Source organism: Qipengyuania sp. ABI-127-1 (assembly GCA_022953095.1).
In the GTDB taxonomy this organism is placed as follows: Bacteria; Pseudomonadota; Alphaproteobacteria; order Sphingomonadales; family Sphingomonadaceae; genus Qipengyuania.
Window position 1 is genome coordinate 452,056 of record JALJCR010000002.1, and the last position, 54,621, is coordinate 506,676.

General features: G+C 58.9%; 57 protein-coding genes and 1 pseudogene (1 of these 58 only partly in view). 32 read left to right on the top strand and 26 right to left on the bottom strand.

Translation table 11 applies throughout. The annotated features are described in order from the left end of the window. Positions 1 to 1,010: the 3' portion of a tyrosine-type recombinase/integrase gene (locus MUY37_RS11680; protein ID WP_499195529.1), read on the top strand. 202 nt of this gene lie to the left of the window's left edge; the window shows 1,010 of its 1,212 coding nt (coding positions 203-1,212); the start codon falls outside the window, past its left edge; the stop codon is at positions 1,008 to 1,010. A gap of 358 nt (positions 1,011 to 1,368) precedes the next feature. On the opposite strand, the gene MUY37_RS11685 is transcribed toward MUY37_RS11680, so the two are convergent. The 5 genes from MUY37_RS11685 to MUY37_RS11705 all read right to left on the bottom strand — a co-directional run bounded on the left by MUY37_RS11685 (position 1,369) and on the right by MUY37_RS11705 (position 6,862). Then, positions 1,369 to 2,439 (bottom strand): BsuBI/PstI family type II restriction endonuclease, encoded by a 1,071-nt coding sequence (locus MUY37_RS11685; protein ID WP_499195530.1) that lies wholly within the window; start codon positions 2,437 to 2,439, stop codon positions 1,369 to 1,371. A gap of 2 nt (positions 2,440 to 2,441) precedes the next feature. Beyond that, positions 2,442 to 4,232: an HsdM family class I SAM-dependent methyltransferase gene (locus MUY37_RS11690; RefSeq protein ID WP_499195531.1), complete on the bottom strand. Its 1,791-nt coding sequence runs from the start codon at positions 4,230 to 4,232 to the stop codon at positions 2,442 to 2,444. 823 nt (positions 4,233 to 5,055) lie between these two features. Then, a complete protein-coding gene (locus tag MUY37_RS11695; RefSeq protein WP_499195532.1) occupies positions 5,056 to 5,577 on the bottom strand; it encodes a hypothetical protein in 522 nt (173 codons plus the stop codon). A 5-nt stretch (positions 5,578 to 5,582) separates the two neighbouring features. After that, on the bottom strand, positions 5,583 to 6,224 hold the full coding sequence (locus MUY37_RS11700) for a hypothetical protein (RefSeq protein WP_499195533.1): 642 nt from the start codon (positions 6,222 to 6,224) through the stop codon (positions 5,583 to 5,585). 32 nt (positions 6,225 to 6,256) lie between these two features. Next, a complete protein-coding gene (locus MUY37_RS11705; RefSeq protein WP_499195534.1) occupies positions 6,257 to 6,862 on the bottom strand; it encodes a hypothetical protein in 606 nt (201 codons plus the stop codon). 664 nt (positions 6,863 to 7,526) lie between these two features. Between MUY37_RS11705 and MUY37_RS11710 the strand changes: the two genes are divergently transcribed. Continuing rightward, complete coding sequence (locus MUY37_RS11710) at positions 7,527 to 8,603, top strand: sensor histidine kinase (protein ID WP_499195535.1); 1,077 nt, start codon at positions 7,527 to 7,529, stop codon at positions 8,601 to 8,603. Here the strand turns inward: MUY37_RS11710 and MUY37_RS11715 are convergent. The 3 genes from MUY37_RS11715 to MUY37_RS11725 form a co-directional block, all read right to left on the bottom strand. Further along, positions 8,600 to 9,004 (bottom strand): response regulator, encoded by a 405-nt coding sequence (locus MUY37_RS11715; protein ID WP_499195536.1) that lies wholly within the window; start codon positions 9,002 to 9,004, stop codon positions 8,600 to 8,602. The two genes, MUY37_RS11710 and MUY37_RS11715, sit on opposite strands and share 4 nt — an antisense overlap. Positions 9,005 to 9,144: 140 nt before the next feature. Then, positions 9,145 to 9,573: a ferritin-like domain-containing protein gene (locus MUY37_RS11720; protein ID WP_291170477.1), complete on the bottom strand. Its 429-nt coding sequence runs from the start codon at positions 9,571 to 9,573 to the stop codon at positions 9,145 to 9,147. A gap of 53 nt (positions 9,574 to 9,626) precedes the next feature. Next, a complete protein-coding gene (locus MUY37_RS11725) occupies positions 9,627 to 10,493 on the bottom strand; it encodes an SDR family oxidoreductase (protein ID WP_291170476.1) in 867 nt (288 codons plus the stop codon). 184 nt (positions 10,494 to 10,677) lie between these two features. Here MUY37_RS11725 and MUY37_RS11730 point away from each other — a divergent pair, with 184 nt between their 5' ends. Beyond that, positions 10,678 to 11,202, top strand: coding sequence for a DUF421 domain-containing protein (locus MUY37_RS11730; protein ID WP_291170474.1), 525 nt, complete (start codon positions 10,678 to 10,680; stop codon positions 11,200 to 11,202). A gap of 38 nt (positions 11,203 to 11,240) precedes the next feature. Then, positions 11,241 to 11,534: pseudogene (gene ligD / locus MUY37_RS11735) on the top strand (non-homologous end-joining DNA ligase LigD); the annotation flags it as partial. Between the two features lie 3 nt (positions 11,535 to 11,537). On the opposite strand, the gene MUY37_RS11740 reads toward ligD, so the two are convergent. Next, complete coding sequence (locus MUY37_RS11740; RefSeq protein WP_291170472.1) at positions 11,538 to 12,059, bottom strand: YidH family protein; 522 nt, start codon at positions 12,057 to 12,059, stop codon at positions 11,538 to 11,540. Between MUY37_RS11740 and gntA the strand changes: the two genes are divergently transcribed. Genes gntA through MUY37_RS11770 form a run of 6 tightly spaced genes read left to right on the top strand, consistent with a single transcriptional unit; the run spans position 12,058 to position 15,479 of the window. Continuing rightward, a complete protein-coding gene (gene gntA, locus MUY37_RS11745) occupies positions 12,058 to 12,762 on the top strand; it encodes a guanitoxin biosynthesis heme-dependent pre-guanitoxin N-hydroxylase GntA (protein WP_291170625.1) in 705 nt (234 codons plus the stop codon). The genes MUY37_RS11740 and gntA overlap by 2 nt on opposite strands. Further along, the gene (locus MUY37_RS11750; protein ID WP_291170470.1) at positions 12,759 to 13,343 is read left to right on the top strand and encodes a DUF1989 domain-containing protein; all 585 of its coding nucleotides are present in this window, start codon (positions 12,759 to 12,761) and stop codon (positions 13,341 to 13,343) included. Before gntA ends, MUY37_RS11750 begins: the two co-directional genes overlap by 4 nt. Then, the gene (locus MUY37_RS11755) at positions 13,343 to 13,621 is read left to right on the top strand and encodes a hypothetical protein (RefSeq protein ID WP_291170468.1); all 279 of its coding nucleotides are present in this window, start codon (positions 13,343 to 13,345) and stop codon (positions 13,619 to 13,621) included. Before MUY37_RS11750 ends, MUY37_RS11755 begins: the two co-directional genes overlap by 1 nt. Beyond that, entirely contained in the window at positions 13,618 to 14,109 is a 492-nt protein-coding gene (locus MUY37_RS11760) for a hypothetical protein (RefSeq protein WP_291170466.1), read from the top strand. The genes MUY37_RS11755 and MUY37_RS11760 overlap by 4 nt, the downstream gene beginning before the upstream one ends. 21 nt (positions 14,110 to 14,130) lie before the next feature. Beyond that, positions 14,131 to 14,382, top strand: coding sequence for a hypothetical protein (locus MUY37_RS11765; RefSeq protein ID WP_291170464.1), 252 nt, complete (start codon positions 14,131 to 14,133; stop codon positions 14,380 to 14,382). Beyond that, positions 14,379 to 15,479 carry a glycosyltransferase gene (locus tag MUY37_RS11770; protein WP_499195537.1) on the top strand — a complete coding sequence of 367 codons (1,101 nt, stop codon included), beginning with the start codon at positions 14,379 to 14,381 and terminating at the stop codon, positions 15,477 to 15,479. Before MUY37_RS11765 ends, MUY37_RS11770 begins: the two co-directional genes overlap by 4 nt. Here MUY37_RS11770 and MUY37_RS11775 read toward each other — a convergent pair. Continuing rightward, a complete protein-coding gene (locus MUY37_RS11775; protein WP_499195724.1) occupies positions 15,472 to 16,359 on the bottom strand; it encodes a glycosyltransferase in 888 nt (295 codons plus the stop codon). The two genes, MUY37_RS11770 and MUY37_RS11775, sit on opposite strands and share 8 nt — an antisense overlap. Continuing rightward, the gene (locus MUY37_RS11780; RefSeq protein ID WP_499195538.1) at positions 16,359 to 18,401 is read right to left on the bottom strand and encodes an HAD-IIB family hydrolase; all 2,043 of its coding nucleotides are present in this window, start codon (positions 18,399 to 18,401) and stop codon (positions 16,359 to 16,361) included. The genes MUY37_RS11775 and MUY37_RS11780 overlap by 1 nt, the downstream gene beginning before the upstream one ends. Positions 18,402 to 18,481: 80 nt before the next feature. On the opposite strand from MUY37_RS11780, the gene MUY37_RS11785 reads away from it, so the two are divergent. Next, positions 18,482 to 19,513 (top strand): glycosyltransferase family 4 protein, encoded by a 1,032-nt coding sequence (locus tag MUY37_RS11785; RefSeq protein WP_499195539.1) that lies wholly within the window; start codon positions 18,482 to 18,484, stop codon positions 19,511 to 19,513. A gap of 1 nt (position 19,514) precedes the next feature. Here MUY37_RS11785 and MUY37_RS11790 read toward each other — a convergent pair whose 3' ends face one another. From MUY37_RS11790 to MUY37_RS11805, 4 genes are all read right to left on the bottom strand, one after another. After that, entirely contained in the window at positions 19,515 to 20,258 is a 744-nt protein-coding gene (locus tag MUY37_RS11790; protein WP_499195540.1) for a Crp/Fnr family transcriptional regulator, read from the bottom strand. Between the two features lie 436 nt (positions 20,259 to 20,694). Next, positions 20,695 to 20,859 carry a hypothetical protein gene (locus MUY37_RS11795; RefSeq protein WP_499195541.1) on the bottom strand — a complete coding sequence of 55 codons (165 nt, stop codon included), beginning with the start codon at positions 20,857 to 20,859 and terminating at the stop codon, positions 20,695 to 20,697. Next, complete coding sequence (locus tag MUY37_RS11800) at positions 20,856 to 21,110, bottom strand: helix-turn-helix domain-containing protein (protein ID WP_499195542.1); 255 nt, start codon at positions 21,108 to 21,110, stop codon at positions 20,856 to 20,858. Before MUY37_RS11800 ends, MUY37_RS11795 begins: the two co-directional genes overlap by 4 nt. A gap of 565 nt (positions 21,111 to 21,675) precedes the next feature. Then, positions 21,676 to 22,272: an SOS response-associated peptidase gene (locus MUY37_RS11805; RefSeq protein WP_499195543.1), complete on the bottom strand. Its 597-nt coding sequence runs from the start codon at positions 22,270 to 22,272 to the stop codon at positions 21,676 to 21,678. A gap of 97 nt (positions 22,273 to 22,369) precedes the next feature. Here MUY37_RS11805 and MUY37_RS11810 point away from each other — a divergent pair, with 97 nt between their 5' ends. Then, positions 22,370 to 22,618, top strand: coding sequence for a hypothetical protein (locus tag MUY37_RS11810; RefSeq protein ID WP_499195544.1), 249 nt, complete (start codon positions 22,370 to 22,372; stop codon positions 22,616 to 22,618). Positions 22,619 to 22,705: 87 nt separating this feature from the next. On the opposite strand, the gene MUY37_RS11815 is transcribed toward MUY37_RS11810, so the two are convergent. Continuing rightward, positions 22,706 to 23,644, bottom strand: a complete 939-nt coding sequence (locus MUY37_RS11815; protein ID WP_499195545.1) for a HEPN domain-containing protein — start codon at positions 23,642 to 23,644, stop codon at positions 22,706 to 22,708. An 869-nt stretch (positions 23,645 to 24,513) separates the two neighbouring features. Here MUY37_RS11815 and MUY37_RS11820 point away from each other — a divergent pair. Beyond that, on the top strand, positions 24,514 to 25,356 hold the full coding sequence (locus MUY37_RS11820) for an ABC transporter six-transmembrane domain-containing protein (protein ID WP_499195546.1): 843 nt from the start codon (positions 24,514 to 24,516) through the stop codon (positions 25,354 to 25,356). Positions 25,357 to 25,536: 180 nt separating this feature from the next. Here the strand turns inward: MUY37_RS11820 and MUY37_RS11825 are convergent, their stop codons facing one another. Both MUY37_RS11825 and MUY37_RS11830 read right to left on the bottom strand, forming a co-directional pair. Beyond that, positions 25,537 to 26,274 carry an LbetaH domain-containing protein gene (locus MUY37_RS11825; protein WP_499195547.1) on the bottom strand — a complete coding sequence of 246 codons (738 nt, stop codon included), beginning with the start codon at positions 26,272 to 26,274 and terminating at the stop codon, positions 25,537 to 25,539. A 323-nt stretch (positions 26,275 to 26,597) separates the two neighbouring features. Continuing rightward, entirely contained in the window at positions 26,598 to 27,491 is an 894-nt protein-coding gene (locus tag MUY37_RS11830; RefSeq protein WP_499195548.1) for a LysR family transcriptional regulator, read from the bottom strand. A gap of 192 nt (positions 27,492 to 27,683) precedes the next feature. Here MUY37_RS11830 and MUY37_RS11835 point away from each other — a divergent pair, with 192 nt between their 5' ends. The 4 genes from MUY37_RS11835 to MUY37_RS11850 all read left to right on the top strand — a co-directional run bounded on the left by MUY37_RS11835 (position 27,684) and on the right by MUY37_RS11850 (position 33,863). Beyond that, the gene (locus MUY37_RS11835; protein WP_499195549.1) at positions 27,684 to 29,696 is read left to right on the top strand and encodes a S9 family peptidase; all 2,013 of its coding nucleotides are present in this window, start codon (positions 27,684 to 27,686) and stop codon (positions 29,694 to 29,696) included. Next, a complete protein-coding gene (locus MUY37_RS11840) occupies positions 29,693 to 29,854 on the top strand; it encodes a hypothetical protein (RefSeq protein ID WP_499195550.1) in 162 nt (53 codons plus the stop codon). The genes MUY37_RS11835 and MUY37_RS11840 overlap by 4 nt, the downstream gene beginning before the upstream one ends. Before the next feature lie 14 nt (positions 29,855 to 29,868). Continuing rightward, positions 29,869 to 30,597, top strand: a complete 729-nt coding sequence (locus tag MUY37_RS11845) for a Type 1 glutamine amidotransferase-like domain-containing protein (RefSeq protein ID WP_499195551.1) — start codon at positions 29,869 to 29,871, stop codon at positions 30,595 to 30,597. Positions 30,598 to 30,809: 212 nt separating this feature from the next. Beyond that, positions 30,810 to 33,863: a TonB-dependent receptor plug domain-containing protein gene (locus tag MUY37_RS11850; protein WP_499195552.1), complete on the top strand. Its 3,054-nt coding sequence runs from the start codon at positions 30,810 to 30,812 to the stop codon at positions 33,861 to 33,863. A 240-nt stretch (positions 33,864 to 34,103) separates the two neighbouring features. Here the strand turns inward: MUY37_RS11850 and MUY37_RS11855 are convergent, their stop codons facing one another. The 4 genes from MUY37_RS11855 to MUY37_RS11870 form a co-directional block, all read right to left on the bottom strand. Next, positions 34,104 to 35,495, bottom strand: a complete 1,392-nt coding sequence (locus MUY37_RS11855; RefSeq protein WP_499195553.1) for a class I SAM-dependent methyltransferase — start codon at positions 35,493 to 35,495, stop codon at positions 34,104 to 34,106. After that, positions 35,492 to 35,701 (bottom strand): hypothetical protein, encoded by a 210-nt coding sequence (locus MUY37_RS11860; RefSeq protein ID WP_499195554.1) that lies wholly within the window; start codon positions 35,699 to 35,701, stop codon positions 35,492 to 35,494. Before MUY37_RS11860 ends, MUY37_RS11855 begins: the two co-directional genes overlap by 4 nt. A 68-nt stretch (positions 35,702 to 35,769) precedes the next feature. Continuing rightward, positions 35,770 to 37,320 (bottom strand): hypothetical protein, encoded by a 1,551-nt coding sequence (locus tag MUY37_RS11865; RefSeq protein ID WP_499195555.1) that lies wholly within the window; start codon positions 37,318 to 37,320, stop codon positions 35,770 to 35,772. 201 nt (positions 37,321 to 37,521) lie between these two features. Further along, positions 37,522 to 38,226 (bottom strand): Crp/Fnr family transcriptional regulator, encoded by a 705-nt coding sequence (locus MUY37_RS11870; RefSeq protein ID WP_499195556.1) that lies wholly within the window; start codon positions 38,224 to 38,226, stop codon positions 37,522 to 37,524. A gap of 111 nt (positions 38,227 to 38,337) precedes the next feature. Here MUY37_RS11870 and MUY37_RS11875 point away from each other — a divergent pair, with 111 nt between their 5' ends. The 3 genes from MUY37_RS11875 to MUY37_RS11885 are packed head-to-tail and all read left to right on the top strand — an operon-like array spanning position 38,338 to position 41,081. After that, positions 38,338 to 39,480: a beta-ketoacyl-ACP synthase III gene (locus MUY37_RS11875; protein ID WP_499195557.1), complete on the top strand. Its 1,143-nt coding sequence runs from the start codon at positions 38,338 to 38,340 to the stop codon at positions 39,478 to 39,480. Positions 39,481 to 39,519: 39 nt separating this feature from the next. Next, the gene (locus MUY37_RS11880; RefSeq protein ID WP_499195558.1) at positions 39,520 to 40,272 is read left to right on the top strand and encodes a phosphatidylserine decarboxylase; all 753 of its coding nucleotides are present in this window, start codon (positions 39,520 to 39,522) and stop codon (positions 40,270 to 40,272) included. Next, positions 40,269 to 41,081 (top strand): CDP-alcohol phosphatidyltransferase family protein, encoded by an 813-nt coding sequence (locus MUY37_RS11885; protein ID WP_499195559.1) that lies wholly within the window; start codon positions 40,269 to 40,271, stop codon positions 41,079 to 41,081. Before MUY37_RS11880 ends, MUY37_RS11885 begins: the two co-directional genes overlap by 4 nt. Here MUY37_RS11885 and MUY37_RS11890 read toward each other — a convergent pair. Further along, entirely contained in the window at positions 41,065 to 41,601 is a 537-nt protein-coding gene (locus MUY37_RS11890; RefSeq protein WP_499195560.1) for a hypothetical protein, read from the bottom strand. The two genes, MUY37_RS11885 and MUY37_RS11890, sit on opposite strands and share 17 nt — an antisense overlap. 53 nt (positions 41,602 to 41,654) lie before the next feature. Between MUY37_RS11890 and rpsB the strand changes: the two genes are divergently transcribed. The 12 genes from rpsB to rpmE all read left to right on the top strand — a co-directional run bounded on the left by rpsB (position 41,655) and on the right by rpmE (position 53,264). After that, entirely contained in the window at positions 41,655 to 42,407 is a 753-nt protein-coding gene (gene rpsB / locus MUY37_RS11895; RefSeq protein ID WP_499195561.1) for a 30S ribosomal protein S2, read from the top strand. 114 nt (positions 42,408 to 42,521) lie between these two features. Further along, on the top strand, positions 42,522 to 43,448 hold the full coding sequence (gene tsf, locus MUY37_RS11900; RefSeq protein ID WP_499195562.1) for a translation elongation factor Ts: 927 nt from the start codon (positions 42,522 to 42,524) through the stop codon (positions 43,446 to 43,448). 363 nt (positions 43,449 to 43,811) lie between these two features. Continuing rightward, a complete protein-coding gene (gene pyrH, locus MUY37_RS11905; protein WP_499195563.1) occupies positions 43,812 to 44,528 on the top strand; it encodes a UMP kinase in 717 nt (238 codons plus the stop codon). Positions 44,529 to 44,557: 29 nt separating this feature from the next. Next, positions 44,558 to 45,115: a ribosome recycling factor gene (gene frr / locus MUY37_RS11910; protein ID WP_499195564.1), complete on the top strand. Its 558-nt coding sequence runs from the start codon at positions 44,558 to 44,560 to the stop codon at positions 45,113 to 45,115. Between the two features lie 160 nt (positions 45,116 to 45,275). Continuing rightward, positions 45,276 to 45,917, top strand: a complete 642-nt coding sequence (gene uppS / locus MUY37_RS11915; RefSeq protein WP_499195725.1) for a polyprenyl diphosphate synthase — start codon at positions 45,276 to 45,278, stop codon at positions 45,915 to 45,917. Then, a complete protein-coding gene (locus tag MUY37_RS11920; protein ID WP_499195565.1) occupies positions 45,904 to 46,617 on the top strand; it encodes a phosphatidate cytidylyltransferase in 714 nt (237 codons plus the stop codon). Before uppS ends, MUY37_RS11920 begins: the two co-directional genes overlap by 14 nt. Continuing rightward, a complete protein-coding gene (dxr, locus tag MUY37_RS11925) occupies positions 46,617 to 47,765 on the top strand; it encodes a 1-deoxy-D-xylulose-5-phosphate reductoisomerase (RefSeq protein ID WP_499195566.1) in 1,149 nt (382 codons plus the stop codon). Before MUY37_RS11920 ends, dxr begins: the two co-directional genes overlap by 1 nt. 9 nt (positions 47,766 to 47,774) lie before the next feature. Continuing rightward, positions 47,775 to 48,911, top strand: coding sequence for an RIP metalloprotease RseP (gene rseP / locus MUY37_RS11930; protein ID WP_499195567.1), 1,137 nt, complete (start codon positions 47,775 to 47,777; stop codon positions 48,909 to 48,911). A gap of 171 nt (positions 48,912 to 49,082) precedes the next feature. Continuing rightward, positions 49,083 to 51,779: an outer membrane protein assembly factor BamA gene (gene bamA, locus MUY37_RS11935; RefSeq protein WP_499195568.1), complete on the top strand. Its 2,697-nt coding sequence runs from the start codon at positions 49,083 to 49,085 to the stop codon at positions 51,777 to 51,779. A 20-nt stretch (positions 51,780 to 51,799) separates the two neighbouring features. Next, positions 51,800 to 52,462, top strand: a complete 663-nt coding sequence (locus tag MUY37_RS11940; RefSeq protein ID WP_499195569.1) for an OmpH family outer membrane protein — start codon at positions 51,800 to 51,802, stop codon at positions 52,460 to 52,462. Between the two features lie 26 nt (positions 52,463 to 52,488). Beyond that, positions 52,489 to 52,941: a 3-hydroxyacyl-ACP dehydratase FabZ gene (gene fabZ / locus MUY37_RS11945; RefSeq protein WP_115416428.1), complete on the top strand. Its 453-nt coding sequence runs from the start codon at positions 52,489 to 52,491 to the stop codon at positions 52,939 to 52,941. Between the two features lie 95 nt (positions 52,942 to 53,036). After that, positions 53,037 to 53,264: a 50S ribosomal protein L31 gene (rpmE, locus tag MUY37_RS11950; protein WP_499195570.1), complete on the top strand. Its 228-nt coding sequence runs from the start codon at positions 53,037 to 53,039 to the stop codon at positions 53,262 to 53,264. A gap of 67 nt (positions 53,265 to 53,331) precedes the next feature. Here the strand turns inward: rpmE and MUY37_RS11955 are convergent, their stop codons facing one another. The 3 genes from MUY37_RS11955 to MUY37_RS11965 all read right to left on the bottom strand — a co-directional run bounded on the left by MUY37_RS11955 (position 53,332) and on the right by MUY37_RS11965 (position 54,578). After that, a complete protein-coding gene (locus MUY37_RS11955) occupies positions 53,332 to 53,649 on the bottom strand; it encodes a TraR/DksA family transcriptional regulator (protein ID WP_499195571.1) in 318 nt (105 codons plus the stop codon). A gap of 69 nt (positions 53,650 to 53,718) precedes the next feature. Beyond that, the gene (locus MUY37_RS11960) at positions 53,719 to 53,883 is read right to left on the bottom strand and encodes a hypothetical protein (RefSeq protein ID WP_499195572.1); all 165 of its coding nucleotides are present in this window, start codon (positions 53,881 to 53,883) and stop codon (positions 53,719 to 53,721) included. 59 nt (positions 53,884 to 53,942) lie between these two features. Continuing rightward, positions 53,943 to 54,578, bottom strand: coding sequence for a prolyl hydroxylase family protein (locus MUY37_RS11965; RefSeq protein WP_499195726.1), 636 nt, complete (start codon positions 54,576 to 54,578; stop codon positions 53,943 to 53,945). Positions 54,579 to 54,621: the final 43 nt, after the last annotated feature.

Below are 54,621 nucleotides of genomic sequence, written 5' to 3' on the forward strand. Positions count from 1 at the left end.
ACGAACTGCGCAAAGCCGTGAAGGTCGAAAAGCGCGACGTTCTCATAGAGCGCAAGGACGAGGCTGCCGCCAAGGTGACTTTCCGCGAAGCGGCCACCCAGTACCATTCCGACAACGAGGCGGGCTGGAAGAGCGCTGTCTACACCCGTCAGTGGCTGGCCAGTCTGGAGAACTACGCTTTTCCCAAACTCGGTGACATGCCAACCGGCAGCATCACCGCAGCCGACATCATTGAAGTCCTCACCCCGATCTGGCAGGAAATCCCTGAAACCGCCCGCCAGGTACGCAACCGGATTTGTGCCGTGCTCGACTATGCGCACGCGAAGGGATGGCGATCTACCGAAGCACCGTCGGGCAATAGCAGCCTGAAAGCGGGTAGGGGCCTGCCACGACAGATCAAGAAACCGCAGAACCGCAAAGCGATGCCGTATGTCGCCATTCCAGCGTTTCTGACCGCCCTACGGCGCAAGCCATCCTTCGGACGTTTCGCGCTGGACCTCCTCATCCTGACCGGCACGCGCTCGCAGGAGGTCCGACTCGCGACCTGGGACGAATTCGATCTTGAGGAGCGCCTCTGGACCATCCCCGCCGAACATATGAAGCGAAGCAAGGCACATGTAGTCCCGCTCTCTGAGGCTGCACTGGGTGTCCTCGCAAAGGCTGATGCGTTTCGGGTCGAAGGTGCTGAAGTGGTCTTCTCCGGTGCAACGGGCAAAGCGATGTCCGACATGACGCTGCTCAAGGTGCTGCGCGACATGCAGGAGCCTTACCACGTCCACGGCTTCCGCTCGGCGTTCACGGACTGGGCGGCAAACGCGGGCTTCCCAAACGCGGTGGTCGAGGCCGCGCTCGCTCACAAGACGCCCGACGCGGTGCAGGCGGCGTATCGCCGCACAACCTATCTTGGCACCAAGGAGGATCCCGGTATGCGCGTGAAGCTCATGGATGCATGGGGAGCCTATTGCTCCGGTACAGTCACAGTCAGCGAAGCTCTCAACGCGCACGACTAGCGCAACGCCCTCCACAAACAGACCACCAGCACCGCCGGCGCGCATGGCTCTGCCATGCCGCCTGCCTTCCGGCGAGGATGAGAGGGCAAACTGCAAATTGATGCCGTGGCACGGGCCAGCGGGCGTCAGAAGAGGACCCGAACTTCAAGTTCAGTTATTGTTATATTTTTGAAGTTTGGGGGCTGAAGAAATTTGTCCCCGAGCCTTGCCCCAGGACCGTTTGTCGGGATTGATTTGACGCCAAAAATCGTCCCCATTCGTCCAGAAGAATTCGCCAAAATTCAGTCGAAGTAATCCTTTCCGCTCGCAAATTCCACGAACAGGCACGGCAAAATTCGCAGTCCGGGAAAAGTCGGTTTCAATGCGAAGTACCCTTAATGCGTTTGACCTTCTCGCTGAATTGAATCAGCCGCTCTGGTTCCGAGGCAAACCATGCGTAGCTTCCCCACGCCAAGGTGCCGACTGTCTTCCGAAAGGTTGCCGATCCGCGATCGAGGAATGCCGTGACGAAAGCGACATTCACAGGTGCAAATCCTGCCTTGTCAGCTAGCTTGAGCAGTGCAGTCTTGCGCGCCTCATTTACCGGACCGTCAGTGTGAACCACTTCGACGAAAACCAGTAAGGGGTGAATTGGGCCGAGATCGACCAAAACAATGTCTGGCAAGTTCTTTTCCGCGGGGATGGTCAGCCCGATTGCTTTCGCCAATTCGTCATCCCGCGCAACGACCTTATTGCCGCTTTCGCTGAGCGTGATGACACCCGGCTTATCGAGGAATGTTGGAGCAAAAACCTCGATGACGGCTTTCGAAATATCGGAACTTGGTCCAGTAGACATTCGTCGCGTTTCACCATTCGGGAAAGTGACCAGCTGGTGATCGCCTCCTGCCGCAGCTCCACGTCGAACGATGGCAATCCGCGCTAATGCGCCCGCGTTGAGATACCTCTTCTGCCAAGCATCGATTTTGGCTTTGAGCACTGCCTCAGACAGCGCCGGATCAAGCAAGTCAGCAAATTCTGATTGAAGAGCGTATCGCCCGGCTGGAGAAGTTACGGCCACCCTCGGTTTGTCTAGTACGGCGCCGTTCTCGATCAGAGCATATCGGATAGTGTCATCACGAATGGATTCACGGGTGTTAACAGCATACCAACGACCGGGAATGTCGGCCTTGCTGGGCTTCATGGAGTCCTTGGCCCATTGCTCTCTCACGGTGTCGGTTGTTTGTGCGGCCTGAGTGTCGGTCATTCTTGTGACCTGGTCAGGGCGTATCCACCGCTCTCTGCCTTCGACGGCGCCAACGTACTGCATGACAAATATGGTCTTTGCCGCGATCTCCCAAATCGAGTGCTCACGGTTTGGCGAACCCTCAGGGAATATCAGCGGAAGTCGGCGGTGAATTTCACTCCAAGTGGTAAGTGGCGGTAGGCTCATGATTAGAGGCCATAAATCTGTCGCAGTGCTTTTTCCAGCTTGGCGCGAGATGCTCCGCTAGAAACCAGCTTCTCGATCTTTTTCATTTCTGATGCGGGAGGCAACGGGATGGCTTCCAGCTCGAATGCGGAGACTGCCACACTCCCACTGATGCAGCGAAACAATTGATCGACCACATCACTGTTTAGGATTGCAGCCACCGCAGCGGCGCAGACTTTGGCGACTGAAGTCGCACGAACCATGTTCAGGTGGTTTTCGACGATCACGCCGCCGTGCTTTTCCACGAACTCCTGCGGAAGTTCAGCAGCAATCAAACGTCGCGGCTGCTCTTTCGCCGTGGTTCGCTGAACGAGGACCGAGGGTTGATCGACAACTAGCCAATCATCCCCCACCTCAACCTTGAAATAGGGAGCGTGATTCTTCTTCTCCGCGCGGAAGATAAACCGGCCATCTGCCGTTACCGCCTCGGCCCAAACTAGCGGCAACGCTCCTCGGACAGCCCGCTCACGCAACTGCGGCTTGAACCTGTTCCAAACCAGCGGGCCAGTCGAAACACGATAACCCCAATCCGATAGACGAGCGGGCATCCTAGCTGCGGCTTTGATAATGCCAACATGCTCGGGTTGTCGTGGTGCTAGCCATGGTGTGGAAGAGTCATCTGGTAGCGTGACCTTCCCATTCTTGGTCAATCGAGCTTCACGCTCATTGTCGACATTCAGATAGTGAACTTGGAAAGGTCTCTGCTCACCGCCCTTGCGATAGAGCGCAAGCAAAGTCTCCTGCATCACATCTTCGAAAACGCCCCGGCGCGCGTGGACGAAGTCAATGGCTTCTGGCGGTGCTTCGCTGGCGAGCAATCGGCGCAGAGCTGTGTAGTATTGCCCGCCGAGGACGCTGGTTGGAGTAAGGTAGGCAATGACACCTCCTGGCTTGGTCCAACGCAAAGCAACATCGGTAAACAGACCATAGAGATTAGCGTGGCCGTAGAGGCTCCGCGCGAAGCGCTCTCGCTGCTCCGCCGAGAGGCGCACGCGGCCATAGGGCGGATTGCCGACCACCAAATCGAATTTGGGCGATGGCGTAACTTTGAGTGTGTCGCACACTTCTACGAACTTTGGTGCGGCACGACCGCTCGCATCGATCAGATCCGAAAGAAATATCTCAAGTGCAACCTGCGAAAGGGCTGCCGCATGGGGGTCAATTTCCATACCGGATAGGCGCGCCCCAAGCTGCGCCAAGACAAACGCCGGTTCGCTGCCATCAAGCGCACTGCGCATCCGCGAAGCAGCTTCGAGCAAGAAAGCTCCGCCGCCACTTGCCGGATCGAGCACTCGCGCGGTCGTCCAATTGATGCCGCCCTCCTCAGCAAGATCGAGGAGCCGCTTGTTTAGCGACGCTGGTGTGTAGAAGGCTCCGAGATCGCTCCTTTGCTTGGAGGGAAGAAGCGCGGTGTAGAGGCTCGTCAGGAAGTGGCATCCTTCGAGCAATGGAAGGAAGGCTGCTTCGATCCCGATTGATCGAGCGAGCTGTACGGTTGTCGTGTCCAGAGAGTGGCTCTTACCCGCCAGGTGGTCGGTAATATCTACATTTGGAGCGACCTGCTCGGCGAATGAACCCATTGCAACATGGGAGAAATCGGCAGCAAGTCGAGCTCGGCACTGGTCATGAAGGGTTTGCGCCCAAGCGCGCGCGACTGTCCGGGCACGGGCCAACTCATTTCGCTTCGAAACAAGCGAAAGCGATTGATCGACACGTTCGACCGAGTTCAGTTTTCGTGCCAAAATCGACGTCAAAGGGCTCTCCTTCGTCTCTGATTAGCGAAATCCCGCTCAAAGAGAACCTTGATTTTATGTTCTCTCTTTGTTCTATTTGCAACCACTAATTCCCTCCCCACAAAATGCATTCTGCGCGGTTGGAGAGGCTTGGCAGCTTGAACTCGCTTAGCTGGCGCGCATGGCTTAAGCCATGCCGCCTGCCTTCCGGCGAGGATGGGAGGGGGAGGGAAAACCGCAAATCGATGCCCTGGCGCGGGCCAGCGGGCGTCAGCCCGCCACCCGGGGGCGTCTATTTGCGGTTTCGGGAACGAGAGGGCGAAGCCCTTGGCGTTCCCGCGTGAAGGATCGCAACAGCGATCCGCACAAGCAACAGCACCCTCGCACTGCGCGAAGCTGCCGGACGCCCTCCGCGCGCGGTCAGTGCGCCAGCGGGCGTCCGGCAATGAGAGAGGCAAGAGTGCCTGCGGGTTAGCTCAAAAACGCCGCGCCCTCAGGAGCGCTGAAAGCGCGGGACAGAGCGCGTCATCCAAAGCCTCCCGCTCAACATCCAACTGCTCCTGATCGTCACCCGAATGGGCCGGGACTACAGGCCCGGTCCGCGCAGCCGGATAGAGCAGGTCGCCCCCGGGGGCAGCGCGAAAACCGCCTCAAGGTAAAGTGAAGCTCACGGCGAGGTCGGGGGGCGGAAGCGGTCCGTCCGGTTTTACTGGTCTCTACCTCCGAGCTAACCTCAAACAATCGCCTCGTCAGACACACGCCCGTGTTCGCGTGTCGTGCATCGCCGGGCTGCGTCTGACATGCTCCAACACAGATCAAAATCTCAGCCTAATTGCGTACAGTTTCAAAACCTCAGACTGTCGAGGACTACCCTCGCATCTGCGCAACCGCTTTCGCTCTCACACTGGCCGAACACAGTGAGGCGCGGATCGACTACTTCAAGGCCATCCAAGCTAGAAGCATCGAGAACGGCCGTGAGAACCGGAATTTCGCCTGTCCCGGGTTTCAGCGCTGTTGACCTGACCGTCACCCGATCAATTGAGGTTCTGCTCGAACCCGGCAGATCGGGTGCGGGTTCGAGCGACGCCCCGTAGCTGAAAACGAGCTCAAAACTGTCACCACTGACTTTCCAGCCCCGGAAATCTCCAAAAAGCTCCTCGACAGCATGATCACCGGGCGCAAATGAGCAGCAACCTTCCAGCACCACATCGCCTCGCGACGGGGGTATCTGGGGCCGCTGGGTAACGTCCGCGCCAGCAGGTCCAACCACCTTGTGCTGCGTCGGCTCGGGCTCGGAAGCGTCCTGGCACGACGAAGCCGCCAGCAACATGCCAGAAAGGAGGAGAACTCTTTTCAGGTCGGACATGACAGCTACCTTGTCCCGTAAAAGCCGAGCATCAAACCTTCTTCGTCACCGCAAAAATCACGCTTGATCTGCCCCTGAGTAATGTATCGGGACATGACGCAAGGGCCAGTGGTACCGTCGGAGCGGTGGTACATCCCCATAAAGTGACCGAACTCGTGCAGCATCGCAGATTCGTAGTCGATCCGTTGCCGTATGTTGGACGAGGTGACCGTCCCGCAGGCAAAGTCGCCTGCCTGCTCTTCCCGAACCGAATAGTAAAATCTGTTCGCGTTTACTACGACGCGCGCACCGTAGTACGGGACCGGACGCGACCCATTATCTACCCACCAAATCTCAGTCGACATGACCGACGTCGATCCTGGAACGATATCAAGGAATTCGGGGTCGTCGGTATAGCTGGGCTTGGTGCCGTATTTGAAGTGATCTCCTGCGCCAGTAAGCACAAACTCCGAACCGATTTCATTCACCGTCGTGGCGGCGCGAATTGTATCGCCGTCGCAAATGGGCGGTAATTCTTCGTGAATCCGAACGTACTGCACCTGGTTGTCGACGATACGTTTCACATATCCTTGCTGCTGAATACTCTGTGCCGACACGGCGGTGCCGAGGCCGAAACAGACTGCTGCGATACCGAGTTGAATTCTCATTACTGTGCCTTTCGCAGAAAATTGCGCGATAGTTAGAGCGACGAAAGATCAACGTTGAACGATGGCGGCGCGGTCGAGGTCGCCCTATCCCCATCAACGACGAGCGCGGGGATCAGCTCGACAATGCAGTTCTTGCATTGGCCTCGATTCCCCGAAAACTCGGACTGATAAAGGGATCTCGATCCAATGATCAGATATGATTGTCCGTCTTCCAACGGGACTTCCGTCGATATGCGAAGGTTTTCGCCACCTGCACCGGCGCCTGACCTTCGGCGCAGATCAATCGTGTCTTTCAAATTAGGCGGGACCTTGATTTCACGGGTGATCTGGAAACCGACCGTGGTGCGGTGTTGGTCGTCGAGAAGTTGGTTGGTCTCGGACTGTTTTGTGCCCACGAAGACTGTATCAGCGAGCATAAGGTAGTCGTCGACAGAAGCCGTTCCCCGGAGCGTATTGCCCATAGCCTCGACAATGGCGGAGCCGCCGTCCGCACTGGATCGCAAATCGCCTGGCTTGAAGCCGTAACTGGCCAACCCTTGTGCGATATCCACCAGATAGAGATTGCGGATGGCCTCCAACTGCACCGGATTGTCGATAGCGGACGGATGCGGCAGGACCACATCTATTGCACGGACCATTCCATTCAACTCCCGCAACTCATTTGGGGCTACTGATCTTTGAGCCCTTTCGCGTTGTTCGTTAGTCTTACGCTCTATGAAGGCGGCAGTCGCCTGCTCTTGAGTCCGGGGTACCGTTTCCTGGGCTATCGCAACTGTAGCCGTCATAAGAAATAGGGAGCCCAATCCTAATCGGATGTATGACATCTTGTTTCTCCATCAACGTTCAGTTCCTACTAATAGGCAACGGACGGGTTCCCATTCACACGAATAGAATGAATTACTGAGGGCGGAGAATGTTCGGTAAGTATGATCAGCTGTAAATACGCGGTATGACCTGGGTGGTCTGCTAATGACCAATGGTGTCACCAGAAACGCACCGCCAGTCTTCCATGCCGATCCGTCGCGAGGTGGGCCGGTAGCGGTCGGTCTGTTTTTCGGCGGTATGGTACAGCAAGTGGGCATTCAGCTTCCGATACAGTTTGCGCGTGCGAAATTAGCTGCGGTTGATTTAAGCGTCGCAGCCTGGAACCGGGCAGACGCAAATTAACAAATATGAGGCACCGCCAACGCCGCGTATTGATTTACAATCTCATCGAATTCTGCAACGAACATGGGTTGAACAAAAGGTCGTTTCGACTCTCTTTCGGGCCGATTTTAACAGGGTGAGGCAGGCGGGTCGCATATGGGCGAGCAAGAGATCACGAACTTCAAGTTGGGTGAGCGGGAAAGTGTTGCCGCGTCTGACGCTCTGCCTCTTGCAGAAGAATACGCTTTGCAATCAGCGGGCGCGGCTTTTCACGCGCTTGCCGATACGATGCCGCAGATGGTGTGGTCCACGCTTCCCGACGGCTCCCACGATTATTACAACGCGCGGTGGTATGAATTCACTGGCGTTCCCTTTGGCTCTACCGACGGGGAGGGGTGGGCTGGTATGTTCCATGAGGACGATCAGCCCGGTGCATGGGAACGGTGGCGGCACAGTCTTGCGACCGGCGAACCTTACGAGGTCGAATATCGGCTGCGCCATCGGTCGGGCGAATATCGCTGGATGATCGGTCGAGCGCTTCCGATCCTGAACGACGATGGCGAAATACAGCGCTGGATCGGCACCTGCACCGATATCGAGGAACAGAAGCGAACGGCTCTCCAGAACGAGATACTGAGTCAGGAGCTCAGCCATCGCATCAAGAACATTTTTGCGATCATTTCCGGCCTGGTCAGTCTGACTGCTCGAACCAGTGAAGCGTTCGCTGAGACCGCCAAGGAACTCCTCGGCCGCATCTCCGCATTGGGGCGGGCGCATGAATTCGTGCGCCCTCATTCCGAAAAATCCCGGCCTTTCGTGAAAGACGCGACGTTGCTGACGCTGCTAGCGACGATCTTCGAAAGCTACCCTGCATATTCGGACGGTCGCCTCGTCATAACGGGCTCGGACGTGGATATCGATAGTCGGGCGGCTACGCCGATAGCTCTGATATTCCATGAACTCGCAACCAACGCGATGAAATACGGTGCATTGGCTACCGAAAACGGCCGGGTCGCACTCGAAGTCGAGCAGACCGACAGCGAAGTTGAGTTTTCCTGGACCGAAAGCGGCGTAAAACTGGATCGAGATGCGGGGGCCGAGCCGGGCTTTGGAAGCCGTCTGATCGATATGGCAATCCGGCAGCAACTGGGCGGCAGTTTCGAACGTCAATGGAATCCGGATGGGCTCACGTTAAAAATGCGGGTTAAGCGCTCGCGACTGCATACCGTCTAGTTTCCGAACGTCCGCAAGTGGGCGGGAGGTTGGACATCAGCGCCCTGTCGGACGGCAATGACGTAGTCCAGCACCTCTCCCAATACCGCAAGGTCGACTGGTTTTTCCAAGGCCCCGATCGCCCCTTCCACACCTTCATCGAGTTGGGTAGGATTGGCCGTGACGAAGATCACTTCGATCCCCAAATTTTTAGCGAGGTGTTCGCCAATACGCGGACCGGTTGCGCCGTCAGCGAGATTGACGTCGACCAAGGCTAGATCAACCGACGACGTGGCTTTTTCAAGGGCTGACTCCATGTCGTCCGCTATCCCGACCGAGCGATAACCAAGGTCGTGCAAGACCTCTTCCATTTCCATTGCGATAAGGAATTCGTCTTCGACAATCAAAACAGAGAGAGGCATCTTATTAACTTTAGATAATCACGGATGTCTGATTGACGTTCGCCTCCCCGTTCGGTTCCGCCAATTTGCTGTAGGTCGATCTTACGAAAACGGCAGGGCCGACAAGTTGCCGGCCCCGCCGGATCGCTAGGCGATCAAGCTCAATCGTATTGCTGGGCGATTTGGTCGCCGAAGGCTTCGCCTTGGCATACTTCATCGTAGCATTGCTGGATGACCGCCCGTTCACCTGCATCAAGACCGTCGGCGTCAAGCGCCGCTTCGAACTTACCCTTGAGATAGTCCTCGCCCTCTTCGACACGCTCGGCGGCGGCTTCGTCGCCGCGTTCGAACAAGTCGGCAATGCTCATCCACATCTGGTGTAGTTCGCCCGTGACCGTGCCTTTCGTCACCAGCTCTTCCCCATGGCGTTGCAGTTCGGCGTTAAGTGTCTGCAACGTCTGCTCTCGCTGTTGCAAACGATCGTTGAGCGCGGCCTTCAACTGGGGATTTTCGGCCTTTTCTGATGCTTTCCGATAGCCCTCCACCGAATCGTATACGGTGTCGGTGAGCGTCTTGAGAACCTTGGTCATAATGCGTCCCTTTTTTTGGTAACTAGCGAGCGGACGGAATTCCTGGCCGTGCCTTAACTCCCAACGACAATGCCGCCGTTGGGGTGAAGCACCTGTCCGCTCATGTAGCTTGAATCTTCACAGGCCAGGAAAAGGAAACTTGGGGCGACTTCGTTGGGTTGGCCCGGCCGACCCATCGGCGTATCCTCGCCGAAGTCATCCATCTCGTCGCGCGGCTGTCCGCCACTCGGATTGAGGGGAGTCCAGATCGGACCGGGCGCGACCGCGTTCACTCTTATTCCGTCTTCGATCAGGTTTCCCGAGAGCGAGCGAGTGAAGGCCGTGATCGCTCCCTTGGTAGCGGAATAATCGAGAAGATTGTCGGAGCCCTTATACATCGTAACGCTCGTGCAGTTCACGATGGCGGCGCCGCGCTCGAGATGGGGCCGCGCAGCTTGGACGAGATAGAACATCGAGAATATGTTCGTCTGGAACGTCCGCCGAAGTTGCTCTTCAGTGATGTTCTCGACCTCGTCGTCTGGGTGCTGTTCACCGGCGTTATTGACGACCACGTCGATCCTGCCGAATTCAGCTATCGTTTTGGTGACGACCTGGTCAGCGAACTCGCGTCGCCCGAGATCGCCCTTAATGCAGACGGCCCTGCGGCCCTCATCTTCGACGATCGACTTCGTCTTATCGGCGTCTTCGGTCTCTTCGTCGGCATAGTAGACAATGACGATATCGGCGCCTTCGCGAGCGAAGAGCGCCGCCACTGCGCGACCAATGCCGCTATCCGCCCCGGTGACGATAGCGACCTTGCCTCGCAACCGGTCAGAACCATCATACTTCGGTCGCCAGTGCGGCTTGTCGTCCATTTCCGATTCAGCGCCAGGCAGGCGCGGTTCTTCATTGATCTCGGGTTCGAAATTTTCGTCGCTCATAATCGGGACTACTTACCGGGTCATGGTGGGTTCCGCCCGCGGGAGGCGTAAGTTGCAAAACTATCGGAGCCGGAACTTAGGCGCTGTTTAAAAGACGCACGTCCGGTCGCGGAAGTTTCGCCATGCAACATTTATCAGGTCGGTTGGATTGGGCGGACTTGGCATTGAAGCCTTAGGTGTTCGCATGCTTATCGACCACACCTTAGCCGACGCGATCCTACGCGGGTCGGTCTTGACCACTATGGCCATGACGTGGGTCGTCGTCTTGGTACGCATCGTCGGATTGCGGTCCCTCTCGAAAATGACGCCGTTCGACTTCGTAATGACGGTGGCCACGGGTTCACTGCTGGCTGGTGCAGGACAATCCGAAGAATGGACCGGGTTCCTGCAAGCCACCGTCGGCCTCGCCGCCTTATTTGTGGTGCAGTATTTCGCTGCGCGCATGCGCAAGAGTTCGGATGTGGTGGAAGACGTGATGCAGAACGAGCCCATCTTCCTCATGCGGAGTGGGGAGATGATCGACGAGGCGCTGGCGGAAACCCGTGTCGCCGCGAGCGATGTCTACGCGAAGCTCCGGGAGGCGAATGCGCTAGACCTATCGAGGGTTCATGCCGTGGTCCTGGAAACGACCGGTGACGTCTCCGTACTCCATGGCGAGCGTAAACCGGACGATCGGTTGTTGGCGGGTGTTCGAACGACCTCCGAGTGAGCGCTTAGCCGAAACGGAACTGGATAGGCCGTTCGCGACTTGGCATGGCCGAGCCCGATCGCTTCGCCGCTACGATGAGCAAGGCTAAGCGGATGGGCAAGATCTTTATCGACTGGCTGCGCAACCACCGGGGGAGCACCGCCGTTCTTCCCTATTCGGTCCGAGCTCGCAGCGGCGCTCCCGTCGCTATTCCGATCGCGTGGAGCGGGCTCGCCGCAATGAAGCACGCGAAGCCCTACGACATCGGGAGCGTCGAGCGATTGATTGAGAGGGCTGCTGCGAAGCAGCTCAAAGGTTGGGGTTTCGCTTCGCAAAACCTTCCCGACCTGTGAGCACTACAGCAAAAACCACATTCCGCCCATGAGAACCGCAGATCCGATCCCCATCAGGCTAGCCACCAATCGCAGGTTCATCCGGCGAAGCGGCTGCACCGAATGGGCATCAAGTCGCTCCAGGACGCTGCAGGAGTTGCGTTCGGCCAGATAGAAGATGACCATACCTGATACGATGAAGCAGCTCGCGATCGCCTTGGGCAGCCACGTCGGCTCCATCTTCCCGAACAGCGCGTTGAAACCGAGTCCGATGCCGACTGCGGCGAGTCCGGTTCGCATCCATCCGGCGAACGTGCGTTCGTTCGCCAAGACGGTGCGATCCTCTGCAAGGTCGGTGCGTTCGCCTGCGAGCTCCGTTCGATCGGTAGAGTGTTCCATGACGACCCACTCGCACGGGAGGTAGTGGTTCTCGCACAACATAGGTTGAGTCCCTTTTAAGAGCACAGCGCGCAGGGCACTGAAGAATCGGGCTAACCTTTGTTGGGTGCCTGCAACCATTTGCGTAGAAATGCGCTTGCTGACCATGGCGGGTCAAAAATTCGATCACAGAGATGTTCTGGACGTGGACCACGGGCGCCTCGAAGCGTCTTTGCGCGATCACATTGCCGAACGGGGCTTCCCATGTGTCGGTGCAAAATCCGCACTTGCGAACGAGAAGCTCGAAGTTTTGGCGGGTTGGCGACTTACGAGTGCATGGAACGACGTGATGATCCATGATCGGCTCCTCGATTGGAGCGATCGGTATGAGGCCGACCCGTCCGGTCTTCGTAGCTTGGCGGTCGTCTTCGACGGACCTGTAGATCTCACCGAAGAGGCATTCGAAGCTGCAATGTGGGAGCGGCTTCAATCGCTAGCGGATAAGGACAGCTGGCGCGGTCAGAGCTATTGCGAGAATGTCAGCAGTGATCCTGCCGATCCCCACTTCTCGCTGAGCTTCGGGCGGCAAGCCTATTTCGTCGTGGGTCTCCACCCCAACGCATCTCGCACAGCTCGCCGCACGCCCTACCCGACGCTTGTGTTCAATCTCCATGACCAGTTCGAGCAGCTACGCGAGAGTCAGCGATACGAGCGCATGCGCGAGGCTATCTTGAAGCGAGACGAAGCGCTCGATGGGAGCATAAACCCGATGCTGGCACGGCATGGCGAGGCCAGTGAAGCAAAGCAGTACAGCGGACGGGTCGTCGGTTCCGATTGGCAATGTCCCTTCCACGATCAGAGGACTGCATGACCAATCGAATACAACCACGGACCGGGGTGGCAGTAGAGCTGTCCGTCGGCGACCTTCTCACCGTCATCGATCCCGAGGGAAGCCAGGTCAGTGATTTAGTCGCGGTGTCCAGGCGGGACCCACGGGAAATTCTCTCGAATGGCCGAACCTTTGACTACGAAGAGACGATCCGCCTGACGACTGGTGCGCGGCTGTGGTCGAACCGCTCCAATCCAATGCTTTCTATCGTCGAGGATACGGTCGGCCTGCACGACTTCCTGCTCACGCCCTGTTCGCAAGCGACATTCGAGCACTTCTATCCCGACGAACCCGTCCATCGCGGATGTTTCGGCAACCTCGCGGCAGCATTGGAACCATACGGTGTGGAACCGGACGGCATCCCGACCGCATTCAACGTCTTTATGAACGTGCCTCTCGCCAAGGACGGTCGACTAACGGTCGAACCGCCGAAAAGCACGGCTGGAGACTTCATCCGCTTTCGTGCCGAGATGAATCTGATCGTGGGGCTGACCGCCTGCTCGGCCTACGCCTCCAACGGTGGATCGTTCAAGCCGATCGACTACGCGATCGAGCGCGTCTGATGCTCGACGTTCTCGAATGGTATGGCGCCATCTCCGCCGTGGTGGCCGCGCTCGTCGTCGCATCCAACATCAGCCCCCGCGTGTCGGGCTGGGCGTTCGTCCTGTTCGTCACATCGTCCTGCGCACTGGTGGCATGGGGATTCATGAGCGAGGACGCCGAGGGCATCGGTTGGCAGAACATCTGCTTGCTGCTGATCAACCTGTGGGGCGTCTATCGCTACCTCATCCGTCCGGACCGCGCCGCGGTCAGTGAAGCCGAGTTGTCGGAGCCGGCATGAGGCTGCCATACCTCGCACCACTGGCAGCAATCGGGGTGATCGCCGTCGGAGTGGCAGGTCACCTCGCGAACGGGGCGATCTACTCAGCTCTCCACGCTCGCGAGATGATCGAGGCGCTAAGCCAACCCGCGCTCTATCTCGGTAGCGCGATCGCCGCCAGTGCGGCCACCACGATGGCCTTGATGCTGACGCTGCTGGGTCTCGTCCGGCGTGTCGACGCGGACTTCGACCGCTCGATGTATCGCCGGGTCTACCACATCAGTATGTTGAGTGCTTGGTTGCTGGCCGGGTCGGTCATCATGCTGCTCGTGATGACAATGCCGATCGGCGAGTTCGACGAGGTTCCCCAAACCTGGTTCCCGACTCTCTACACGGTCCTCTATTGGATGGTCGTGCTTCTCAGCGCCTTATTAGTGGCAATGGTGACCCTTCTATTCTCGACGATCAGGACCCTCATCGCCAACGTGACGCCGCATGACGATATCTGACAAGAATGAGGAGCGTGACGTATGTTCACCCAACTGACGACGCCGGTCCCCGTGCATGTGATCGACAAGGGTTCGGGGCTGGCCTTCGCCGTGATCGACTACGGTATCGAGCACAACCTGATCTGGGTCACCGCCCTCGACGAAGGCGGCGAGATATGGTGCGCGCCCAATCCAAAGGTGCGCGTCGCGGAGAATTGGACCGCCGGGCGCCGTAGGGATCCTGTCGGCGTGGACCAGGACTCCGCCGATGAGAATAGGGAGGGCCGAGGATGACAAATAAGCCGATCGCATTCTTCGCGCATCACCAAGGACGTGGCCATGCAAACCGCATCATGGCGATAGCGAAGCACATTCCGGCGTCCCGTCCGCTACATATCCTGACAGCCAAACCGGACCAGTTCGAGGGGATGTCGCGCGAGGCGGAGATCACCCAGCTTCCGAACATGATCGGCGCTCCTTCACGCAGCAAGGTCCTGCACGGAGAACCTACACCTTCCGTCCTGCATTGCGTCCCAGTCGGCGTTGACGAGATGCGCGAGCATATGGGTATCATCGCAGCGACATTGCTAGAGATCGACCCGGCAATCTTCGTAATCGATGTATCCGCCGAGATCGCCTTGCTTTCGCGGATCATGAGCGTGCCGGCCATCACGATCAGGATGCATGGCGATCGATCGGATGCCGGACATCTGGCTGGATACGAGGCGGGTGTCGGAATGCTTGCGCCCTTCGACAAAGCGATTGAGCAGGTGGACTATCCCGATTGGGCGCGTGCCCGCACCTTCTACACCGGCGGATTATGTACGACGAAGGACCCAATCGTCCCGCGCGACGAGGCTCGGCAATTGCTGGGCCTACCGCTCGACAAGCCAATCACCCTGGTAATTGCCGGAGGCGGTGGTTCCGGCACACCTTACGCTCCGCTCACAGTTGCCGCGCGAGCGGAGCCGGACGCACTCTGGCTGGTTGCGGGTCCTGTCCATAGGGAAGGTCACGAAACCGATTTCGGCAATTTGCGCGAATTGGGCTGGGTGGACAACTTGACCCAATATCTCTGCGCCGCCGATCGCGTAGTGGCCTCCGCTGGTGACAACACGGTCCACGAAATCGCTCGCGCGAGCAAACCGTTCCTCTGCATTCCTGAATGGCGTTATTTTGACGAGCAACAGGCTAAGGCGGCCGAACTCGCCCGCGTCGGCGCTGCTATTCATCTCAATACGTGGCCGGCGTCTATTCCCGAATGGCGGCGCGTGTTGGCCGACACCGATGCCCTCGACGTGTCGAAGTTAGCCAAATTGCATGATCCCGATGCAGCACAAAAGGCCGCCGAATGGCTGGAATCGGAAGCGGTCCGGCTTTGGGCTAACTGAACCGCACATGCGGACCTTGCTCGGTCGCATTAATTTCGGCAGGCGTCGGTGGGCGCAGGACGCGTAGTTCGCCGCCCGAACGATCCACCAAGCCGCGTCGCTCGAAATCGTCCAGCCAATAGTCCATGCACCACTCGCCCCACCGGCGCCGGAAAAGCCGAGCATTGCGGACGATGCTTTCGAAATGCTGCAAGGGCGGTTTGTGGACCACGTGATGCTGGTGGTAACAGATGGTCCCGCCCAGCCAGAAAAGTTCAGCGCCGCAGCCTTCGAGCCGGCGTCCGAAATCGGTTTCTTCCGCGCCATACCCAACGTATTCTTCGTCCATTCCGCCAGCTGCGGTCCAGGTCGACTTCGCTAAAATAAACGCCAGCCCCCAAAGCTCCCCGAAATCGCCGATTGGCTCGATCGACACATTTGTGAGGTCTCGCTTTGCCGGGTGACGGCGACCAGCCCATTGCAGGCTTGCATAGTCCGTCGTTCGTCCGTCCGACTCCAGCCACCCGCGTCGAGCGCCGGGAAGATACCGCACCTCAGGCAGGAACACGCCGTGCGGAACTTCGTGGATGGCTTCTATGGCTCGTTTCACGAAATGTTCGTCGGGTATGCAATCGACGTCCAGGAATGCCAGCAGGTCCCCATGCGCCGCCGTCGCGGCGCGGTTGCGAGCCGCAGCCAGCGGCATCGGCTCCCCTTCCACGTGAATACAACGAATTATGAAGGGGCATCCATCCGGAACTTGCGGGGGGTCGTCCTGCATGTAGGCGATGACGAGCTCGTCCGGTCTTCTGCTCTGCGAACGGAGGCCCGCAATAAGATGCGTGAGATGCTCCTGTCGCCCTCTGACCAGCGTAAGGACGGACACTGGGCGATAGTCCATCACCACCCCCCCGCGTCGCGGTAATGCTGAACGCCTTCAAGAATACCGGCAGCATGAGTAGCGGACGCCTTGTATGCGTGGGAAAGAGCCGGATCGTCACCGAGGCCGTCACTCCAGTTCCCTACGATGATCGGTCGGGGGCAGGCGCGAAGCATTGCCCGATCGTTGCCGCTGTCACCAGCAACCACGACTTTTGCCTGGGTCATCCCCAACCGGTCGGCAACATGTAGCACCGCCGCGTGCTTTCCGATTCCGGAAGCCAAGATATCCAAGTAGAGACCGTGGCTGGAAACCACTTCCACGGCGACCTCGGCATCCCTGAACGCGTTCGCGATCTTTTCGGGATCATGACCGTCCAAGAAGTAGCTCGCCTTACCAATCCGCTGTTCGAGTGCCGCCTGGGTGCGCAGTCCCAACGAAGCGGCCACCTGTTCGACAGTTTCACGGTCCCAATTCCGAGATACGCGCTTGGCCCATTCCCGATCTTCGACAAATCGACGCTTTTCTCTGTCATACCAGTGGACCTGCGCACCTACGTTGCTGATTATGACATCCGGCGTCGGGACCGCTTCCGCCGCAAGAATGGACTGCGCACTATGGAAGCTGCGACCGGTGGCGATGCCCAAGGCGGTCGACGAACTGTTCTGGCGCTGCCAATCCAGAAATTCTCGCAAAGCGTCCCTGTCACCGAGCAGAGTGTTGTCGATGTCGCAGACAAGGAGCCGCTCGAAATAACCAGACGATGTTCGAGGCTTCGCGATTTCTTCGATGAGCCGATGGTAAATTCGGCAGTGGGCTTTCCAATCGTATGCGGCCACCGCGTCTCCCCCTGCGGAGGCATAGCGAATCCAAATGCGTCGATTGGAAATAACGTCCTTACAGGCTTGCGCGATCGCTTGTGGGTCTCGAGGGCAAACGAGTAGTCCGTTCTTGCAGCGCTCGACGATGTCGTTCGGACCACCACTGTCCGTCGCGACGACTGGCAGGCGAGCGGCAGCCGCTTCCAGCAACGTCAGTCCGAATGGCTCGTTCAGAGCCGGATTGACGAACACACCGCCGCTCTCACGGGCCAAGGCATAGTAGGCGGGAATGTCGTCGGGGTCATGCGACTTGGGATAGGCAACCTTCCCATATAGATCGTACGCATCGACGGCACGGATCAATTCCTCGCAGACTTCCCGGCATTCGGGTTCGAGTCGGCTGAGTTTGTCGCGGCAGCCAGCCACGACCACCAGATTTGCCCTCTCCTGCAGTTCAGGATCGCCGGCGTAGGCCTCGACCAGTCCTAGCAGGTTCTTCTTCCGAACTGGACGTGCAATCGCGAGGATGATCGGTTTCGACGGTTCCCGCAGGAAACGCTCGACATCCTGCTGCACCTTTGTGGAGGGCGCTGCACCTTCAAAACGGTCGAGTTCGCAACCGGGTGGGATCACGCGAATGCGACCAGCCTCGATGGAGCGATAATGTGCGTATTGCGCCTCCGCCTCGTCTCTCGAGCTGGCGATGACGGCGTCTGCCTTCGCGAGTGCATTCTCCTCGATCGCGATGCGCCGCTCCAGCTCTTTGTCGCCACCACCGTTCGCTTGACGTTTGACCGCGCCCAACGAATGACCCGTGAAGACATAGGGAATTCCAAGCATCTCCTTGGCGCTTCGCGCGAGCACACCCGCGTCGGCGTAATGGGCATGGATCAGGTCGGGAAGCCGATCCAGGTTCTCCAAGTATGCGAGAAACGCATCGCACAAAGGGTCGTGTCGTTCGTGAAGCTCCTCCTTCGGAAGATAGGACGCTTCTCCGTCGTCGAGGCGAACAAGTCGAAGCTTGCCGCTCATCTCACCTACATCTGGTTCGTATTGCGCTCCGAGTTTTGGATCGACGAAGCCGCGCGTAACCAGATCGATGCGTTCGACCGCCGGGTCCTTCGCACTGGTCTCCGCGAGTTCTAGAAGATACTTGATGTGACCACCCGTGTCGGCGGTCAGTCCGTAAGGAACGTCTCGCAAGGTCAAGCAGCCTTGCAAGGCAACGTGGCAGATGAACATGGATTATTACCCTTTCCACCACAATGGATTCCTCTATAGGTTCTAAGTTCCTGAAATAGCACGCAATCTATGTTAGCTCGATGCGGATCGCCCACGTTTCTCCGGTAATTTATCCCGTCCCGCCCGAGACTTACGGGGGAACCGAGCGCGTGGTCGCGGATCTCGCGACGGCGCAATCTCGGCGAGGCCACGACGTTACGGTGTTCGGTCCTGCCGATAGCAGGCTTCCGGGGGTCCGGGTGCTGGGCGAGTATCGCTCGCTGACGGCTCTCGCTGCCGAGCGAGGCGAATTGCCTCCAGGTTTCCCTGCCGAGCTAGAAGCCGAGCAGCTCAGTGACCTAGTCCGGCACGCGCGGGACTTCGATGTGGTTCATCTGCATGGGTCGGCCCACGCAAGCGGCGTATGCGCTGGCCTAAATGTCCCCACCTTCAGGACGATACACTGGCGTGCCGATGAAGCCGATCACATCCGCCACTTCGAACGGTTCCCACATGAGCGGGTAATTGCGATTTCCCGTCGTCAAGCGGCCGATGTTCCGAAGGGCAATCTTGCCGGTACCGTCCACCATGGCATTCCCGTCGACCGATATAAACTGACCGATGCCAGACGTGACCGCCTGGTCTTCATCGGTAGAATGACCGACCAGAAAAGACCGGACCGCGCCATCGAACTCGCGCAACGGGTGGGTCTTCCTCTAGAGCTGGCTGGCCCGGTCGACGTCGGCAATCCAGACTACTTCCGCAAAGTCGTGGAGCCGTATCTCGATGACGACATACGCCATGTCGGGAGCCTGACGGACAGCGAGAAGCAGGCCTTCTTCGACAAGGCTATCGCCTTGGTATTCCCGATCGACTGGCCCGAGCCGTTCGGTCTGGTGATGATCGAGGCCATGGCCTGCGGGGTCCCAGTCATCGCTTGGGATCAGGGCAGCGCGGGGGAGGTCGTGAGCGATGGGACCACCGGGATCGTCGTGAATTCCATGGGGGAAGCGGTCGCTCGCCTGCCGGAGGTGCGAGAACTGTCACCATCGACCGTTCGACGGGTGTTCGAGGAAAAGTACTCAGTCGAACGGATGGCGAGCGAGGTCACGAACCTCTACCAGGAATCCTAGGTCACCGGTCGTCCAGGGACTCCAGCGCCAGATCACCGTCGCCATAAAGATAATCGCCGTCGAACTCGCCAAGCTTGTTGAGGGCCCGCTCGTCTAATATCGCTATCTTGCCATCGCCTTGCGGGTCGAGAATACCCCGCTCGCGCAGATTGCGAAAACTGCGGTTCGCATGGACGGACGTTATGCCGCAGGCCTCCGCGTAGTCCCGTTGCAGCAGGGGCACGGGAAGGTTCGTGCCATCGTAGCGTCCGACGAACTTCAACCTTTCGATGATCTCGGAGACGAGATGGGCGATGCGACCTTCGGCGTTGAGACGTCCGAGGCGAAAGATCCACTCGCGGTGCATGGCTGCATCGAGCAGTGTGGAGAACCACATCGCGCGGGCAAGATGAGGAAACCGGTCAACCAGTTCGGCGATGGCTTTGTGAGGAACCTTCGCAAGCGTGACCCGATCCAAAGATGCGACGTTGTGATCGAGACGCTTCATCGGGAAGCCATGGAGGTCAACGAAATCGCCAACCACGTTAAGACCAACCAACTGCCGCTCGCCACGCTGATCATCCAAATGCCTCATCATCGTGCCCTCGATGATGTAAAAGGAATTCTCGATTCGCTCACCACGTTCGACCAGTGTGGTGCGAGGTTTCAATGTTACTACGTCAACAACGGAATCTTCTAGAGCACGCTTCTCCTCTAGACTGAGATCGTGCCGTAAACGGCCCTTCAGAAAGAGTTCTGTTTTCAATTTGGACCCCATTTGTTCTAATTGGTTAGCCATTGCACTTCATTGTGTCAAAGGCTCGTCGGCTAACTTATGTAGGATCGACGTGATGGACAACAAAGATGCTGTTTCGCGAGACACAAAATCCCCAAGAGCATTCCAAAAGAAAGTGCGCATCTTTCGTTCGCAAGGTCGTAGGAACGAAGGTTTGTGATAAGCGGATCAAACGACGCGTAGCGTCGATCATGAAGAAACGCACGTATAACACCGCGGCCGACCGCCGTCGTCGGCGTAGAGTTGTTGCCGCTTTTTAGAAGTCGCGGTGGCCTGAAACCTGGAATGAAGTGGATGTTGAAAACATTGAGCTAAGTGAACATCGGCTTTTGAGCAACGACTCCAACTGTTTAAATGTCGGTAGTTGGGGCGCGAAGCGGACGCGCTTCGCCATACGAAAAGACCGTCATTGCCTCTGTGCGAGCGCCACCACGATGCTAGCTGCGATGACGTCTTCGGCTTGCTCGCGACGCTCGGGCACTTTCGAGATTAGTCTGCGCTTCGTGCCATCCGGAGCCTTCGTGAGCGCGGCCAGGACGATCGCGTGAGCGAGGTCGGGGTGCATATTCATGTAGGTGAGCTTTCGGCCCGATCCCGCGCAACGCGCCTTCTCTCCACCAGGCTCTTGAGACTTGCGGTCAGCACCAGCGTCGAACTGCCCAGCTTGATGTACTCAAGCTCGCCTTGGCCGATGAGCACGTAAAGTGTGCTGCGACCGATCCCGAGATAGCGGCAGGCTTCGGGTACGCGCATTGCGATCGGCTCGATATTTGCCAGGCCTTGTTCGCTCGCTCGCTGGTCGTTCGCGCCTGATATCGACATGCCGGTCGGTCCTTCCATCTTTGGGGTGATGACGGACCGACCTAGGGGACATGGGGGGAGCAGGTCAGGCCCGCCATCGAAATAGATTATCGGCGACCTGGCCAGATCGCGCCACATGACGTTGCCACGCTAGGCTTATCGTCTTTACGCCATTGCGCCGATGCCCGAAAATGTCTGAGCGGAATGCATCCGCACACATCCTAGCGAACGAGCGAGGACCAGCTCTCTTCCGCATTTCATGACCGCTTAGTGTGCTATGCGGCCAAGCGCCGTCGCTAAATCGATTGAAATGAAAGGGAATTCTCTGCACGCCGCCGCCGGGCTGTTTCGCGTGCCGTCGCAGATTACTCAACAAAACCAACCACCTGCAACCCGACCGACGGCGGCTCTTTTATCTCGCCCTCGTTTCCTCACCTAAAATCATATGCGTACGGACCCATCTGTTTTCCCCGCTCCCTAGCAACACGCTTGCAGATCGCGTGCATGATATCTGCATTCCCTTTTCCTTCTGGTTGCAAGGTTCGCGATGTCCGCATGGCGTTGCGAACGTATCGCGCTAATGCCGCTACCAACGCTGATCCGTGCGTTCGATTGCGAGTTCATCGGTCCACGGCTTGCAAAGACGGCGCGCTTCGGTTGGCGTGCCATCGGTCCATTGTGACCAGTCATCTTGTGCCAACAGAACCGGCATGCGCGCGTGACATTCTGCAGCACGGCCCGCACTGTCGGTCATCACCATTGTGTAGACCAGACCCCATTCGTCGCTGTTGCGCCATAGCCCCGCAGTTGCAAACAACTCGGCATCGGGACGGCTAAGCCAGGTCCGCGTTTTGCTGCCCGGCTTGCCTTCGGCTTCGGCCCAGGCCGTCAGCGGAATGAGGCAGCGCCGTTCTTCAAAGCTGTATCGCCACATATAGCTGTCGAGCTTGTCGGTGCGCGCATTGTTGACCGGCTTTGGCTTGAGCGCCTCACCGGTTCGCTTGCTCTTCAGCGTCAGCGGAAAGCCCCATGTCATCTGCATGAGTTTGCCATCGGCGATGACCGCGCCCGGATATCCCGGAAACACTTCCTCTCCGAAATTGGCGTTGCCAAGCTTATCGATCGCGCTGAACCAGCGCGCGACCTCGTCGTGCGTCTTGGTCATTCGGTAGAGATTGCACATCGGGAAAGCGCTGCCGGGAGCGCGTTGGAGTGTCAATCTCTCGCAGACCAACAAATTCCGGTTGGCACAAAGTTCCCCTTATGTTCTAGATGTCAGAATGATGATTCGAGCCAATGATGATGAACTGGCACAAGCTATTAAGATCGCGCTGGTGACGGCTAAGGCGTACGCCATCCGCGACGTGTTTTCCGCAACGAGAGCGCTCAACCGGCGGGTTGCAGTCGAAACGCTGACTGCGCGGATTGTGGCAGCGCTTCGGCCTTACGAGATCATGCGAGAGGCAAGGGATTCCGATCTGGTCGAGAAGACTTTGCCGCTGTTCCCCGACTTTGAAGGTCGGAAATAGCGTCGCGACGGAAACATGGGATGTGGGTCCAGTGTCAGAAGTGGCCTGTCCAAATGTTCTAGAATCTAGACCGCAGCGTATCGCTGTTTATTCCTTGTCGGGTTTCGCCTTTGCCTCGGCCTTGAGCTTTTCAAGCCGCTCGGAACACACCTCGTGAACCACTCGGCCAAGCTCCTCGACCTGTTGGCCGAGCCATTCGAGCTCTTCCTTGGTGATGCGGTAGTGCTTCGAGTAGCGCGCCTTGACGTAGGCTTCCTTGAGTTTTTCGAAGCGCGCGCGATCGCGTTTGGTGTCACGTGGCCAGACGAATGTAAGGCGTGCATCTATGCGTTCGGCTTGGGTGCGCAGGAAGCCGAGATTGTGCACGTGGGGGGTGTAGAAAGTGCAGACCAGTAAGACTGTATGGTAGAGGCGCTCGCAAGCTTGGTGCAAATCGAAGGCAGCCTTCTTCAGATCTCCATCGTTAACGGCGTGGCCGTATCCGCGCATGAAACTCTGAGCGCTTGGTAGCCAGTCCTCGAAATACTCCTTCGCCATCGCAAGTGCTTGCTCCGGCGTCTTTGGTTTCGGCGTATGGAGCTCGGTGTCGTCGGACTGGTAGAGCGCCACCCCGTCCTGCTTCACGTCCATGAAGAAGTAGCGGCCGTGCGCGAGCCCGTCGTTCACTTCCTGCAGAGTATGGACGATAAAATTGACCGGTGTCTTGAGCGACTTCGTAACGCCGTATTCGCGCATCAGCCGGTCATCGAGCTTCGACCAGTACTTGACCCGATCAACCAGCCGCTTGTCGTTGACGATGATCAGAAGGTCATAGTCCGACTGGTAGCCTTTGGCCGTATGCGGTTCATCGACCCAGGTGCCGCGAGCATAACTTCCGTAGAGAATTACCTTGAGGATGCGCCCGGCCTTCTTCCATTCGTGCCTGGCGAGCGCAAAGGCGTCATCGAACTCCTCGAAGATCAGCTGCAACACGCGTTCCAGTTCGCGCTGCTTTTGCGGCGGCAGATGATCGAGGTCGGTCTTCATCACTCAGTTCCTAGCAAGCTGCTGGAATGGTTGCACCTGCTGACCATCATTCATCCGCAATACTCGCTCATAGCGCACAGTGATTCAGCGTCATCCGCATACGTCAATACCAAGAAATGGGGATGGGCGCTCATCGACCCACTCCCACGTGATGAAACGTTGGTGCGCAACAGCAAAGAACCGCTTCTGAGGAGCGTTTCTTGGCGTTTCGAACGGGCCGGGATATGTAGAAAAGGCGCTCTACCAAACGCCGAAAAATTCAGCTTCAAAGCTTAAAAGCTGAACCGAACTACCCTTATATGAACAAAAGTGTGGGGGAGAGTGTGGGGGAGCATTCGCGCCGATCTCAAAGACAGAATTGATTTCAAAGCGTTATTTTCGCGGTTCGATTCAAGCCCTGCCACCACAAACTTCCGAAAAATTCTTATAATTTAAGGACTTGAAGAAGGTTCGCCATTTGGGCCGTTTTTCCACCTCGGTAAATCGCTGAGAACTTGTCCAATCAGCCCAGGCCCCAGGCTCGGCAGTCGGAGCTTCATTGGAAGTTTGCGGATCGCGAAAAGCCGCAGAGCGGACAGGCCGCTTTCTCGCTTTCCTGCCAGAAAGCGGTAGTTCTGCTAACGACCCCAGTTTCGGCCGTTCAGTCTATCTTCGGCGATGCCCGATAGCAGACATTTCCCGCTGAAAAACAGCCATTCGAAATCGCATTGTTCACGCGTATGGATTCGAGTACATAAGGAGAGGTTCTGGAAGTGAATTCCGAGGTCAAAATGATCAGGTCAGTATTTACCGCTTAGCGGCGCAAACAAGCGACTGAACGCGCGCGCTTATCCGCGCGACCTCTCCATATCTGATCATCGGGACTTACCATGTTACTCGAACTTGCGCGCGTCCATCGCCGACGCCTCTTCTCTGCCTATTGTCTTACGGCCAGCGGCATGATTGCCGCGCTGCTCTATCCATTGGCAACTGGCTTCGCCATCGACGGCGTGTTGGCCGGTGAGTACGAAGCGGTGCTGTGGCTTGTGGGCTGCCATACCGCACAGCTAATTCTGACGGTTGCGTCCAAGCGATACGACACCCGCGTATTCACGAGGGTCTATAGCGGGCTGGCTGCGAGCGTTGTTGCCCGGTCTCGCGCTGACGGGCTTGAGCCAGCCCGCGTTGCCGCACGCGTAGCGCTTTCCCGCGAGTACACGGTCTTTCTGGAAGAAGACGTGCCTCGGATACTCTATGCCTTCATAGCCTTGACCGTTTCGTTGTCCGCACTTGTGTTCCTGGAACCATTGCTCGCTCTTGCCTGCCTAGCGCTTGGCGTTCCGCTGCTTCTTGTAGGCGGTTGGTTGGGACGAAGGTCCGGTGTTCTGAACATAGGTCTGAACAACCGCCTTGAAAACGAGGTGAGGCTGCTTTCGAATGGCAATGAAAACCGGGTCCGGCGTCACTTCGAGGCATTGGCTGGCTGGCGGATCAAGCTTTCAGATGCTGAGGCCACCGCTTTCAGCCTAATGGAAATGCTCGTTATCGTTCTCTTCGTCGTCGCTCTCTGGCAGGTGGGCACTGCTCAGGAAAAGCCGCAAGCGGGCGATGTCTTCGCGATGTTCTCATATCTTTGGCGTTTTGTCGAAAGCCTCGATCAGGCACCGATCCTTATCCAGAAATCCGCGAAGCTCAGAGATTTGGATCGACGCCTTGCATCAGCTACCGCCTAATTGCGAATTCTCGATGCTGGTCCGAAAATTGGCGCAATTGCCCAAAAGCCGATAGTCAGAAAACCACCCATCTGGCGACGCTTTCACGGAACTAGCAATGCGCCAGGAGCGGACGGCCTGCTAACGACCCGATTGTGGACGTCAATCGCGGTTTGAGAACAGCCCGAAAGCAGTCGAACCTCAGCGAGTCGGAGATTGATCCAGCAAGCTGCTGCGGCGGACTATGGATTTCTTATCGAGTAGCGCGCCTGGCGCGATGACTGCGTTTGCTCCGACTTTCGCATCGTCGCCAATAAGCGCACCGAACTTCTCAACGCCGGTCTCAATGACTTGACCATCCGATTGGATACGTATCAGCTTGTCTTCGAGTTCGTTTCGATAATTTGCAATGACTGCACCAGCCTCGATGTTGGCCCTCGAACCAATGATTGAATCACCGACAAAGCTGAGGTGCGCAACCTTCGATCCTGAAAACATGAAAGTCGTCTTCAATTCGCAAGAAGGCCCTACGGTACAATCGTTTCCAAGAAAGACACCGCCGCGCAGGTAAGCATTTGCAGCAACGAGAGATCTTGGTCCGATTATGGCAGGGCCTTTGATAACAGCACCATCTTCGACCGTAGCCGTCACGTGGACAGCAATCGTGCCGGAGACTTCGTATTCTTCGTCCAATTGAGCGAGCTGCTCGATGATGCAGCGTTCCGCTCGCTGGGTCGCTTCCCACGGAATCGTTGTTATCGAACCAAAGAGGGATGAGGACCAGTCATCTATGAAGGATGATATGGTCGGGCCATGTTGGATTTGCATCGTCACCGGATGGCGAACCGCAGCATCTTGGTCAATGTCGGCTTTTGCAACCACTGCGCAGCAACCGGACAGTCGCAAAACCACCCCAAATTGGACATTCTCGTTCGCCAAAATAGGCTCTGAAAGCGGCCGAAAATGATCGCATTTTAGGTTAGGCAATAAGCCCTAAATGCCGCAGAACTCCGTGGGTCAGAATGGCTAGGTTTACCAACGCAAGTACCTGAAAAATAACAGATAGCGTATACCAGCCCTGTCACCACCGCCCTTCAAAAAAACCCTGTGATTTGAAGGATGTTCGCCCTTCGCTCGGTTTCCACCTGCGCAAGTTGCTCAGAATTTCGTCGCTCGCGCAGGATACAGTGACCTCGCTAGTTGGGGGCTCGTCGCACATTCCTGGATGCTGAATGGTTTCACGGCAGACAGCTCCCGTCTCGCTATTCTGCCTCGAGCGATTGCCAGATACGCTGCACGGTCGGGCGCTTATTGTGGCGCGAGCAGAAAATCATGATCTCGAGTTCTGCCGTATGGTCCTGAGAGATCGGCTCGAGTGTCGTTTCGCTGCGAATGTGCTGCGCGATCGATTCGGGAAGCCAGGCTATGCCGAGGCCTTCGCGCGCAGCCGTGGCTAGGCTTTCGGCTAGCGTAGCCCGGTAGACGGTCCGCAATCGCCGCTCAAACTCGGCATTGCTGATCACGTTTCGCAGCACGCGCGACATGATCGACGTCGGACCATATTCCAGAAGAGGTATCGGCTCGTCGTTGCCGGGTTCGAGAATGCCGGTGTACTTCGCCGGGTTGCCATAGGGCAAGACGCGATCGCGCGAGATGACCAGCCGCGGATAGTCGTCGACATCGACGTCGAAGGGAATGGCCGCGTGATTGTAGCAGATGAAAAAGTCGCACGTGCCGTTGCGCAAGGCGTAGAGATACTCCTCGATGGTGCGCGTTTCCGGAACGACGGCTGCTTCGAAGGGGGAGACCTTGCGGTGAAGCTCCGCCACCAGGCGTGGAAGGAAGTTCAGCGCCAGCGTGTGCAGGCAGGCGATCGTTATGCCGCGCTCGCTGATACGGGCATAATTGGCTGCCGCAGCCTGCGCCTCGCTCGCCTGTTTTATGATCGCGCTTGCGCTGCTCATGAATTCGGTTCCGGCGGCAGTCAGGCGGATCGGATGCTCGGTCCGGTCGACCAGTTCCGCACCCGCCCAGGCCTCGAGGGCCTTAATGCGCCGACTGAGCGCTGATTGGGTAACGTAGCGTGCTTCCGCAGCTCTGGCGAAGTGGCCAAGTCGCGCCACCGCAGCCAGGTCTTCCAACCATTTTAGCTCCAAAGCCCTTGCCTTTCATAATCTTGCATTTTTGGCATTGAAGGTAACGAAATCGGAACTGGAAGTCGATTTCAATTTGCTGCCTCGTTCAGACCGGATCGGCGGATTAGCGCCGCACCCAAACGGAGGGGGCAAATGGGGAAATTTTCGTCAATTCGCGGCTCGTTGACGGTCCTTTCGATGTCGGCGATGGCCATGTCGTTTCAGACCTACGCTCAGGACGCGACGCAGGGCGACAACAGTCTGGATCCGGTCGAATTCCTGGAACTGCCACGCGTGGCGAGCGTATCGGCGTCACACGACGGCCGCTATCTGAGCTATGTCCTCTCGGCGCCCGACTGGGCCGAGGACGAGACGGTCGAGACGCTCCGAATCCTGCGCTGCGGAGATGACGGATGTGCCGGGATGGCGCTGAACAATCTGCCCGAAAGCCCTGAGACCGAAGCGATTTGGCGCCCCCGATCGCATCAATTCGTCGTCGTTGCCGAAGTGGAGGAGGAGGGTGGTGACCAAATCCACCTCTTCGACCCGGAAACGGGCGGAGCATCGCAGGTCACCAATCATCCAGGTGGTGTCCGTCAGGTGAGCTGGCTACCCGACGGGAGCGCGCTGATCTACGAAAGCGATGCCGAGGCCGATGACGACGCGGCAAACGAATGGCGCATCGAACCGTTCGGGAGCGCCGATGCCGACGCGCTCTACCGGATCGACATGACGAGCGGGGAAACCAGCGTGATATTCGCGAGCGCTGGCCTGATCGAGGGCTATTCGTTTTCCGAAAATGGCCGCTACCTGATCGTGCGCCAACGGTTCGACCCTGTTGCGGAAGACCGCGATGCGGCCGAACTTTGGCGGATCGACTTGCGCAGCGGCGAATCGCGCCAGCTTACCGAAAACCGTGTCCGGGAAAATGGCGCCCGTCTCGCACCCGATGGCGAGACGTTCGCTTACATCGCCTCCGTCAATGCGGGGGGAGAGCCCTATTACGAAGACAACCTGTTTGTGCAGGCGGTTGGCGAGGAGGCGCCTCGTCTGCTGTTTCCGCATGAGCGACTAGAGGTGGAGGCCTTCGCATGGGACCGCTCGGGGGACTCGATTTGGGTGGTCGGCAACAGCGGATTGCGTTCGCAGCTCTATCGCGTAAGCCTGAGGGGGGGCGCGCTGACTCAAGTAACCTTCGGCGATCACTCGCTGAGCGATTGGACCTATGACTCGGAGAGTGGGCGGCATTTCGGGCGCTTCGCCAACGAGCACAGCCCGGGTGAAATCCATGAGATCGACCCGAGGACAGGCGCCTTGCGGCAAAGGTCGGCAATCTACTCGACTGCGCTCAGTGGGTTGACGCTACCCAAACAGCGGGCGTTCACGTGGTCGGCGGCCGACGGACAAAAGCTCGAGGGACTGTTGGTGTATCCGGTCGGATACCAAGCGGGCCAACGCTATCCCCTGGTGACGATCACTCATGGCGGCCCGCGCTCTTCGGCGCAGTTCGGAAGCTGGAATGCATCGCGTTATGTGCCGGTGCTCGCCGGGCAAGGTTACGCCGTTTTCCTGCCCAACCATAGGGGCGGCACTGGCTATGGCGATGCATTCATGCGTGCAATGGTCGGGAATTACTTCCGCAATGCGCATACCGATGTGCTGAGCGGAGTGGACACATTGGTCGCGAACGGGATCGCGGACCCGGACCGCCTGATCAAAATGGGCTGGAGTGCGGGCGGTCACATGACCAACCGGCTGATCACCATGACCAACCGCTTCGTGGCGGCATCGTCCGGTGCCGGCGTTGCCGACTGGGTTTCGTTGTTCGGTGAGAGCGACCGCAGGTCGGGCAGGATACCCTGGTTCGGCGGGACTCCCTGGCAGGAGAACGCCCCGTTGCAATCCTACCGTTCGCAATCGCCGGTGTTCGACGCCTGGAAAGTCCGCACGCCGACATTGTTCTGGAGCGGCGGAGATGACGAGCGCGTACCCCCTACTCAGGCGATACTGATGTTTCGTGCAGTGCGTGACACGGGAACACCGACTGCGCTCTATCTGGGTAAGGGCGAACCGCACAATTTCCGGCGACCGTCGCATAAGCTGTTCAAGATTAATCGCGAACTTGCGTGGTATGCGGAGCATCTTGGACGGGACGCCTACGAAGCGGACCTTCCGGCAATCGATCCCCGCACCGAAGACAGCGGCGGCGATGGGACCGCGCCATGATAGCTGACTACAGCGTGATCCTCGGCCTTGGGCAGAGGGCGCTCATCATGGTGTTCTTCACCGCCACGGTCGGTGTCATGCGGGTGGTGCTTGGCTATGCCTTGGGTACCTACGCGGCGATCCTGACAGCCGAGTTGATGGGCATGATCGGCGGATAGGCTGACGAATCATTATGCAGAAACGCAAACAGATCCTGGCGATGAGCAACTCGTCCGCGTTCTTTGTGGAACCGCCGGATACACCCTGTCTTGCCCGCTATCTCGTCGGGCTAACAGGCAAGGAACGCCCGGTCATCGTCCATGTCGGCGCGGCGAACGGCGACTCATCGGAAAAGGTCAGCAAATTTTGCGACCTTGGCAGGCGCGCCGGTTTCGACCCACGCCATCTCAATCTTTTCGCGCTGGAGGACGACAATCCAGACACGTTCTTCAAAGGCGTAGATGCAGTATACGTCGATGGCGGTTCGACACGGAATCTCCGCACGTTGCTTCGCGAATGGTCTGCCGACGACGCATTGAGGCGCGCTTATGAAAGGGGGGTAGTGCTGTCGGGGGCAAGTGCGGGCGCGAACATCATGTTCGAATGGGGAATGACGGACTCGGTCAAAACACGGATCGAAGCGATACGCGGGATGGGCCTGCTCAAGGGAACGATCTCGGTCCATTCCGACGCGCGCAGCGATCGCGGCGAGGCGCTCGAAAGGCACCTCCGCGGCGCGGATGCGACCTATCCGGCCTATGCCCTCGAAGACGGCACGGCGCTGCATTTCGAGGATAACGCTTTTGCGCGGGCGCTAGCCATAAAAACCGGCGCCCGCGTGTCGATCGACGAATATGGTAACGGCGCCACGCCCGCACAGGTCGAAGACCTGTCGCTTATCAGTGCTGCAGACATATTATGACAAATTTGTCGCAGGTAACGTATTTTCACCCACTCCTAGCCGCATTGCCGGGATATTATCTTTCAATTTGAGTGTCTTGCGTTTCCTGCATCACCTTCCGCTTTTTCGGAATTAGATGAGGTTCAGGGTTTTGGTCAGTCTTGTTCGGACGGAACCAGCGACGGGTTCCGTTCGGGGCTGGCCAATGAATGTCGGACAGGGAGTATAGTAAGATGAAACGATCGCATACGGTAGCTGTAAGCACATCGGCGCTTGCGCTCGCATTGTGCATGGGTGGGCAGGCTTCGGCGCAGGACGCCACGGTGGTCACCGATCAGTCGACGCTCGCGACGGATCCAACGCAGAACAGGATCGTCGTCACCGGCAGTCGTATCGAACGCACGATCGAAGAAAGCGCCGTGCCGATCCAGGTGCTCGGCGCCCAGGATCTGGACGAGTCCGGCACCACCGACCTTGCCGAAGCTGTGCTGCAACTGCCCGGCGTCTCTGAATCGATTTCGCCGCAGAGCTCCAACAATCTGATCCAGACGAGTGGTCTGTCGACGATCAGCCTGCGACGCCTTGGGGACGATCGCACCCTCGTCCTCATCAACGGCAAGCGCGCCGTCTCGAACTCGGGCAATTCGGATCGCGTCAGCCTCTCGACGCTTCCGGCCGGCTTTGTAAAACGTACCGAGGTGCTTACCGGCGGGATGTCGGCAGTCTACGGCTCCGACGCGATCGCGGGTGTGGCGAACTTTATCCTGGAGGACAATTTCTCCGGCCTGCAGATCGATGGACGTTTCTCGACCCCTGATGCGAGCGGTGGCGAGGAATTCCGGATTAATGGCCTCGCCGGCACGGAATTCGCCGATGGCAGGGGTTACGTCCTGTTCGGTGTTGAATATCGGACGGAGAACGAAGTCGCCGCCGACAGCACGCGGCCGCTGACGGTCGCCGCTCTCGAGTTCGACGACCCGATCCCGTCGACCGGAAGTGACGGTTGGACCGACGAAATCAATTATCCCGGCTGTTTCGGAGTTGACACCGACCGCCATTGCCTGCTGCCAAGCTTCAGTAGCTCCACCCCCGGCGGCGTGTTCGAAGGTGATGCCTGGTTCGTCGACGGGCAGTGGTTTAACGACCTATCGCTGCGCCCATCGAACCGGCCGGCTGGTTCGGATTTCTACACCGATTTCGATGGCTGGAACTTCCGTCCGGGACGGTCCAATTTGCCGGAACGTGAGATACTCAATCTGGCGCTGACTACCTCGTTCGATTTCTCCGAGGCTGCGGCATTTTCGTTTACGGCCGCTTATTCGGACGTGGATACGACCTATTACACGGGCTACGAAACGCTCAACAATGGTGACACGCTGGGCGATGGGACAACGATCGGCAATATGGCGTCGGACCACCCGTTTATTCCGCCAGAAGTGGAGGAAACCCGCAGCGGGTCGGTTAGCTTCAACCGGCGCCTGATCGAGCTGGGCGAGCAGGCGCGCATCAACGACCGGCAAACGATCCGCCTAATTGCCGATGTCAGCGGAGACCTGAGCGACAACCTGAAGTACGAAATCTTCGGTACCTACGGGCGTTTCGATCAGAAGCAGAACAATCCAAACGAGTATAATTTTCAGAAAGCGCGCTTCGCGCTCGACATCGAGCCCGACGGTTCAGGTGGTTTCCGTTGTGCCGATGCGGCCGCCCGTGCCGACGGCTGCGTCCCGCTCAACATCTTCGGTGAAGGCACGATCAGCGACGCCGCTGCAGATTACATTCGCTACAACGGTTACGGGGAACAGACCCGCAAGCAGTACACGGCGGGCGGCTTCATCTCCGGGACGCTGTTCGAAATGCCCGCCGGCGACGTCAAGTTCGCCGCGGGTGTGGAATGGCGCCGCGAAAGTCAGACCACCGACGGCGATCCCGACGGCGATCTTTTCGTCGGCGCCAACGGTGTGCGCGATCTCAATGACGGCGCCACGCGCGATACCCCGAACTTCGCGCCCGATACCGACTTCGACGTCACGTCGCTGGCGACCTTCCCGAGCGTATCGGCAAGCTATGAGGTCGTGGAGGCCTATGCCGAACTCGACATTCCGGTATTCGATGGCTTCAATGTCCAGATTGCCGGGCGCATCGGGGATTACAACACGGTTGGCACGATCCTGAGCTACAATGCCGGGGCGGTCTGGCAAGTCAGCGACGACTTCGGCCTGCGTGCGCAATATTCGCGTTCGCAGCGTGCGCCCAACCTAACGGAGATCTTCTCGCCTCCGCGGCCGGATGCGGACGGGTTGTCCGATCCATGTGAAGGACTGCTGCCCGACGGGTCGGGCATCACCGGCATTGTCGGCGACGGCGCCGAGAACGCTGATTTGGCTGTAGTAGCAGCAAACTGCCTGACCGAACCGGGTATTCAGGCATTCTTTGCCGATCCGGACAATGCCGGTGATCCTTTTACCGACAACCAAACCGGCACCCAGGGGCCGAATGCGGGCAATCCGAACGTGCAGGAAGAAACTGCCGACACGATCACGGCAGGCTTTGCGTTCACGCCTTCGTTCATTCCCGGGCTGACGATTGTGGCCGATTACTATCGGATCAAGATCAAGGACGCGATCACTTCCATCTCGACGCAGAACACGGTTTCGCTGTGTTATTCGGCCTCCGATTTTCCCAACAACAAATTCTGCGACGTCATCACTCGCGATGGGGTTGGGGCGATTACGGAGGTGATCAACTTCCAAGAGAATCTGGATACCGAAGTGGTCTCCGGCATCGATGCGCAGGTCCTTTATCGCGTGGATCCGGAATTCATTCCGGGCCGGTTCGATCTCGACTTCCGCTACACGCACTATTTCGAGCAGGAAGTGTCCTTCGAAGGGATCGGTGGGCAGACGATCACATCGTCGCCCCTGGGCGAGATCGGTTCGGGCAAGGACGAGTTCCGGCTCCGTCTCGGCTATCGCAATGGCGGCTTCCGGTTCAGCTACACGATGACTTTCCTCGGCGGCGGGGTCGACGATATCGCGCAGAACGCCAATCCGACGGATGATCGCTACTTCAAGGTCGGCAATCAGGACTTCCACCGGATCTACATGGCCTACGACTTCGGCAAGGACGACAGGTTCCGCATTTATGGCGGGGTCAACAACCTCTTCGACGATTTCGGCGCATTTGTCCCGACCGGGGCGAATTACGGGTCCAGCTACAATCTCTCGAACAGCCTTGCCGATGTTCTGGGCCGCGAATTTTACGTGGGTGCGCGAGTCCGGTTCTGAGGCTTCTTGGCGTTTCTTTCCTGTGCGCTCCGTCGGTGTCGAGTCGGCGGGGCGTTTTCTTCTTCAACGTTCGCGCAGATAGGAAAATGTCGGTGCGGGCGTCGATGCGGATCGGAACCGGAATTCGCCATTTCGGATTGAAATTGAGGGGGATGCGGTGCCCTGCGGCAGGACGGTAGCATTCCGGGTATCCCGTTCGTCTCCGACCACCTTCGCATTTCCAGCGTGGCGAGACCGGGCTTAGTTCCGTTCGAACCAGTAGAGTGTGCGGGTGGGCAGGACATCGACTGTCTTGACGATCCGAGCGCGCGCGGAAAGCACTTTGGCGAATATGTCGCTCCGGTATTCTGGAAATATATCCGGCCGTTGAGAGAGCAGCACCTGCACCATCGGGTCGTCCTTATGGGGAAACTCGATCACTCCGGTCGGGGCGAGCGAGAGCAGCCAGTCGACGGCCATATCCAGGGGGACGTTTCGTCCGATCGCGATATGATGGATGAACGCCAGGGCGAGGAGGGCGTCGGGTTTGGCTCTTTGCGCGAGGCCCTTGCGCTCTGCCTGGCCCCAGCCCTGGTTCGGACTGGGATTCGCCGCGTCCAGCCATACCGGGAGTAGATCGAGACCCTCGGATTGGGCACGGCGATAGGCGACTTCCAGCGCACCGTGGTCGAAATCGAGACCGATCACTTTCTTCGCACCCGCATTTAGCGCGGCTTTCGAATAGTCCCCGCTGTTGCATCCCAGATCGTACAACAGGCCGGGTTCGACCTTGGCGACCATTTCCTGGACGAATTCATGCTTGGCCTGCGTTTCGGGCGCGGCATAGCTGGTATTCTGGGCGTAATCGTTCCAGACCGTCTTGTGAGACGGCACATCCAGTTTCGCGATCGTCGACCGCAAGCCGCGCAGCATCGCTTCGAAACTTTGCTTTGGCAGCCGCGATTTGCCGTACTTTGCCGAACTGGCGGCCGAATTCGAATATCTGCGCTGCATCGCCGCCTGGGCAATTACGTGGGTCAGAATTGTCCAGTTGAACCGCTTGCTCCACGGGAGGAGCTTAGCCAGATCCTCGGGGGCTATCCCCTCCAGTGAACCGCGAAACCAGTGATTGGGCTGCACGTCGAGCACGGCCCACATGAGCAGGGGATTGAGAAACTGCATGCAGAACTGACGGTGCCCCGCCCAGATTTCTCCGTCCTCGTAAGGTCGGATGGAAAGGTGGTCGATGAACTTCGGTCTGACGCCATCGAACTGGATATTGTATGCCGTTGCATCGCTGAGCGTGAACCCCGAGTTCAGCAGGTCCAAATGCAAGTCCAGATGCGCCAGTGCGGCTGCTTTGTGCAGGCTGAAGCTCCATTCGTATGGGTACGATACGAAGGGGAGGCGGGGGTGCTCCAGAAGCATGTCGGCTTGTTCGAGGCCCCATGCCGGAGCCTGGTCGGTTATATCTACGAAGTCGACCAGCATCCCATCGGCGATGAGCTTGCGAAAAATGCCCGATTTCTCAGCCTGGCGAAAGCTATCGGCAGCGGCCCCCATGACCGTGCGAAACACCCGTTCATCCGCATAAATTACCCGGCCGCTGGGATCGCGAAACGATCCCGCTTCGACACTGACTGCCGGATTCATTCATCGACACTCGTGTCTTTGCGTGAAAACAGCGCTTTGACTTTGAAAAGCGATGTTCGGAAAAACAGGGTTGCGCCGGCGACTGCCCCGATCGCGGCTTGCAGAATAATGCTGCCGGTCGCGGGATCGATATAGGCATGAGCCGGAGAAGAGAGACTCAAGATTGCCATGCCGCCCGTGATCGAGATTAGAGCTTTAGTCTGCATTGGAAACCCCGTTGGAACAGTTCGAATTCGCCCGAAATGTGAACGAAATCACCTAACATTTCCTTAAATCAGGGTTCGAAACTCGGTAATTCGCGCCACTCTTTCGGTGTACCCATTGGGTCGATATGGGCGGCGCGCGGCGCGGTGGTGGGTGGCCGTGGGGCGGATGCGAAATCACGGCTTCTGAAGTCCGCCATCAGCTCGTCGAGCGCATGGGTGCCCGGGATTTCGCCGGACGCTTCGCCGGGGATACGAATTGCCCATAATGTCGAAAACGACATGATCTCTTCGCGCGGTGAGAGTGGGGGCGCGTCGACTATCGGCTGGCTAGGCGCGATCCGCGACCCGTGATCCCCATGAAACAGGATTATGGCCTCGCGTCCCGCCGGTGTTCGGTCGAGTTCGTTCAGAAGGTCGCCTAGCTTTGTCTGCAGGCAGCGGACCTGGTCGGCATAAGCGCGTTCTCTGGCGCTCGTTGCGCCCGGGCCATGTTCGTCCAGCCATTCGGATTCCGGTTTGACCGTGCAATCGGGCCGGAGGATATAGGGATCATGGGGCAATAGAATATGAGCGAAGCGTGCCTCGCCACGGCGCAAGGTCGCCAGGTCGTCGATGAAGGTATCGAGCATTTTGAGCGATGCGAGGGGAAACAGCTCACTGCGATTTGTTAGCAGTCGGGTGTTATTTCCACCCCGGTTTTCTTTGAGGGCCTCGAACACGCGTACAGCCATTCTGACGGTCTGGGAGAGGTTGAGGATGGTGTATCCGAAAACCTTGACGCGATCCGCCATGCTCAAATCGGTATCGAGCATCGACGTGAGACCCGAACTTTCGAAGGTCCGGCACTGGCTCATCTTCTGATTTACGCAAAGGTCGAAATAGGCCGGAAGGACTGCGCTGATAGCGTAATCGCGCTGATCGAGGTCGGTGAAATACGGCAATCGGGCAGGAGCGACATACTGCACGCCGGCTGCAAATTCGGAATCTTTCTGCGCCCCATAGGTAAAGAGAGTGGGGAGGGAGTTCAGGGTCCTGGCATGACGGCTGTAGGCACGGGGATAGACCTGGAACCCCTCGCGGATGAAGAAATCCGCCTGCTCGTCCCGGAGATCCCTGTAATATTGCGGGCCTAAGGCCATCCCGTCCAAACCGAGGTAGGAATCGAAAATGATGTGGATCAGGGCAGGGCGATCCGCCGACCCTTTTCCCAGTTGCTGGGTGGGTGCCATCTCGCTGGAAGGATCATCGGCACCGGGATCGGCGAACGCCATGCCGAACGCCTGAAACACGATGACCGATAGCGACGCAGAGAAGAAGACCGTCAGGAAGAGATCGTACCAAAGGTAGGAAATCAGCGCGAGGGCAGCAAACGCAATAAAGAAATGAAACGGATCGATCCCAAAGCCGAGGTCGATCGCTATCGTTGCGAAAAGGGGAGTCAAAACGTGTCTGAGAACTGGCCCGAGTTCTTGAGTGAGCACTCCGAGCACGGCACCGATGGCGCCAAACCCCAGAAAAGCCAATGCGACTTCGCCTGTATCGATCGGATATCCATTGAAGGTCAACAGGTTGAGCAGAATGGCCCAAAGGGCCAAGACCCAAACGATATAACCCATCATTCGCGCTCGCCGGGGCCTGGCGCTGGTGCTCATGGCTTTGGCCCCGGTGATGCAGGGAGATTTTGCTTTCGCCACCTTCTTGAAGGCGCCGGTAGGTAGGCGTGGGTTGGACCTTCGGTCGACATTGTGCCGCTGTCGCGAAACTTGGTTAATTTCGCGTTGATCGCCCCGCATCCCATCGGTGCGGCAACGAATATCGGGTCAGCCCGCTCGCGCTTCCAGATCGGCCGTGTCGCGCAGGACGATTTCCCGGCGGGAAGGCAAATCGATCGCCCCGGCATTGCGCAATCGGGTCAGTTGCCGACTGACCGTTTCGATCGTGAGGCCGAGCACATCGGCGATCTGCTGCCGCGACAGTGGCAGGGCGACTGTGGTTTCCGGCCCCGAAGCCTGGTTCGTGCCGAGCCGTTCGGCCATTTCCAGCAGGAAGCTGGCGACTTTCTGTTCGGCATTCATTCGCCCCAGAAGCAGCATCCAGCGCCGAGTACGGTCGAGTTCGCTCAGGGTTCTTTCGAGCAATTTATGCTCGAGACGCGGATGTTCGCGGGCAAAACGGTCGAAATCCGTCCGTTCGAAAACGCAGATATGAGCATCGGTCAGCGCCTCGACCCCATATGGTGAGGTTTTGCCGAAAGGACGCCCGAGGAAATCGGAAGGATAGACGAGCCCCAGGATCTGTTCCTTGCCATCGGCGGAATGCGAAGAGAGCTTCAAAACGCCTTCGATCACATTGGCCACGAGAACCGCCTCGTCGCCTTCCCACATCAACTGCTCACCGGCAGTCAGCCTCCGGCGACGCCCGATTCCGTTGAGCAGGGCTATCTCGTGCTCGTCGAGATCGGCGCAGATCGCCCGGTTGCGAATGGCACAGGCGTCGCAATAGCTCTTGGGAAGGGGATTCTGCATGTCGTGCATCGTCCCAGCAATATCCGTTGCCCACAGCTATGTGAAGTGGGTGTTTCGGATCGCGCGTTCCTCATGCTTGCGGGCGGGCCAGAGCGCGCCTAGTCAACCGTCATGACCAAAAACATCGAATTAACCGGGCGCCCCGTCATATCTTCCACCGGGCTTTTCACGCCTGAAGAGACCATCACGAACGAAGAGCTGGTCGAAAGCTTCAATGCCTATGTCGAACGGTTCAATGCGCAAAATGCGCAAGCGATCGATGCAGGCGAGATGGAACCGCTCCAGACAAGTTCGGTCGAATTCATCGAAAAGGCCAGCGGCATCAAGGCGCGCCACGTGATGGCGAAAGAGCCGATCCTCGATCCCGAGATCATGGCGCCGCGCTGGCCCGAACGGTCGAACGAGGACCTTTCGATTTTGGCCGAAATCGGGATGAAGGCTGCGCGTCAGGCACTGGAACGCGCCGGACGCGATGCGGCCGATGTCGATGCCGTGCTGTGCGCCGCATCGAATATGGAGCGGCCCTATCCCGCCATGGCGATAGAGATCCAGCGGGAGCTGGGCATCGACGGCTTCGGATTCGACATGAATGTGGCCTGTTCCTCTGCCACCTTCGGTATTCAGACGGCGGCGGATTACGTGCGTTCGGGCAATGCCAGAAGCGTCCTGGTCGTGAGCCCGGAAATTACCAGCGGGCACCTCAATTGGCGCGATCGTGACAGCCATTTCATTTTCGGCGATGTGGCGACGGCGGTTCTGGTCGAAGATGCCGCAATGGCTCCGGACGAGCACTGGGATATTCTCGGTACCAGGCTCAAAACGGTCTTTTCCAACAACATCCGCAACAATTTCGGCTTCCTCAATCGCGCCTCTCCTGAAGGACAGGGGAAGGCGGACAAGCTATTCGTCCAGGAAGGGCGCAAGGTGTTCAAGGAAGTCGTTCCGATGGTCGCCGAGATGATCGTGACCGAGGCGGACAAGCTCGGCCTCAACCCCCGGGGGCTCCGGCGTTTGTGGTTGCACCAGGCCAATGCAGGGATGAACCGCCTGATAGCGCAGCGCGTTTTGGGGCACGAGGCGAGCGCCGACGAAAGCCCGACCGTACTCGACACCTATGCCAATACGTCGAGTGCAGGCTCGATCATCGCCTTCCACAAGCACAATGAAGACCTTGCAGAAGGCGATATCGGCCTGATCTGCAGTTTCGGGGCCGGCTATTCCGCCGGTGCGGTGTTCGTGCGCAAGATGGCATGACACCTTGTGAGCCCTCGCCACAGGGCCTAGGTCTTGGCAATGGCAGGTAACCTTCTCGACAATCGTGGCCGTGGCGATGTTCGCTGGTCATGGCCTCCGATTCATCCCGAGGGGCGGAAGTTCGGCATCATTGCCGTGGTCATCAGCCTGGTGTTCCTGATCGGCCTAGACTGGGAAATTGTGGGCTGGCCGCTGTTGCTGCTGTCGCTGGGCGTGTTCGCCTTCTTTCGCGACCCCGAACGGGTGGTTCCGCAGGATGATGGTTTGATCGTCGCGCCGGCCGATGGGCTCGTGACCCTGATTGCCGAAGTCGATCCTCCCACGGAAATGATCGTCGATGATGGCAGCGGGCATGCCGGACTCGAACCGGGCAAGGTTACCCGTATTTCGATTTTCATGTCGGTATTCGACGTTCACATCAACCGCGCGCCGATCGCCGGGACAGTCCTGCGGACGGTCTATATACCGGGCAGCTTCGTCGATGCCGGTCTCGACAAGGCGAGCGAGGAAAACGAACGGCAGCACATTCTGATCGAGCGGACGGACGGGCTCAAGATCGGTTTCACGCAGATCGCCGGACTCCTGGCCCGGCGGATCGTGCCCTTCGTGAAACCCGGCGATATGGTCGGCATTGGCCAGCGCGTCGGACTGATCCGTTTTGGTAGCCGGGTCGATGTCTATCTTCCCGCCGGCACCGCTTCCAAGGTCCTGCTCGGCCAGAGGACCGTCGCGGGCGAGACGGTTCTGGCGGAGATCGGCTCGCAAAAACTGATCGAAGGTGTTTCTCAATGAATGGACTGTCGGACGATCCACACGGCGGTAGCCGGCTCGGGCCGAAGGCGAGCGAGGACGAGCAGCCGACCCAGGTTCACACGCGCGCATTGACGCTGCGCGCCATGATACCCAACGCGATCACGGCTGCCGCATTGGGGTCCGGGTTGACCGGAATCCGGTTTGCCATCGACGCCAACTGGGGCGCCGCCGTAGTGGCGGTGATCATTGCGGGCTTGCTCGATGGCCTCGACGGCCGGATCGCCCGGGCGCTCAAGGCGCAATCGCGCTTCGGGGCCGAACTCGACAGCCTTGCCGACTCGTTGAGTTTCGGCACGGCGCCCGCCATCATCATCTTTCTCTGGTCGCTATCGGCGGAGCCGCGCATCGGGTGGTTCGCCGCATTGGCGTTCGCGATCTGCTGTGCTTTGCGGCTCGCGCGGTTCAATGCGCAGATCGACGTGTCTGAGCAGCCGCACAAATCGCTCGGCTTTCTGACCGGTGTACCGGCGCCGTTGGGGGCGGGGTTGGCTTTTGCGCCGTTCTATCTGTGGATGGCAACCGGTGTTGATGATTTCCGCAATCCGGTTTTCGTCGGCGTCTGGCTGGTCGCTATCGCGCTGCTGATGATTTCGAACATGGCGACACCCAGTTGGACATCGATTCGTCCGCGACGCGGCATCAGGCTTGAGGTGCTGGCATTTGTCGGATTGCTCTTCGCCGCTCTGCTGGTCGAGCCATGGTGGACGCTCAGCGCTATTTGCGCGGGCTACCTTCTGCTCTTGCCCTATACGTTGTTTCGCTACGCGCGGATCAAGCGGCGCGGCTGACTCTGCCTGTCGGACTGCGCGCTGGCGCGAAGCGGTTGGCGGTACTGGAGCCGCAAACCGGCATTGCCGGGCGCAAGCTGGGCAGAAGGGGGGCGTTTTCGCCGTTCAATTCACGCCGAAGCGTGCCGAAAGCGGACCACCAGCGCAATCCGCTGTCGGCAAGCACGCCCGCAACCACCACCGCGGCGGCGAAGAAGAGGGTGATGAGCAACAGTGCGAACATTTCAATTCTCCTTTCCCGGCTGTCGACAAAGCTGTTGACAGTACGGGGAAACTTGGTGGACAAATCCGTCATCGCCGCCGCCAGTTCCGGCGAGGAAAGCAATGTTCTCTTTTTGTTCCGATGTGTCAAGCGCTTTTCGCGCCGGGATTTCAGATTTTTGCGGTGAATCGAGGGTGGATTTCTCTCTTCGACGAGGCTAAAGGCGCGCGGTCCGCAGAGAATGGGTCGATTCCCGACCGGTTTTATACGGGCAAATCCACATGGAAGGCGCACATACCGGTGCCCGCCGCGGGACATGACCGCATTCGGGTTCCAGCTTTCCAGAGGTATAACCGGAAAGGAATATGATTATGGCGGCTCCTACCGTCACGATGCAGCAATTGATCGAGGCCGGCTCGCACTTCGGCCACCAGACCCACCGTTGGAACCCGCGCATGAAGCCGTACATCTTCGGCGCGCGCAACGGCATCCACATCATCGACCTGTCGCAGACCGTGCCGCTCTTCGCCCGCGCGCTCGACTTCGTGCAGCAGACCGCGCGTTCGGGCGGCAAGGTGCTGTTCGTCGGCACCAAGCGCCAGGCGCAGGACGCGATCCGCGAAGCTGCGCTCGCTTCGGGCCAGCACTATGTCAACCACCGCTGGCTGGGCGGCATGCTCACCAACTGGAAGACCATCAGCGAGCGCATCAAGCACCTCAAGTCGCTCGACGAGCGACTCTCGGGTGACACTGCGGGCCTGACCAAGAAGGAAGTGCTCGATCTTACCCGCAAGCGGGACAAGCTCGAAATGTCGCTCGGCGGCATCCGCAACATGGGCGGCATTCCCGATGTGATGTTCGTGATCGATGCCAATATGGAAGACCTGGCGATCAAGGAAGCCAACGTCCTCGGCATCCCGGTCGTCGCCGTGCTCGACACCAATGTCGACCCCGAAGGCATCGCTTTCCCGATCCCGGGCAATGACGATGCCGCGCGTGCCATCCGCCTGTACTGCGAAGCCGTTGCCGAAGCTGCCAAGAGCGGCAAGGGTGAAGGCATCCAGGATTCGGGCGCCGATGTCGGCGCCATGGAAAATCCGCCGGAAGAAACCGCGGCGGCCTAAGCCCTCCAAGGATGGGTGCTCTCACGCGCCCGTCACAAAGCGGAGTTACGCGCCGGGCCGCTTCTGTTGAAGCAGGCCCGGTGCCCGCACACCAAACCCAAGAAGGATACTATCATGGCTGCATTCACTGCCGCTGACGTTAAGGCCCTGCGCGAAAAGACCGGCGCGGGCATGATGGACGCCAAGAAGGCCCTCGAAGGCGCCAATGGCGATATCGAAGCCGCTGTCGACGCGCTGCGCGCCAAGGGCCTCGCCACCGCTCAGAAAAAGTCGAGCCGTACCGCCGCCGAAGGTCTCGTCGGCGTTGCCGTCGAGGCGACCCGCGGCGTTGCCGTCGAAGTGAACTCGGAAACCGACTTCGTCGCCAAGAACGACAAGTTCCAGGACTTCGTCCGCAAGACCACGCAGGTCGCGCTCAACGCATCGAATGACGACGTCGAAGCACTCAAGGCCTCGGCTTATCCCGATGGCGGAACCGTTGCCGACAAGCTGACCGACAATGTCGCGACCATCGGCGAGAACCAGCAGGTCCGCCGGATGAAGAGCGTTTCGGTCACCAACGGCGTGATCGTGCCCTACATGCACAATGCCGTCGCGCCCGACCTCGGCAAGATCGGTGTGCTGGTGGCGCTCGAGAGCGAAGGCGATGCCGCCAAGCTCGAAGAGCTCGGCAAGAAGCTCGCCATGCACATCGCCGCGGCCTTCCCGCAGGCGCTGACCGCCGAAGGTCTGGACCCGGCCGTGATCGAGCGCGAGCGCGCGATCGCCAAGGAGAAAGCTGCCGAAAGCGGCAAGCCCGAAAACGTCCAGGAAAAGATGGTCGAAGGCGCGATCGCCAAATACGCCAAGGAAAACGCGCTGCTCAGCCAGATCTTCGTGATGGATAACAAAACCCCCATAGCGCAGGTCGTCGAGCAGGCCGCTAAGGATATCGGCGCGAAAGTCGAACTGGTGGACTATGTCCGTTTCCAGCTCGGTGAAGGCATCGAGAAGGAAGAAGCGGACTTCGCAGCGGAAGTTGCTGCGGCAGTTGCTGGATAATCTTGGGCACTGTGTAAAATACCGGACTGGAAAAAAGACTCCGAGTATGACCAATTAGCCTGGCCCGTACTTTTCGGGTCGCTCGTATTCGGGAACGGTCGTCGTGCTTTGGCGCGGCGGCCGTTTTCGTGTTTATGGGCGGATTGATGCGGGTTTTGCCGTCGCTTTCGACCTGCAACCTTACGCAGTTCGCTTGGAGTTCACCGAGCCAACAGCGAATCGCAACCGGCGAAAAACGCCGGAATCATTGTATGCGCGGGGATCGGGAAATCGTCCGGCCCATAGTCCACTTACTGCTGGCGCACTTGGCAGCAGCCCGCTGGGGCTCTAAGGCCGCGCAAACTTGATGCCGAGCGAGAATCCATGCCCTTATCGACCATGAAACGTGTCCTGCTGAAGCTTTCGGGCGAGGTACTGATGGGCGATCAGCAGTTCGGTATCGATCCGGCCTTTGTCATGGAGCTGGCTAGGGAAGTAAAGGCGGCCAAGGAAACCGGGCTGGAAATCTGCCTCGTCATCGGCGGGGGCAATATCTTTCGTGGGATGGCCGGCGCGGCCCAGGGGATGGACCGCGCCCAGGCCGACTACATGGGAATGCTGGCCACGGTGATGAATGCGCTGGCGATGCAGAGCGCGCTGGAGCAGCTCGGGGTTCAAACCCGCGTGCAGAGCGCCGTGCAGATGGATCAGGTCTGCGAGCCGGTGATCCGCCGCCGCGCCGAACGTCACCTTGAAAAAGGGCGCATCGTGATTTTCGCCGCAGGGGTCGGCGCCCCCTATTTCACGACCGACAGCGGTGCCGCGCTGCGTGCGGCGGAAATGAATTGCGACGCGTTGCTCAAGGGAACCAGCGTCGATGGGGTCTACGACAGCGATCCCAAGAAGAACGCCGACGCCAAGCGCTTCGAATCCGTCAGTTACGGAAAGGTTCTGGCCGATGACCTCAAGGTCATGGATGCCAGCGCGGTCGCCCTGTGCCGCGACAACAATATCCCGATCGTCGTTTTCTCGATCCGCGAGAAGGGCAACCTTGCCCGGGTCATCGCGGGTGAGGGCACGCAGACGATCGTGCAGAACTGAGACAAGTCAGAGAGATAGAGGAAACCGCCATGGCAAAATACGACAAGACCGATATCGAGCGCCGCATGAAGGGCGCCGTGGAAAGCCTGAAGGGCGATTTGTCGGGCCTGAGGACGGGGCGGGCGAATACCAGCCTTCTCGATCCCGTGGTGGTCGAGGTCTATGGATCGATGATGCCGCTCAATCAGGTCGCCACGGTCAGCGCGCCCGAACCCCGCATGCTCAGCGTGCAGGTGTGGGACAAAGCGAATGTGACTGCGGTCGAAAAGGGTATCGCCAAGGCCAATCTCGGCCTCAATCCGATGATCGACGGGCAGAATGTGCGCCTGCCGATGCCGGATCTGACCGAGGAACGCCGCAAGGAACTCGCCAAGGTCGCCGGAGAATACGGGGAAAAGGCCAAGATCGCGATCCGCAATGTACGCCGCGACGGTATGGAAGCGCTGAAGGAAGACGAGAAGAAAAAGGAAATCTCGGAAGACGAGCAGAAGCGCGGCGAGACCGAGGTGCAGAAGCTCACCGATCAATATGTCGCCGAATGCGATGCAACGGTGCAAAAGAAAGAGCAGGAAATCCTGTCGCAGTGAACGGTTTGCTCCCCGCCTCCGTTCGCCTCGGGCGAAGCCGAGAGGCGTCGGCGCAAATGTGTCTCGAGTTCCACTCGAGGCCGTGTTTCGCAACCGCTCGATACGAACGGAAATTTGCGTGAGGTCCCCTGACAGAACCGCTCGTCACGTCGCCATCATCATGGATGGCAATGGCCGCTGGGCAAAGCGCAAGCACCTCCCGCGGGCGATGGGGCATCGCAAGGGTGTGGAGGCGGTGCGCGAACTCGTGCGCAGCCTTAAGGACACGTCGATCGAGTGCCTGACACTCTACGCGTTTTCGTCCGAAAACTGGAAGCGACCCGAAGACGAGGTCGATGATTTGATGAACCTGATGCGCAAGTTCATCAAATCCGATCTGCCCGAGTTCCTTGCCAATGATGTGAAGCTTCATATTCTTGGCGATTGGCAGGGGCTTGCGCCGGATATTGTCGAGATGCTCGAGGATGCGCTGCAAAAGACTTCGAAAGGGTCACGCACGCTTGCAGTCGCCTTGAACTACGGTTCTCAGGCCGAAATCGCGCAGGCGGCGCGCAAGGCCGCCGAAGCAGGCGAAGTGACCGAGGAGGCGATTGAGCGTCACCTCTACAGTGCGCCGCTCCCCCCGCTCGACCTGCTGATCCGCACCAGCGGCGAAGTGCGCCTGTCGAATTTCCTCTTGTGGCAGGCGGCTTACGCGGAGATGCTGTTCCTCGACGTGCTGTGGCCGGACTTCACGCCCGATCACCTGAAGCGCGCACTGGCCGATTTCGCGGAGAGGGAGAGGCGATTTGGCGGACGTTGAGACAGGGACGGAAGGGACCGTCCGGAAAAACCCCGATCTTCCCGTGCGGATCGTTTCCGCCGTGGTGATGATCGCGCTTGCGATCGGGGCATTGCTGGCGGGCGCTCCATGGTTTGGTTGGTTCATCCTTGCAGTGGCTCTCGTCACCATGCTCGAATTCGTCCTGCTGGTGATCAAGGCCACGCCGAACGTATCCTACCGCCTCGCGGGGATACTGGCCGGTGCGATCTATATCGGAATAGCGGGCTATATGCTTTCGCGGTTTCCGATCCCGATCGTCGTCGGCGTTGTCGGCGCGGTCGTCTCCGTCGATACCTTCGCCTATTTCTTCGGGCGCACGCTCGGCGGGCCGAAAATCGCTCCCTCCATCAGCCCGTCGAAGACCTGGGCCGGATTGTTGGGCGGCATCGTCGGAGCGTCGGTGTGGATCGCGGGCTGGATCTATTTCGTGGCCAGAGCGACGTCGGGCGACAGTACGATGTTCTTCGATCTTGCCGAAGCGGGGCAGATTTTCGCTCTCGGCGCGATGACGGCGGTTGCGGCCCAGGCTGGCGATTTTTTCGAAAGCTGGCTCAAACGCAAGGCCGGGGTCAAGGACAGCTCTAAGCTCATACCGGGACATGGCGGCGTGTTCGACAGGACTGACGGGATGATCCCCGTAGTGTTGCTGGCGGGCGCGCTCCTGGGCGCGGCGCGGTGATGCGTTCGATATCGATCCTTGGCGCTACCGGTTCGGTCGGTGAACAGACGCTCGATCTCGTGCGCCGCAATGCCGAGAGCTGGAAGGTGACCGCGCTGACCGCCAATTCGAACGTCGCCGAGCTTGCCAGGGCGGCGCGCGAATTCCGCGCGGATATCGCCGTTGTGGCGGACGAACGCTATCTCGGCGACCTGCGCGATGCCCTGGCGGGAAGCGGGATCGAGGCGGCCGCCGGCCGCGCTGCGCTGTGCGAAGCGGCGTCGCGCCCGGTCGATATCACCATGGCGGCGATCGTCGGCTGTGCCGGGCTCGGCCCCGTCATGGCGGCGATAGAGCAGGGCGGGACAATCGCGCTCGCCAACAAGGAAGCGCTGGTTTCGGCGGGCGAGGTGATGACCGCGGCTGTTGCGAAACACGGCGCGACGCTGCTGCCGGTGGACAGCGAACACAATGCGATTTTCCAATGCCTGCAGGGGGGGGAGATCGCCGATGTCCGGTCGATCACACTGACCGCCAGCGGTGGCCCGCTGCGCATGATCGAAGACCTTTCCGCCGTGACGCCCGAACAGGCGATCGCGCATCCCAATTGGGACATGGGCGCCAAGATCAGCGTCGATAGCGCGACCATGTTCAACAAGGGGCTCGAGCTGATCGAGGCGCATCACCTTTTCCCGGTCGAGCTCGATCGAATTCGCATTGTTGTCCATCCGCAGAGCGTGATTCATTCCCTGGTAGAATATTGCGACGGGTCGACGCTGGCTCAGCTCGGGCCGCCGGACATGCGCGTTCCCATCGCCTCATGCCTCGCCTGGCCCGCGCGGATGGATACGCCGATGGAGCCGCTCGATCTGCCTGCCATCGGCGAGATGACCTTCTTCGCCCCGGACGAGGTACGGTTCCCCGCCACCAGACTGGCGCGCGAGGCGGCCGAGGCGGGTGGGGCCGCGCCGGCAGTGCTCAACGCCGCAAACGAGATCGCGGTGGCGGCCTTTCTCGATCGTAAGATTGCGTTCAGCAGGATCGCGGTATTGGTCGAAAACGTTCTGAACCAGAGCGATCTGCCCGATGCACCGCGAACCCTCGAAGAGGTCTTGCGCGTTGACGAGGGTGCACGCCGCCGCGCCACCCGTATTCTGGAGCCTGTCTGACCCGTGGAAGTGAACCTGCCTCTTTGGCTTTACTATGTCATCGGCTTCCCCTTGCTGCTCGGGCCGCTCGTCACAATTCACGAGCTGGGTCACTATATCGTCGGCCGCTGGTTCGGCGTTCATGCCGAAGCTTTCTCCGTCGGATTCGGTAAGGAAATCTGGGGTTTCACGGACAAACGTGGCACGCGGTGGAAGCTTTCCGCACTCCCGCTCGGGGGGTATGTGCAGTTCAAGGGCGATATGAACCCCGCCAGTATTCCCGATGCCGAGGCGGTGGCTCAGGCCAGCGTTGAAGAGCGCCGGGGCAGTTTTCATCATGCGGCGCTGTGGAAGCGTGCGCTGATCGTATTCGCGGGACCTGCGACCAACATTCTTCTCACCCTGGCGATCTTCGCGGGGTTTTTCGCCTTGTACGGCAAGCCGGTTCCGGCCGATGCGGACGGCCAGCTCACCGTCGCCCGGTTCGCCGAGATATCGTCTGCACGTGCAGCCGGGATCGAGGTGGGTGACCGGATCGTGGCGGTCGAAGGCGAGCGGATGGAGGATTTCCGGGATGTGCAGGATTCGATCATGCTCTATCCCGGTCGTACGCTCGACATCACGATCGAACGCGACGGTGCCGAGCAGACCTTTGCGGTGCCCGTACGCGGTGTGGAGATGGAAGATCGTTTCGGCAATGTGTCGAAGGTCGGCCTGATCGGTGTCGCCTCGGGTGCTGCGGGTTTCGAGTTCGAACCTCAGGGTATCGCCTCCTCGCTGGCGCTGGCAGTCGACCATTCCATCGGTATCGTCGATATGATGGTCACCGGGATCGGCCAGATTTTCACCGGCGAGCGTTCGGTTCAGGAGCTTGGCGGCCCGGTCAAGATCGCCAAGTTCTCGGGCGAGCAGCTCAGCCTTGGGGCAATGGCCTTCATCAATTTCGTCGCGTTGATTTCGCTTAACTTGGCATTCATCAACCTCCTGCCAATTCCCGCTCTCGACGGCGGGCACCTGGCTTTCTACGCGGCGGAAGCAGTTCGCCGGAAGCCGGTGGGTCCCCGTGGAACCGAAGTGGCGTACCGCGCCGGCGTGGCCCTCGTGCTCATGCTGATGGCGTTCGTCACGATCAACGATCTGGTGACGCTTCCCTTATTCGGGAATTAGCCGGGGAAAGGGAGCGGGATACCGGCAATTCGCCGCAGCAAAGCTTGATTGGTAGAGACGCATCGGGCAGGGGACGGCATGGCCGCCCCGCACTGTGCGGCCTGACGCCGGATCGGGGCTGCGACAGCCGGATCTGCTTGTATGGAAACGAGGACGGGAATCTCCTTGTCGATGACTAATTTTGCTTATGCCGCCACGCGACGCAAGAATCCTGCCGCGCGGCTGGCCATGGGGTTGCTGGCCGGGACCATGCTTGCCGGGGTGCCGACCATGGCCTTCGCGCAGGAAGAAGCTGCCGAAGCTGTGGCTCCGGCGGTCCAGCAGGACATCGTCCAAACGATTGCCGTCAGCGGCGCGCAGCGGCTCGAACCGCAGACCATTCTGTCCTACATCAAGCTTCGGCCGGGTGACGTATGGACCCAGGTTGCTGGCGACGGGGTCCTGAAAGATCTCTACGCGACCGAGCTGTTCTCCACCGTCAGCGTGGTGAACAATGATGGCAATGTAGTGATCACCATCGTCGAAAACCCGGTTATCAACCGCATCATTCTCGAAGGTAACAAGCGCCTCAAGAATGACAAGATCCTGCCTGAGATCAAATTATCTCCGCGGCAGATATTCACCCGGTCGAAGGTGCGTGCGGACGTGGCCCGCATTATCGAGCTGTACAAGCGTCAGGGCCGTTTCGCAGCGACGGTCGAACCGAAGATGGTCGAGTTGTCGCAGAACCGCGTCGATATCGTGTTCGAGATCAGCGAAGGCCCCAAGTCCAAGGTCCGCCAGATCAACATCATCGGCAATGAAGCCTTTTCCGATGGCAAATTGCGTGGCGAAATGGTCACCAAGCAGGCGCGGCTGACCAGCTTCCTCAGTTCGAACACCAGTTACGATCCCGACCGGCTTGCCTTCGACCAGCAGAAGCTGCGCCAGTTCTATCTGACGGAAGGCTATGCCGACTTCCGCGTCGTTTCGGCGGTTGCCGAATTGACGCCCGACAAGCGCGACTTCATCATCACCTATGTCGTCGAAGAAGGTGAACGGTACAAATTCGCCGACGTAACCGTCGATTCCCAGATCCGCGATTTCGACGACGACGCGATGGCGGCCCGGCTGCCGATGCGGGCTGGCGACTGGTACGACGCCAAGCTGGTCGAAGATACTGTAGAGCAGCTCACCGAGCTGGCGGGTACGTTCGGTTATGCCTTTGCCGAAGTGCAACCCGAGTTTCAGCGCAACGCTGAAGACCTGACGATGGAAGTCAACTTCGTCCTGCGCGAGGCTCCGCGTGTTTATGTCGAGCGGATCGACGTCAACGGCAATACGCTGACCCAGGACAAGGTCGTGCGGCGTGAATTCCGTCTCGCAGAAGGCGATGCGTTCAATTCCTTGTCCGTCGCACGCTCGGCCGCGCGCATCAATTCGCTCGGTTATTTCCAGGAAAACTTCGAGATCAATCAGGTCGAAGGCAGCGCGCCTGACAGGATCGTTCTCGAGGCAAATGTGGAAGAACAGGCGACCGGCGAGCTGCAGCTCTCGGCAGGCTTTTCCAGCATCGAGAATTTCATTCTCGCGGGCTCGATCCGTCAGCGCAATTTCCGCGGCCGCGGCCAGACCATCGGCCTCAGCCTGAATTATTCGCGTTATTCCAAATCGGCGCAGGTGAGCTTCAGCGAACCCTATGTGTTCGATCGCAACATTTCGGCCGGCGTCGATATCTATCGCCGCGATCTCAACAGCTTCAACTTCCGCAATCAGGAACGCAATACAACGTATCAGCAGTCGACGACGGGCTTCTCGGTCCGTGCCGGTGTACCGCTGACGGAGTATCTGAGTGCGATCGGCAGCTACACATTCAATTATGACGACGTGTCGCTCGGGGACCAGTTCTTCACCAATGGTGAATGCGACATCACGCGGGCCAGCCGTTTCCTGTGCGAAGCAATCGGCGAGCGTTCGAGTTCGATCCTCGGTCTGACCTTCAACTACAATACCCTCAACAGCCGTCTGCGACCGAGCCGCGGTGAAACCATTAGCTGGACTACGGAATTCGCTGGCCTGGGCGGTTCGGAAAAATATGTGCGCATGCGTACCCGGATGGCGAAATACTGGCCGCTGGGCAGCGGCTTCGTTTTCTCGCTGGCAGGGGAAGGTGGCTGGATTCGCGGCCTCGACGACAGCAATCGGCCGGGGGTCGACGATGTTCGCCTGACCGACCGCTTTTTCCTGGGCGAGCCGCAGATGCGCGGCTTCGACATTCGCGGTATCGGACCGCGTATCGTTCGCCTCAATTACATATCCGATCCGGACAATCCGAATGGCCCGCGCATCCTCACCCCGCTCGAGGAAGCTCTTGCATCCGATCAGCGTTTCGACGACTCCGTGGGCGGTAAAGCCTATTATCTCGGGCGCGCAGAGCTGGAGATTCCGCTCGGCAGCGGGGCTCGCGAAATGGGCATACGCCCGTCGATCTGGGTGGATGTCGGTTCGCTGTTCTCGGTTGTCCAGCCGCTTCTGGTCGATCAGCCCAACGGACGCCAGATCCGCGTCGGGGACCAGCTAGTGTATACGGGGCCGTTGCTCGATGCCGATGGTGACCCCATCCTCGACAACAACGGCGATCCGGTAATTGGCGAAACATTCGATCCTACCGCGCCTGACGGTACACCCAACCAACCGGCAATCGATCCCTTCAGCTTCTATCGCGAGGTGTTCGTCGGGGATTCGGCCAGTCCGCGCATATCGGCGGGTATCGGTGTAAACTGGAACTCGCCCTTCGGTCCGTTCAGGATCGATATATCGCAGGTTATCAAGAAGCAGCCTGGCGACGACACAAAGACCTTTTCCTTCAATGTAGGAACACAATTCTGATGAAACTTTTCAGCAAGACCATGGCCGCCGCAGCCATCGCCGGCGCTGCCGCCATCGCTACTCCCGCCGCGGCACAGGTCAGCGGCAATATCGGCATCGTAAATGCGCCAGCGACCATCGCGGCAAGCGACGCGCTGCGTACCGCCTTCCAGCAGATCGGCACGACCTATTCGGCCCAGATCACCCAAATTCAGGAAAAGCAGCAGCAGGTTCAGACCCTGTTGCGCCAGCTCGACACGAATGGTGACGGCAGCCTGGATCAGGCCGAGCAGCAGGCCGCTCAGAGCGCGCCGCAGGCACAGCAATTGCAGACGCTCGAGCGGGAGATCGCTCAGCTTTCCAACCAGGTCGAGTCGGCGCGCGTTTATGCCATTCAGCAGATTCTGCAGCAGTACAGCGCCAGCCTGCAAACCGTCGCTTCGCAGAATTCGGTTCAAATGATCCTCGCGCCCGATGCCGTGATCTACACCGATCCGGCGGCCAATATGAACGATAAGGTCGTCGCCGCACTTAACCAGCGCGTACCTTCCGTCCAGATCACGCCGCCCGAAGGCTGGCAACCGGCACAGCAGGCAGTCGGTATCTACCAGGAAGTCCAGCAGATTCTCATGATCGCGTCGGCGCGCCAGCAGCAGGCTGCTCAGCAGCAACAGCAGCAAACGGCGCAGCCGACCGGACGCTGACGACAAAGAACGACGGGAGCAGGGTGATGAGCGAGACTGGTTTCGACATCGTCGAGGTGCTGAAGCGGTTGCCGCATCGCTATCCTCTGCTCCTGGTCGATCGGGTCGCGGAACTGGTCGCCGACGAGCGTATTCACGCGGTCAAGGCGGTCAGCTTCAACGAGGATTTCTTCCAGGGGCATTTCCCCGGCGCGCCGATCATGCCCGGCGTCCTCCAGATCGAGGCGCTGGCGCAGGCTGCAGGCGTGCTCGCGGTGGAAAGCCTCGGCCTCGCAGGGTCGGGCAAGCTCGTCTATTTCATGGCGATCGAGAATGCGAAGTTCCGTGCGCCGGTGACGCCGGGCGTGCTGCTCGATCTCAAGGCCGAATTTGTCCAGAAACGTGCCCGTGTGTGCAAATTCGCGGGCGAGGCTTCGGTCGACGGGAAAGTGACCTGCGAAGTTCAGTTCACGGCCATGATCGCGGACGCACCCGAATAAGGTTGCCAAATTCGGCGCTCGCCGCTATGCGCGCGCCTTCTCCACAACACAGCTGGACCGGTCGGAACCGTTCCGAGGCTAGAAGGACGTTTACAATGAAGGCCGAAGGTCACCCCGATTACCACATGATCACGGTCAAGATGACCGATGGCAGCGAATTCCAGACGCGCTCCACCTGGGGCAACGAAGGCGATACGCTGACGCTCGATATCGACCCGACCAGCCACCCGGCATGGACCGGCGGCACCAAGCAGATTCAGGAAGGCGGCCGCGTCGCAGCCTTCAACAAGCGTTTCGGCGGCCTGTCGCTCAAGAAAAACTGAGCGCGGCAAGCCTCGATGGCATTGCGAAGGGCGGTCCTGCGGGCCGCCCTTTTCGCGTTTTAGCGGGTTACTCGGCGCAATCGATGCAACGCGTGGCGATGGGGCGGGCCTCCAGGCGCTTGCGCGCGATCTGTTTGCCGCACTGGCCACAGGTGCCGTAGGTGCCGTTTTCGATCCGTAACAGGGCCATGCGGATTTGCGCGATTTCATGGCGCAGAACTTCATCGATACCCTCGAGTGCCTCGTCATCGGCAAGGTCGACGGCTTGCTCACTCGAATCCGCCTCGAGCGGATGGCGCAAGTCGTCTTCGATGACTTCGGCACGCTCCAGCAAATCCCCTAACCGGTTCTGCAAATTTTCGCGGATGTCGCTGTATTCGGTCATGAATGCACTCCCATTATCGTGTCTGGGGATCAAACTAACACGAAATACGGAAATGAAATTTGTCCTGCATCAATTTTCATTCAGCTCGAAACGCATGACTCCCACATAGCTATAGGCCCCGCCATTCGCCGGTTGGCTCTGTCCATCGAAAATGGGAATCTCGGGCAGGTCATAGATCGTCATGCCGTCGATACAGGCAAGGTTGAGGCCGTAACGATCGGGCTTTGATCGCACCTGATGAAGGCGATGGATGCAACATTTGCGGCAGAAGCGGTGCTTCGCCTTCGGCCATCTCACCACCCCCAGGGCTTTTCACGGTACCATTTGGTAATCACGTATTTGAGCCCTTTGCGTACTTTCATTCCGTGATGGATCGTGTTCGGATTTTCGCTGAGATCGGGGCGGCGATTGTTCCAGCAGACCAGCTTCCCGGCTTCGGGTTGAAAAGTCTTGCGAACCGCTTTGAAGCGGGTAGCGCCCCCGGCTTCAACCTCGTTCAGATAGATCATGAACGTCCAGGTGCGCTGGCCTGCAACCGAGCAGTATCGCGCCCAGTCGGCCCCGCCGGGGTTGAAGTAATCGCAATGCGGCTTGAACTCCTGACCCACGTCATAGCGCTGTCCCTGTAGAGGCTCGCCATAGGCGGGATCGATTCCATTGAGATCGAACAGCAGCGCTTCGAGCGTTTCGACTGCCGGTTCGTCTCCATCCAGGTCGCATGTCTCGCTGGTGCGAAAGTAACGGTCGTCGCCGGCGTCGGCGAGGGTGGAGGGCCGCCGCCCCCGTTCAATGAGTCGAATCAGTTCGGCCCGCAGTTCCGGGGGCACGAAATCGCGCAATTGGAAAAGGTCGAGCTTGTCACTCGGCACACGCTGCAGGCCGTCGCGCTCGAGCAGTTTTTCGACGGAAGATTCGCCCGGTCCCTTCATGGCCATAAGGATAGCGCGGGCGACGGTGCGAACAACCGCGAAA

Excerpts from the sequence above, each read along its gene's own strand:
- MUY37_RS11940 (WP_499195569.1), top strand. The coding sequence starts at position 51,800 with ATGGCCGCCGCAGCCATCGCCGGCGCTGCCGCCATCGCTACTCCCGCC.
- dxr (WP_499195566.1), top strand. The coding sequence starts at position 46,617 with ATGCGTTCGATATCGATCCTTGGCGCTACCGGTTCGGTCGGTGAACAG.
- MUY37_RS11725 (WP_291170476.1), bottom strand. The coding sequence starts at position 10,493 with ATGAGCGACGAAAATTTCGAACCCGAGATCAATGAAGAACCGCGCCTG.
- MUY37_RS11840 (WP_499195550.1), top strand. The coding sequence starts at position 29,693 with ATGATAGCTGACTACAGCGTGATCCTCGGCCTTGGGCAGAGGGCGCTC.
- MUY37_RS11800 (WP_499195542.1), bottom strand. The coding sequence starts at position 21,110 with ATGTCGATATCAGGCGCGAACGACCAGCGAGCGAGCGAACAAGGCCTG.
- MUY37_RS11775 (WP_499195724.1), bottom strand. The coding sequence starts at position 16,359 with ATGGACTATCGCCCAGTGTCCGTCCTTACGCTGGTCAGAGGGCGACAG.
- MUY37_RS11845 (WP_499195551.1), top strand. The coding sequence starts at position 29,869 with ATGCAGAAACGCAAACAGATCCTGGCGATGAGCAACTCGTCCGCGTTC.
- MUY37_RS11685 (WP_499195530.1), bottom strand. The coding sequence starts at position 2,439 with ATGAGCCTACCGCCACTTACCACTTGGAGTGAAATTCACCGCCGACTT.
- rpmE (WP_499195570.1), top strand. The coding sequence starts at position 53,037 with ATGAAGGCCGAAGGTCACCCCGATTACCACATGATCACGGTCAAGATG.
- MUY37_RS11865 (WP_499195555.1), bottom strand. The coding sequence starts at position 37,320 with ATGATGGGTTATATCGTTTGGGTCTTGGCCCTTTGGGCCATTCTGCTC.
- MUY37_RS11870 (WP_499195556.1), bottom strand. The coding sequence starts at position 38,226 with ATGCAGAATCCCCTTCCCAAGAGCTATTGCGACGCCTGTGCCATTCGC.
- MUY37_RS11760 (WP_291170466.1), top strand. The coding sequence starts at position 13,618 with ATGAGGCTGCCATACCTCGCACCACTGGCAGCAATCGGGGTGATCGCC.
- MUY37_RS11850 (WP_499195552.1), top strand. The coding sequence starts at position 30,810 with ATGAAACGATCGCATACGGTAGCTGTAAGCACATCGGCGCTTGCGCTC.
- MUY37_RS11770 (WP_499195537.1), top strand. The coding sequence starts at position 14,379 with ATGACAAATAAGCCGATCGCATTCTTCGCGCATCACCAAGGACGTGGC.
- MUY37_RS11720 (WP_291170477.1), bottom strand. The coding sequence starts at position 9,573 with ATGACCAAGGTTCTCAAGACGCTCACCGACACCGTATACGATTCGGTG.
- MUY37_RS11730 (WP_291170474.1), top strand. The coding sequence starts at position 10,678 with ATGCTTATCGACCACACCTTAGCCGACGCGATCCTACGCGGGTCGGTC.
- uppS (WP_499195725.1), top strand. The coding sequence starts at position 45,276 with ATGGATGGCAATGGCCGCTGGGCAAAGCGCAAGCACCTCCCGCGGGCG.
- MUY37_RS11785 (WP_499195539.1), top strand. The coding sequence starts at position 18,482 with ATGCGGATCGCCCACGTTTCTCCGGTAATTTATCCCGTCCCGCCCGAG.
- MUY37_RS11715 (WP_499195536.1), bottom strand. The coding sequence starts at position 9,004 with ATGCCTCTCTCTGTTTTGATTGTCGAAGACGAATTCCTTATCGCAATG.
- rpsB (WP_499195561.1), top strand. The coding sequence starts at position 41,655 with ATGGCGGCTCCTACCGTCACGATGCAGCAATTGATCGAGGCCGGCTCG.
- MUY37_RS11795 (WP_499195541.1), bottom strand. The coding sequence starts at position 20,859 with ATGAATATGCACCCCGACCTCGCTCACGCGATCGTCCTGGCCGCGCTC.
- MUY37_RS11880 (WP_499195558.1), top strand. The coding sequence starts at position 39,520 with ATGGCAGGTAACCTTCTCGACAATCGTGGCCGTGGCGATGTTCGCTGG.
- gntA (WP_291170625.1), top strand. The coding sequence starts at position 12,058 with ATGGCGGGTCAAAAATTCGATCACAGAGATGTTCTGGACGTGGACCAC.
- MUY37_RS11780 (WP_499195538.1), bottom strand. The coding sequence starts at position 18,401 with ATGTTCATCTGCCACGTTGCCTTGCAAGGCTGCTTGACCTTGCGAGAC.
- MUY37_RS11705 (WP_499195534.1), bottom strand. The coding sequence starts at position 6,862 with ATGGTCCGTGCAATAGATGTGGTCCTGCCGCATCCGTCCGCTATCGAC.
- MUY37_RS11740 (WP_291170472.1), bottom strand. The coding sequence starts at position 12,059 with ATGGTCAGCAAGCGCATTTCTACGCAAATGGTTGCAGGCACCCAACAA.
- frr (WP_499195564.1), top strand. The coding sequence starts at position 44,558 with ATGGCAAAATACGACAAGACCGATATCGAGCGCCGCATGAAGGGCGCC.
- MUY37_RS11855 (WP_499195553.1), bottom strand. The coding sequence starts at position 35,495 with ATGAATCCGGCAGTCAGTGTCGAAGCGGGATCGTTTCGCGATCCCAGC.
- MUY37_RS11820 (WP_499195546.1), top strand. The coding sequence starts at position 24,514 with ATGTTACTCGAACTTGCGCGCGTCCATCGCCGACGCCTCTTCTCTGCC.
- MUY37_RS11695 (WP_499195532.1), bottom strand. The coding sequence starts at position 5,577 with ATGTCCGACCTGAAAAGAGTTCTCCTCCTTTCTGGCATGTTGCTGGCG.
- fabZ (WP_115416428.1), top strand. The coding sequence starts at position 52,489 with ATGAGCGAGACTGGTTTCGACATCGTCGAGGTGCTGAAGCGGTTGCCG.
- pyrH (WP_499195563.1), top strand. The coding sequence starts at position 43,812 with ATGCCCTTATCGACCATGAAACGTGTCCTGCTGAAGCTTTCGGGCGAG.
- MUY37_RS11860 (WP_499195554.1), bottom strand. The coding sequence starts at position 35,701 with ATGCAGACTAAAGCTCTAATCTCGATCACGGGCGGCATGGCAATCTTG.
- MUY37_RS11875 (WP_499195557.1), top strand. The coding sequence starts at position 38,338 with ATGACCAAAAACATCGAATTAACCGGGCGCCCCGTCATATCTTCCACC.
- MUY37_RS11835 (WP_499195549.1), top strand. The coding sequence starts at position 27,684 with ATGTCGTTTCAGACCTACGCTCAGGACGCGACGCAGGGCGACAACAGT.
- MUY37_RS11815 (WP_499195545.1), bottom strand. The coding sequence starts at position 23,644 with ATGAAGACCGACCTCGATCATCTGCCGCCGCAAAAGCAGCGCGAACTG.
- MUY37_RS11700 (WP_499195533.1), bottom strand. The coding sequence starts at position 6,224 with ATGAGAATTCAACTCGGTATCGCAGCAGTCTGTTTCGGCCTCGGCACC.
- bamA (WP_499195568.1), top strand. The coding sequence starts at position 49,083 with ATGACTAATTTTGCTTATGCCGCCACGCGACGCAAGAATCCTGCCGCG.
- MUY37_RS11885 (WP_499195559.1), top strand. The coding sequence starts at position 40,269 with ATGAATGGACTGTCGGACGATCCACACGGCGGTAGCCGGCTCGGGCCG.
- MUY37_RS11710 (WP_499195535.1), top strand. The coding sequence starts at position 7,527 with ATGGGCGAGCAAGAGATCACGAACTTCAAGTTGGGTGAGCGGGAAAGT.
- MUY37_RS11955 (WP_499195571.1), bottom strand. The coding sequence starts at position 53,649 with ATGACCGAATACAGCGACATCCGCGAAAATTTGCAGAACCGGTTAGGG.
- tsf (WP_499195562.1), top strand. The coding sequence starts at position 42,522 with ATGGCTGCATTCACTGCCGCTGACGTTAAGGCCCTGCGCGAAAAGACC.
- MUY37_RS11965 (WP_499195726.1), bottom strand. The coding sequence starts at position 54,578 with ATGAAGGGACCGGGCGAATCTTCCGTCGAAAAACTGCTCGAGCGCGAC.
- MUY37_RS11810 (WP_499195544.1), top strand. The coding sequence starts at position 22,370 with ATGATGATTCGAGCCAATGATGATGAACTGGCACAAGCTATTAAGATC.
- MUY37_RS11890 (WP_499195560.1), bottom strand. The coding sequence starts at position 41,601 with ATGTCCCGCGGCGGGCACCGGTATGTGCGCCTTCCATGTGGATTTGCC.
- MUY37_RS11755 (WP_291170468.1), top strand. The coding sequence starts at position 13,343 with ATGCTCGACGTTCTCGAATGGTATGGCGCCATCTCCGCCGTGGTGGCC.
- MUY37_RS11765 (WP_291170464.1), top strand. The coding sequence starts at position 14,131 with ATGTTCACCCAACTGACGACGCCGGTCCCCGTGCATGTGATCGACAAG.
- MUY37_RS11805 (WP_499195543.1), bottom strand. The coding sequence starts at position 22,272 with ATGTGCAATCTCTACCGAATGACCAAGACGCACGACGAGGTCGCGCGC.
- MUY37_RS11750 (WP_291170470.1), top strand. The coding sequence starts at position 12,759 with ATGACCAATCGAATACAACCACGGACCGGGGTGGCAGTAGAGCTGTCC.